The organism is Pseudomonas sp. B21-041 (assembly GCF_024748675.1).
Taxonomy (GTDB): Bacteria; Pseudomonadota; Gammaproteobacteria; order Pseudomonadales; family Pseudomonadaceae; genus Aquipseudomonas; species Aquipseudomonas neuropathica.
Window position 1 is genome coordinate 57,672 of sequence record NZ_CP087175.1, and the last position, 54,590, is coordinate 112,261.

General features: G+C 59.5%; 57 protein-coding genes and 1 pseudogene (2 of these 58 cut by a window edge). 24 read left to right on the top strand and 34 right to left on the bottom strand.

Features of this window, described 5'->3' with window-relative positions:
* The 5 genes from LOY43_RS00260 to LOY43_RS00280 all read right to left on the bottom strand — a co-directional run.
* Positions 1–989, bottom strand: partial view of a diguanylate cyclase gene (locus tag LOY43_RS00260; RefSeq protein ID WP_258709039.1) — the start only. It extends 1,090 nt beyond the left edge of the window; 989 of the gene's 2,079 nt are visible here — the first part of the coding sequence; the start codon lies at positions 987–989; its stop codon lies off the left edge, out of view.
* A complete protein-coding gene (locus tag LOY43_RS00265) occupies positions 986–1,864 on the bottom strand; it encodes an endonuclease/exonuclease/phosphatase family protein (RefSeq protein ID WP_007911779.1) in 879 nt (292 codons plus the stop codon). The genes LOY43_RS00260 and LOY43_RS00265 overlap by 4 nt, the downstream gene beginning before the upstream one ends.
* 14 nt (positions 1,865–1,878) lie before the next feature.
* Positions 1,879–2,520: a thiol:disulfide interchange protein DsbA/DsbL gene (locus tag LOY43_RS00270; protein ID WP_134176534.1), complete on the bottom strand. Its 642-nt coding sequence runs from the start codon at positions 2,518–2,520 to the stop codon at positions 1,879–1,881.
* Positions 2,521–2,707: 187 nt separating this feature from the next.
* Positions 2,708–3,319 carry a cytochrome c gene (locus tag LOY43_RS00275; RefSeq protein WP_016986443.1) on the bottom strand — a complete coding sequence of 204 codons (612 nt, stop codon included), beginning with the start codon at positions 3,317–3,319 and terminating at the stop codon, positions 2,708–2,710.
* Between the two features lie 30 nt (positions 3,320–3,349).
* The gene (locus tag LOY43_RS00280) at positions 3,350–3,655 is read right to left on the bottom strand and encodes a cytochrome c5 family protein (protein ID WP_095049540.1); all 306 of its coding nucleotides are present in this window, start codon (positions 3,653–3,655) and stop codon (positions 3,350–3,352) included.
* A gap of 191 nt (positions 3,656–3,846) precedes the next feature.
* Here LOY43_RS00280 and yihA point away from each other — a divergent pair, with 191 nt between their 5' ends.
* On the top strand, positions 3,847–4,488 hold the full coding sequence (gene yihA, locus LOY43_RS00285; protein WP_007911767.1) for a ribosome biogenesis GTP-binding protein YihA/YsxC: 642 nt from the start codon (positions 3,847–3,849) through the stop codon (positions 4,486–4,488).
* A 411-nt stretch (positions 4,489–4,899) separates the two neighbouring features.
* On the opposite strand, the gene polA is transcribed toward yihA, so the two are convergent.
* Positions 4,900–7,704, bottom strand: a complete 2,805-nt coding sequence (gene polA / locus LOY43_RS00290; RefSeq protein ID WP_258709040.1) for a DNA polymerase I — start codon at positions 7,702–7,704, stop codon at positions 4,900–4,902.
* Positions 7,705–7,778: 74 nt separating this feature from the next.
* Here polA and LOY43_RS00295 point away from each other — a divergent pair, with 74 nt between their 5' ends.
* Positions 7,779–8,069: a DUF2782 domain-containing protein gene (locus LOY43_RS00295; protein ID WP_258709041.1), complete on the top strand. Its 291-nt coding sequence runs from the start codon at positions 7,779–7,781 to the stop codon at positions 8,067–8,069.
* 54 nt (positions 8,070–8,123) lie between these two features.
* On the top strand, positions 8,124–9,077 hold the full coding sequence (locus LOY43_RS00300; protein WP_095049538.1) for a homoserine kinase: 954 nt from the start codon (positions 8,124–8,126) through the stop codon (positions 9,075–9,077).
* A gap of 83 nt (positions 9,078–9,160) precedes the next feature.
* Here the strand turns inward: LOY43_RS00300 and LOY43_RS00305 are convergent, their stop codons facing one another.
* Positions 9,161–10,081: a zinc ABC transporter substrate-binding protein gene (locus LOY43_RS00305; protein WP_258709042.1), complete on the bottom strand. Its 921-nt coding sequence runs from the start codon at positions 10,079–10,081 to the stop codon at positions 9,161–9,163.
* Between the two features lie 66 nt (positions 10,082–10,147).
* Between LOY43_RS00305 and LOY43_RS00310 the strand changes: the two genes are divergently transcribed.
* From LOY43_RS00310 to LOY43_RS00325, 4 genes are read left to right on the top strand one after another with little or no spacing between them, the layout of a single operon-like run.
* Entirely contained in the window at positions 10,148–10,630 is a 483-nt protein-coding gene (locus LOY43_RS00310) for a Fur family transcriptional regulator (protein ID WP_007911760.1), read from the top strand.
* Positions 10,630–11,415 carry a zinc ABC transporter ATP-binding protein ZnuC gene (gene znuC / locus LOY43_RS00315; protein WP_007911759.1) on the top strand — a complete coding sequence of 262 codons (786 nt, stop codon included), beginning with the start codon at positions 10,630–10,632 and terminating at the stop codon, positions 11,413–11,415. Before LOY43_RS00310 ends, znuC begins: the two co-directional genes overlap by 1 nt.
* Entirely contained in the window at positions 11,408–12,196 is a 789-nt protein-coding gene (gene znuB / locus LOY43_RS00320; protein ID WP_007911758.1) for a zinc ABC transporter permease subunit ZnuB, read from the top strand. Before znuC ends, znuB begins: the two co-directional genes overlap by 8 nt.
* 37 nt (positions 12,197–12,233) lie before the next feature.
* The gene (locus LOY43_RS00325) at positions 12,234–12,947 is read left to right on the top strand and encodes a PA5502 family lipoprotein (RefSeq protein WP_095049537.1); all 714 of its coding nucleotides are present in this window, start codon (positions 12,234–12,236) and stop codon (positions 12,945–12,947) included.
* Positions 12,948–13,069: 122 nt separating this feature from the next.
* On the opposite strand, the gene katE is transcribed toward LOY43_RS00325, so the two are convergent.
* Complete coding sequence (gene katE / locus LOY43_RS00330; protein ID WP_258709953.1) at positions 13,070–15,211, bottom strand: catalase HPII; 2,142 nt, start codon at positions 15,209–15,211, stop codon at positions 13,070–13,072.
* Positions 15,212–15,471: 260 nt separating this feature from the next.
* On the opposite strand from katE, the gene LOY43_RS00335 reads away from it, so the two are divergent.
* The 3 genes from LOY43_RS00335 to LOY43_RS00345 all read left to right on the top strand — a co-directional run bounded on the left by LOY43_RS00335 (position 15,472) and on the right by LOY43_RS00345 (position 18,001).
* Complete coding sequence (locus tag LOY43_RS00335; protein WP_095049536.1) at positions 15,472–16,479, top strand: methionine ABC transporter ATP-binding protein; 1,008 nt, start codon at positions 15,472–15,474, stop codon at positions 16,477–16,479.
* A complete protein-coding gene (locus LOY43_RS00340) occupies positions 16,479–17,153 on the top strand; it encodes a methionine ABC transporter permease (protein ID WP_160054515.1) in 675 nt (224 codons plus the stop codon). Before LOY43_RS00335 ends, LOY43_RS00340 begins: the two co-directional genes overlap by 1 nt.
* Positions 17,154–17,239: 86 nt before the next feature.
* Positions 17,240–18,001 (top strand): MetQ/NlpA family ABC transporter substrate-binding protein, encoded by a 762-nt coding sequence (locus tag LOY43_RS00345; protein ID WP_258709954.1) that lies wholly within the window; start codon positions 17,240–17,242, stop codon positions 17,999–18,001.
* A gap of 252 nt (positions 18,002–18,253) precedes the next feature.
* Here the strand turns inward: LOY43_RS00345 and LOY43_RS00350 are convergent, their stop codons facing one another.
* From LOY43_RS00350 to LOY43_RS00370, 5 genes are read right to left on the bottom strand one after another with little or no spacing between them, the layout of a single operon-like run.
* Positions 18,254–18,889, bottom strand: a complete 636-nt coding sequence (locus tag LOY43_RS00350) for an SCO family protein (protein WP_008081211.1) — start codon at positions 18,887–18,889, stop codon at positions 18,254–18,256.
* On the bottom strand, positions 18,886–19,785 hold the full coding sequence (gene cyoE, locus LOY43_RS00355; protein ID WP_077575206.1) for a heme o synthase: 900 nt from the start codon (positions 19,783–19,785) through the stop codon (positions 18,886–18,888). The genes LOY43_RS00350 and cyoE overlap by 4 nt, the downstream gene beginning before the upstream one ends.
* Positions 19,773–20,852 (bottom strand): heme A synthase, encoded by a 1,080-nt coding sequence (locus LOY43_RS00360; protein ID WP_095113101.1) that lies wholly within the window; start codon positions 20,850–20,852, stop codon positions 19,773–19,775. Before LOY43_RS00360 ends, cyoE begins: the two co-directional genes overlap by 13 nt.
* A 10-nt stretch (positions 20,853–20,862) precedes the next feature.
* Positions 20,863–21,456 carry a hypothetical protein gene (locus LOY43_RS00365; protein ID WP_095125097.1) on the bottom strand — a complete coding sequence of 198 codons (594 nt, stop codon included), beginning with the start codon at positions 21,454–21,456 and terminating at the stop codon, positions 20,863–20,865.
* Positions 21,422–22,162 (bottom strand): SURF1 family protein, encoded by a 741-nt coding sequence (locus LOY43_RS00370; RefSeq protein ID WP_220557239.1) that lies wholly within the window; start codon positions 22,160–22,162, stop codon positions 21,422–21,424. Before LOY43_RS00370 ends, LOY43_RS00365 begins: the two co-directional genes overlap by 35 nt.
* Before the next feature lie 71 nt (positions 22,163–22,233).
* Here LOY43_RS00370 and LOY43_RS00375 point away from each other — a divergent pair, with 71 nt between their 5' ends.
* Positions 22,234–22,437 (top strand): twin transmembrane helix small protein, encoded by a 204-nt coding sequence (locus tag LOY43_RS00375; RefSeq protein ID WP_007911731.1) that lies wholly within the window; start codon positions 22,234–22,236, stop codon positions 22,435–22,437.
* A 9-nt stretch (positions 22,438–22,446) separates the two neighbouring features.
* On the opposite strand, the gene LOY43_RS00380 is transcribed toward LOY43_RS00375, so the two are convergent.
* From LOY43_RS00380 to coxB, 4 genes are all read right to left on the bottom strand, one after another.
* A complete protein-coding gene (locus tag LOY43_RS00380) occupies positions 22,447–23,334 on the bottom strand; it encodes a cytochrome c oxidase subunit 3 (protein ID WP_258709043.1) in 888 nt (295 codons plus the stop codon).
* A 25-nt stretch (positions 23,335–23,359) separates the two neighbouring features.
* A complete protein-coding gene (locus LOY43_RS00385) occupies positions 23,360–23,911 on the bottom strand; it encodes a cytochrome c oxidase assembly protein (protein WP_077575210.1) in 552 nt (183 codons plus the stop codon).
* Between the two features lie 126 nt (positions 23,912–24,037).
* Positions 24,038–25,624 (bottom strand): cytochrome c oxidase subunit I, encoded by a 1,587-nt coding sequence (gene ctaD, locus LOY43_RS00390; RefSeq protein WP_007911725.1) that lies wholly within the window; start codon positions 25,622–25,624, stop codon positions 24,038–24,040.
* 82 nt (positions 25,625–25,706) lie between these two features.
* Entirely contained in the window at positions 25,707–26,834 is a 1,128-nt protein-coding gene (gene coxB / locus LOY43_RS00395; RefSeq protein ID WP_095049531.1) for a cytochrome c oxidase subunit II, read from the bottom strand.
* Between the two features lie 369 nt (positions 26,835–27,203).
* On the opposite strand from coxB, the gene LOY43_RS00400 reads away from it, so the two are divergent.
* Positions 27,204–27,854, top strand: coding sequence for a hypothetical protein (locus LOY43_RS00400; protein ID WP_095049530.1), 651 nt, complete (start codon positions 27,204–27,206; stop codon positions 27,852–27,854).
* Between the two features lie 123 nt (positions 27,855–27,977).
* Here LOY43_RS00400 and LOY43_RS00405 read toward each other — a convergent pair whose 3' ends face one another.
* The 3 genes from LOY43_RS00405 to LOY43_RS00415 all read right to left on the bottom strand — a co-directional run bounded on the left by LOY43_RS00405 (position 27,978) and on the right by LOY43_RS00415 (position 31,620).
* Positions 27,978–29,504 carry a SulP family inorganic anion transporter gene (locus tag LOY43_RS00405; protein ID WP_095049529.1) on the bottom strand — a complete coding sequence of 509 codons (1,527 nt, stop codon included), beginning with the start codon at positions 29,502–29,504 and terminating at the stop codon, positions 27,978–27,980.
* Positions 29,505–29,594: 90 nt separating this feature from the next.
* Positions 29,595–30,323: a carbonic anhydrase gene (locus LOY43_RS00410; protein WP_064116616.1), complete on the bottom strand. Its 729-nt coding sequence runs from the start codon at positions 30,321–30,323 to the stop codon at positions 29,595–29,597.
* A 238-nt stretch (positions 30,324–30,561) separates the two neighbouring features.
* Entirely contained in the window at positions 30,562–31,620 is a 1,059-nt protein-coding gene (locus tag LOY43_RS00415; RefSeq protein ID WP_093429491.1) for a PA0069 family radical SAM protein, read from the bottom strand.
* A 227-nt stretch (positions 31,621–31,847) separates the two neighbouring features.
* On the opposite strand from LOY43_RS00415, the gene LOY43_RS00420 reads away from it, so the two are divergent.
* Both LOY43_RS00420 and LOY43_RS00425 read left to right on the top strand, forming a co-directional pair.
* Positions 31,848–32,150: a hypothetical protein gene (locus LOY43_RS00420; protein ID WP_095049528.1), complete on the top strand. Its 303-nt coding sequence runs from the start codon at positions 31,848–31,850 to the stop codon at positions 32,148–32,150.
* A gap of 207 nt (positions 32,151–32,357) precedes the next feature.
* Entirely contained in the window at positions 32,358–32,633 is a 276-nt protein-coding gene (locus tag LOY43_RS00425; protein ID WP_095049527.1) for a hypothetical protein, read from the top strand.
* A gap of 59 nt (positions 32,634–32,692) precedes the next feature.
* Here LOY43_RS00425 and LOY43_RS00430 read toward each other — a convergent pair whose 3' ends face one another.
* From LOY43_RS00430 to LOY43_RS00440, 3 genes and pseudogenes are all read right to left on the bottom strand, one after another.
* Positions 32,693–33,994, bottom strand: a complete 1,302-nt coding sequence (locus LOY43_RS00430) for a cytochrome c (RefSeq protein WP_095125100.1) — start codon at positions 33,992–33,994, stop codon at positions 32,693–32,695.
* Between the two features lie 12 nt (positions 33,995–34,006).
* Positions 34,007–35,791 carry a GMC family oxidoreductase gene (locus LOY43_RS00435; RefSeq protein WP_116254160.1) on the bottom strand — a complete coding sequence of 595 codons (1,785 nt, stop codon included), beginning with the start codon at positions 35,789–35,791 and terminating at the stop codon, positions 34,007–34,009.
* Between the two features lie 2 nt (positions 35,792–35,793).
* Positions 35,794–36,539, bottom strand: a pseudogene (locus tag LOY43_RS00440) (gluconate 2-dehydrogenase subunit 3 family protein).
* Between the two features lie 305 nt (positions 36,540–36,844).
* On the opposite strand from LOY43_RS00440, the gene LOY43_RS00445 reads away from it, so the two are divergent.
* Positions 36,845–37,486, top strand: coding sequence for a tyrosine-protein phosphatase (locus LOY43_RS00445; protein ID WP_095049523.1), 642 nt, complete (start codon positions 36,845–36,847; stop codon positions 37,484–37,486).
* Positions 37,487–37,494: 8 nt separating this feature from the next.
* Here the strand turns inward: LOY43_RS00445 and LOY43_RS00450 are convergent, their stop codons facing one another.
* The 3 genes from LOY43_RS00450 to prlC all read right to left on the bottom strand — a co-directional run bounded on the left by LOY43_RS00450 (position 37,495) and on the right by prlC (position 41,973).
* Positions 37,495–39,519, bottom strand: coding sequence for a M3 family metallopeptidase (locus LOY43_RS00450; protein ID WP_095125102.1), 2,025 nt, complete (start codon positions 39,517–39,519; stop codon positions 37,495–37,497).
* A 112-nt stretch (positions 39,520–39,631) separates the two neighbouring features.
* Complete coding sequence (locus LOY43_RS00455) at positions 39,632–39,925, bottom strand: YheV family putative zinc ribbon protein (protein WP_258709044.1); 294 nt, start codon at positions 39,923–39,925, stop codon at positions 39,632–39,634.
* Complete coding sequence (gene prlC, locus LOY43_RS00460) at positions 39,922–41,973, bottom strand: oligopeptidase A (protein WP_258709045.1); 2,052 nt, start codon at positions 41,971–41,973, stop codon at positions 39,922–39,924. The genes LOY43_RS00455 and prlC overlap by 4 nt, the downstream gene beginning before the upstream one ends.
* A gap of 88 nt (positions 41,974–42,061) precedes the next feature.
* Between prlC and LOY43_RS00465 the strand changes: the two genes are divergently transcribed.
* Together LOY43_RS00465 and LOY43_RS00470 are read left to right on the top strand one after the other, a co-directional pair.
* Positions 42,062–42,607 (top strand): gamma carbonic anhydrase family protein, encoded by a 546-nt coding sequence (locus LOY43_RS00465; RefSeq protein ID WP_095049519.1) that lies wholly within the window; start codon positions 42,062–42,064, stop codon positions 42,605–42,607.
* A gap of 28 nt (positions 42,608–42,635) precedes the next feature.
* Positions 42,636–43,286 (top strand): HAD family hydrolase, encoded by a 651-nt coding sequence (locus LOY43_RS00470; protein WP_095049518.1) that lies wholly within the window; start codon positions 42,636–42,638, stop codon positions 43,284–43,286.
* A 54-nt stretch (positions 43,287–43,340) separates the two neighbouring features.
* Here the strand turns inward: LOY43_RS00470 and LOY43_RS00475 are convergent, their stop codons facing one another.
* Positions 43,341–44,477, bottom strand: a complete 1,137-nt coding sequence (locus LOY43_RS00475; protein ID WP_258709046.1) for an aminopeptidase — start codon at positions 44,475–44,477, stop codon at positions 43,341–43,343.
* 59 nt (positions 44,478–44,536) lie between these two features.
* Here LOY43_RS00475 and LOY43_RS00480 point away from each other — a divergent pair, with 59 nt between their 5' ends.
* Both LOY43_RS00480 and LOY43_RS00485 read left to right on the top strand, forming a co-directional pair.
* Complete coding sequence (locus LOY43_RS00480; RefSeq protein ID WP_034152270.1) at positions 44,537–44,959, top strand: hypothetical protein; 423 nt, start codon at positions 44,537–44,539, stop codon at positions 44,957–44,959.
* Positions 44,960–44,999: 40 nt separating this feature from the next.
* A complete protein-coding gene (locus LOY43_RS00485; protein WP_095049516.1) occupies positions 45,000–45,419 on the top strand; it encodes a hypothetical protein in 420 nt (139 codons plus the stop codon).
* 6 nt (positions 45,420–45,425) lie between these two features.
* Here LOY43_RS00485 and LOY43_RS00490 read toward each other — a convergent pair whose 3' ends face one another.
* Positions 45,426–45,665 carry a DUF1161 domain-containing protein gene (locus LOY43_RS00490; RefSeq protein WP_093429479.1) on the bottom strand — a complete coding sequence of 80 codons (240 nt, stop codon included), beginning with the start codon at positions 45,663–45,665 and terminating at the stop codon, positions 45,426–45,428.
* A gap of 259 nt (positions 45,666–45,924) precedes the next feature.
* Positions 45,925–46,356 carry an OsmC family protein gene (locus LOY43_RS00495; protein ID WP_034152273.1) on the bottom strand — a complete coding sequence of 144 codons (432 nt, stop codon included), beginning with the start codon at positions 46,354–46,356 and terminating at the stop codon, positions 45,925–45,927.
* A 242-nt stretch (positions 46,357–46,598) separates the two neighbouring features.
* Here LOY43_RS00495 and LOY43_RS00500 point away from each other — a divergent pair, with 242 nt between their 5' ends.
* Positions 46,599–47,600, top strand: a complete 1,002-nt coding sequence (locus tag LOY43_RS00500) for an LLM class flavin-dependent oxidoreductase (RefSeq protein ID WP_034152274.1) — start codon at positions 46,599–46,601, stop codon at positions 47,598–47,600.
* Between the two features lie 252 nt (positions 47,601–47,852).
* On the opposite strand, the gene LOY43_RS00505 is transcribed toward LOY43_RS00500, so the two are convergent.
* A complete protein-coding gene (locus tag LOY43_RS00505) occupies positions 47,853–48,077 on the bottom strand; it encodes a DUF1161 domain-containing protein (RefSeq protein ID WP_007911690.1) in 225 nt (74 codons plus the stop codon).
* Positions 48,078–48,204: 127 nt separating this feature from the next.
* Positions 48,205–48,420, bottom strand: a complete 216-nt coding sequence (locus LOY43_RS00510) for a dodecin (protein WP_007911688.1) — start codon at positions 48,418–48,420, stop codon at positions 48,205–48,207.
* A 157-nt stretch (positions 48,421–48,577) separates the two neighbouring features.
* Here LOY43_RS00510 and LOY43_RS00515 point away from each other — a divergent pair, with 157 nt between their 5' ends.
* On the top strand, positions 48,578–48,904 hold the full coding sequence (locus tag LOY43_RS00515; protein ID WP_007911686.1) for a YqjD family protein: 327 nt from the start codon (positions 48,578–48,580) through the stop codon (positions 48,902–48,904).
* Here the strand turns inward: LOY43_RS00515 and LOY43_RS00520 are convergent.
* A complete protein-coding gene (locus tag LOY43_RS00520; protein WP_095049515.1) occupies positions 48,877–49,794 on the bottom strand; it encodes a LysR family transcriptional regulator in 918 nt (305 codons plus the stop codon). The two genes, LOY43_RS00515 and LOY43_RS00520, sit on opposite strands and share 28 nt — an antisense overlap.
* 114 nt (positions 49,795–49,908) lie before the next feature.
* On the opposite strand from LOY43_RS00520, the gene trpB reads away from it, so the two are divergent.
* The 3 genes from trpB (at position 49,909) to LOY43_RS00535 (ending at position 52,531) form a co-directional block, all read left to right on the top strand.
* Positions 49,909–51,141: a tryptophan synthase subunit beta gene (gene trpB / locus LOY43_RS00525; protein WP_095049514.1), complete on the top strand. Its 1,233-nt coding sequence runs from the start codon at positions 49,909–49,911 to the stop codon at positions 51,139–51,141.
* Positions 51,141–51,953, top strand: a complete 813-nt coding sequence (gene trpA, locus LOY43_RS00530; protein ID WP_220557254.1) for a tryptophan synthase subunit alpha — start codon at positions 51,141–51,143, stop codon at positions 51,951–51,953. Before trpB ends, trpA begins: the two co-directional genes overlap by 1 nt.
* A gap of 122 nt (positions 51,954–52,075) precedes the next feature.
* Complete coding sequence (locus tag LOY43_RS00535; protein ID WP_095125107.1) at positions 52,076–52,531, top strand: anti-virulence regulator CigR family protein; 456 nt, start codon at positions 52,076–52,078, stop codon at positions 52,529–52,531.
* Positions 52,532–52,578: 47 nt separating this feature from the next.
* Here the strand turns inward: LOY43_RS00535 and LOY43_RS00540 are convergent, their stop codons facing one another.
* Both LOY43_RS00540 and LOY43_RS00545 read right to left on the bottom strand, forming a co-directional pair.
* Complete coding sequence (locus LOY43_RS00540) at positions 52,579–54,540, bottom strand: DUF4105 domain-containing protein (RefSeq protein ID WP_258709047.1); 1,962 nt, start codon at positions 54,538–54,540, stop codon at positions 52,579–52,581.
* Positions 54,537–54,590, bottom strand: partial view of a DUF2388 domain-containing protein gene (locus LOY43_RS00545; RefSeq protein ID WP_007911662.1) — the 3' end only. The gene runs 267 nt beyond the window's last position; 54 of the gene's 321 nt are visible here — the last part of the coding sequence; its start codon lies beyond the right edge, outside the window; its stop codon occupies positions 54,537–54,539. The genes LOY43_RS00540 and LOY43_RS00545 overlap by 4 nt, the downstream gene beginning before the upstream one ends.

Consider the following 54,590-nt stretch of genomic DNA (forward strand, 5'->3'; position numbering starts at 1 on the left):
GGCTGTTCCGGGTCGATGGCGGCCAGCGCCTGAGCAATCGGTTCGGGCAGGGGCAGGCTGTCGATGATCGGTGGTGATGGATCACCGGGGTGGATCAGTTCATCGGGATTGACCGCCTCAGCGGTGATCGGCGCTTGAGCCGGCGCTGAAGCCGGGGCGAAAACAGGCTCGGGCTCGAAGCGCTCTGCCTCCGGTTCGAGCGGTTCACTGATAACTTCGCTGATGACCGTTGGCGGTACGAAGGCCACTACATTTGCCGGTTCCAACTGGGCTGGAGCGGCTGGCGTGGGTGGTTCGACAACAGGCGCAAGTGCTTCGCTGGCAGGCGCTGCCGGTACCGGCTCAGCCGCCGCGACAGGCGCGAGCTGTGCGGTTTCCGCTGTGGTTGACGGTGCAGCCAGTGGTTGCTCTGGCGGCGAGGCTGGAACCTGCGCGGGGGATTGTGTCGCTAGCGCTTCTTCGCTGTCACGGCTACCAAACAAACGCTGCAACAATCCTGGGCGTCCCGGCTCGGCTGGCGTTTCCAGCTGACTCAAAGCCTTGCCCTGCAAGCCGCTGAGTTCACTCAGCAACAGTGGCATTTCCCGCGCCGAACCGACGCGGCTATCCAGTTGTTTGGCGAATTTCTTCAGTGGCTGAGCGACTTCACGCGGCAACGGCAAAGCCTGCAACTGAGTGACCAGCGATGTCAGCGCGGTACTGACTTGATCGATGCGGGTTTCGCGGCGCTGCTCGGAATCGAGCACGGCTTTTTCCAGGCGCGGCAGCAGGGCGGCGAGGCCGGCGTCCATGTCATCAGTGCGCACCACGTCGCGCATCTCTTTCATGCACTGATCAACGACTTTATCGGTGCCTTCAGCCGCCAGCGTGCTGCGCACCAGGCCGCGACGCAGCAAGTCGAGCCTGGCGGCCCAGCGACGTTCGAGTTTGTCCTGTTGTTCGATGCTTTTGAGGTACTTCTCTTTCCAGCGCTGGGCGTCGTCGCTCATTCAGGGGTTCCGCGAGGGGCAGGACTCAACGCGGGCAATGCATCGGCCGTGAGCGAACCCGGCAGACGAATCTCTACCGCGACCGGCAGGTGATCGGAAATCGGTTGTGCCAGCACTTCGACCTTTTCCAGGGTCAGGGTCGGGCTGAGCAAAATATGATCAAGGCAACGCTGCGGGCGCCAGCTGGGGAATGTCGCTTCCACCTGCGGGGCCAGCAGGCCGAGATCGCGTAACGGAGAATGTTGTAGCAGATCGCTGGCATGGGTGTTCATGTCGCCCATCAACACTTGGTGTTTATAGCCACCGATCAGCTCACGAATATAGGCCAGTTGCAGGCTGCGGGTTCGCGCGCCAAGGGCCAGATGCATCATCACCACCACCAGCGCTTCCGGGCCTTCGCCGAAACGCAGCAGAATCGCCCCGCGACCTTTCGGGCCGGGCAGCGGGTGATCTTCAATCGCCGACGGTTTCAGACGACTGAGCACGCCGTTGCTGTGCTGAGCGAGTCGGCCGAGATTGCGATTGAGTTGTTGATACCAGTAGGGGAAGGCGCCGAGTTGGGCCAGATGTTCCACCTGATTGACGTAGCCCGAACGCAGGCTGCCGCCATCGGCTTCCTGCAGGGCGACCAGATCGAAGTCGCCCAGCAGGTCGCCGATCTTTTGCAGGTTGCCTGAACGCCCGTTGTGCGGCAGCAGGTGCTGCCAGCTACGGGTCAGGTAATGCCGATAGCGCTCGGTGCTGATGCCGACCTGGATATTGAAACTGAGCAAACGCAGACGCTGGTCTGCGGGCAGGCCCGTTGACTCCAGGTGATGCTCATTGACCTGCGGATCATGCAGGCCAACGATGCGTTCGGACTTCCAGCGGCGCATGGCGGTTGCCGCGCTTAGTTGGCAGCAGCCTTGGTTGCCGCTCGCTCTTTGGCGACCAGTTGGTCAGCCAGTTTCAGCGCTTGCTCGGCACCACCGGCGGAGCCGATGTCAAAACGGTATTTGCCGTTGACGATCATGGTTGGAACGCCAGTGATTTCATACTTCTTGGCCAGTTCGCGAGCTTTTACGATCTGACCCTTGATGGCGAACGAGTCGAAAGTGGCGAGGAATTTATCCTTGTCCACGCCTTGAGTGGCGAGGAAGTCAGCCATGTCGTTCTTGTCGGTCAGCTTCTTGTGTTGTTTCTGGATTGCTTCGAAAACTGCGTTGTGAACCTTGTGCTCGACACCCATGGCTTCGAGGGTCAGGAACATCTGGCCGTGAGCGTCCCACGGGCCGCCGAACATGGCCGGGATGCGTACGAAGTTGACGTCGGACGGCAGTTTATCAACCCAAGGGTTGATCACCGGCTCAAAGGCGTAGCAGTGCGGGCAGCCGTACCAGAACAGCTCGACCACTTCGATCTTGCCAGGCTCTGCCACTGGCACCGGGTTAGCCAATTCGACATAAGGTGCGGCAGGGGCTTCGGCGGCTTGAGCGGTCACGCCGAACAGGCTGGCAGCGACGAGGGCGGCGCTGATGATCAGATTACGCATGCTTTACTCCTGGACAATTTCGGTCGCCTCGCGCGACCTGTTTTCAGACAGATCCTGGCGGGCATGAGTTCTGTAGTGTAACGGTAGCGGCCACAAAAAAGGGCGGCCAAAGCCACCCTTTTTATACTTGCTGCGACGGATTAATCGAGCGTTAACGTTGCCCGAGATCTATCGCCGCCAAGTGCGCTTAGTGCAGACCTTGAATGTAGCTGGAGACCGCAGCGATGTCTTCGTCGCTCAGGCGCTTGGCGATGGTCTGCATGGTCATCGTGTCGCCGTCGTTGTTGCGGCCGCCTTCTTCCTTGCGGAAATCGGTCAGTTGCTTGGCGATGTATTGAGCGTGTTGGCCACCCAGGTGCGGGAAGCCGGCAGCGGCGTTGCCGGCGCCGTTCGGCGAGTGACAACCGGTGCAAGCGGGCAGGCCCTTGGCCAGGTTGCCGCCACGGAACAGCGCTTCACCGCGAGCGACGATCTTCGGATCGGCGGCGCCGACGCTGCCTTTCTGGCTGGCGAAGTAGGCGGCGATGTCGGCCAGGTCCTGATCGCTCAGGTTGGTCAGCAATCCGGTCATTTCCAGAACGGTGCGCTTGCCCGACTTGATGTCGTGCAATTGCTTGGTCAGGTAGCGTTCACCTTGACCGGCCAGTTTCGGAAAGTTTGGCGCCATGCTGTTCCCGTCCGGGCCATGGCAGGCTCCGCATACGGCGGCTTTTGCCTGGCCTGCTGCGGCATCACCGGCAGCATGGGCGAAGCCTGAGATTCCCACGGTCAACAGCAGACTCACGATCAATTTGTTCATCAGCTAATCCAACTACGGCTAAGGGTTAAGTTATGGACCGGGCTTACTCGCGCTCATCCACAGGATGATGGCTTGGTAATCCTCGGCACTGCAGTCCATGCACAAACCACGCGGCGGCATCGCCTTGAAACCCTGGGTCACGTGTTGCACCAGCGTCTCCATACCTTTCGCCAACCTCGGCGTCCAAGCTTCCTGATCGCCTCTTTCGGGCGCCATTGGTAGTTGGCCGGAATGACAGGCACCACAAACACGGTTGTACACAGCTTCCGGATCCTGTGTAGCCTGTGCGCTGTAAAGCGGCATCAAGACTCCGGCAGCCAGCAGCCATTTCGTCATAAAACGACCTTTTCAGGGTTGAGAGCGTTCTGCGTTCTAATGCGCAATCAAGGTCTGTCGCTCTCGTGAACTTCATCCTACGCTGGGACAAAGCACACACAAAATCTGCGGCATTATATACTGGCGTCACTGAAACGGAAGCGACACCGCGTTCCGCGCCCAATCCCGGCGCCGCCCACATCGGAAATCCCATGCAACTCAAGAATCCCATCCTCGGCCTGTGCCAACAGTCCACGTTTATGCTCAGTGCCGCCAAAGTCGATCAATGCCCTGACGACGAAGGCTTCGAAGTAGCGTTCGCCGGTCGTTCCAACGCCGGCAAATCCAGCGCACTGAACACTTTGACTCACGCCAGTCTGGCGCGCACCTCGAAAACCCCAGGTCGCACACAGCTGTTGAACTTCTTCAAGCTAGACGAAGATCGCCGTCTGGTCGACCTGCCGGGCTACGGTTACGCAAAAGTACCGATCCCGCTGAAGATGCACTGGCAGCGTCACCTCGAGGCTTACCTCGGTGGCCGCGAGAGTTTGAAGGGGCTGATTCTGATGATGGACATCCGTCATCCAATGACCGACTTCGACCTGCTGATGCTCGACTGGGCCGTTGCGGCCGGCATGCCAATGCACATCCTGCTGACCAAGGCCGACAAGCTGACCTACGGCGCAGCCAAGAACACCCTGCTCAAAGTGCAGTCGGAAATCCGCAAGGGTTGGGGCGACCTGGTCACCATCCAGCTGTTCTCGGCGCCAAAACGCATGGGCCTGGAAGAGGCCTACACTGTACTGGCCGGCTGGATGGAACTGGCAGACAAAGGCGCCGAGGCGGCTGAGTAAAACAGGGATTAGAAAATTGGCTGTGGTGCGCTCAGGCAAGGCGAAAGCACAGCTAAAAAGCGGAGTTTAGGGTACCTAAATGAGCATTTTTAGCTGTGCTTTCAACGCAGTCTGAGCGTGCCACAGCCAATTTTCGGGCAAAAAAAGCCCCGGACTTCATTGGGGAGGGAGAAGTTCCGGGGTTTAAGTTCCGAACCGCTAGGGCGGGGTTCAGATATCTGCCAACACTTAACACAACATAGGAGCATCGAAGGGCTTCACCAGCCATTCAGTATCTCTGAGTGGTGTCCTTCCAGATTAGTTCAGATTTTTTTCAAAAAGCTTTGGAATAATCCCAAGCGCTTTTCGAAATAAGCAGGTTTTACTGGCGCTGCCGCGACAACAGGTCGCGGCAAACCGTGTTCAAAAGCCTCAGTGAGCCTCATCCCAATTGTTGCCCACACCCACTTCGACCAGCAGCGGCACATCCAGTTTCGCCGCCTCGCTCATGTGCACGCGAATCTCGGCACTGACTTGTTCGACCAGATCCTCACGAACCTCCAGCACCAGTTCATCGTGCACCTGCAGGATGACTTTGGCGTCCAGCCCGGATGTCGCCAACCAGTTATCCACCGCCACCATGGCTTTCTTGATGATGTCGGCAGCCGTGCCCTGCATCGGCGCGTTGATCGCTGTGCGCTCGGCAGCGGCACGTTCCTGCGGCTTGTTCGAGTTGATTTCTGGCAGGTACAGACGACGACCGAAGAAGGTCTCGACATAACCCTGATCCGCCGCCTGTGCGCGGGTGCGATCCATGTATTCGCGAACCCCCGGATAACGGGCGAAGTAGGTGTCGATATAAGCCTTGGCGGTCTTGGTGTCGACGCCGATGTCCTTGCCGAGCTTCTGTGCGCCCATGCCGTAGATCAGGCCGAAGTTGATCGCCTTGGCGCCACGGCGCTGGTCGGAGGTCACTTCGTTGAGTTCGACCTTGAACACTTCGGCAGCGGTGGCGGTGTGCACGTCCAGATTGTTGCGGAAGGCATTCATCAGGCCTTCGTCCTTGGACAGGTGCGCCATGATCCGCAGTTCGATCTGCGAATAGTCCGCCGCCAGCAGTTTGTAGCCCTTTGGCGCGACGAACGCCTGACGGATGCGCCGGCCTTCCGCGGTGCGCACCGGGATATTCTGCAGGTTTGGATCGCTCGAGGACAAACGCCCGGTCGATGCCACAGCCTGGTGATACGAGGTGTGGACACGCCCGGTGCGCGGATTGATCTGCTCCGGCAGGCGATCGGTGTAGGTGCTTTTCAGCTTGCTCATCGACCGGTGCTCCATCAGCACCTTCGGCAAGCGGTGATCGTCTTCAGCGAGCTTCGCTAGCACTTCTTCAGCGGTGGACGGTTGGCCCTTGGCGGTCTTCTTCAATATTGGCAGGCCGAGTTTCTCGTAGAGAATCACGCCCAACTGCTTCGGCGAGCCAAGGTTGAATTCTTCCCCGGCGATCTCGAACGCTTCGCGCTCAAGTGCGACCATTTTGTTGCCCAGTTCGATGCTCTGAATGCCGAGCAGTTCGGCATCAACGAACGCGCCTTGGCGTTCGATGCGCGCCAGTACCGGCACCAGCGGAATCTCGATGTCGGTCAAAACGCTGGCCAGACTCGGGATGGCGCTGAGTTTTTCGAACAGCGTCTGGTGCAGGCGCAGGGTGATATCAGCGTCTTCGGCGGCGTACGGCCCGGCCTGTTCCAAAGCGATCTGGTCGAAAGTCAGCTGCTTGGCGCCTTTGCCGGCGATGTCCTGGAAGCTCACGGTGGTGTGATCCAGGTACTTCTGCGCGAGGCTGTCCATGTCGTGGCGGGTGGCGGTGGAGTTGAGCACGTAGGACTCAAGCATCGTGTCGAAGGCGATGCCGCGCACGTTGATGCCTTGGCTCTGATCGCCGCCGATGGCACAGTTGGCCAGAATATTCATATCGAACTTGGCGTGCTGGCCGACCTTCAGCTTGCTCGGGTCTTCGAGAATCGGCTTGAGTGCGCGCAGTACGGTGTCGCGATCCAGCTGTTCCGGCACGCCGATGTAGGAGTGGGTCAGCGGAATGTACGCGGCTTCGTTGGCCTGCACGGCGAACGACAGGCCGACCAGCTGCGCTTGCTGCGCGTCGATGCCGGTGGTTTCGGTGTCGAAGGCGAACAGTTTGGCGTTGTTCAGTTTTTCCAGCCAGACGTCGAAGCGCGCCTGATCAAGGATGGTTTCGTAGGCAGCTTCGGCGGGAGCGACAGGCGCTTCTTCCGCTGGTGCGCTGAACAGATCGCCGGCCAGCGCAGGTTCGCTGGCTGCGCTCAGTTCCAGACGTTTGGCGTCGCGATCGAGATCATTGATCCAGCTTTTGAATTCCAGCAGCGAGTACAGCTCGTAGAGCTTGGCCGGGTCTTCGGCGCCCATCTGCAGGTCGTCGAGTTCGACGTCCAGCGGCACGTCGACCTTGATGGTCGCCAGTTGATAGGAGAGGAACGCCATCTCCTTGTGCTCTTCAAGCTTGGCCGGCAGGGTCTTGGCGCCGCGAATCGGCAGGGTCGGCACGATGTCGAGATTGGCGTACAGCTCGGTGAGGCCGCCGTTGACGCCGACCAACAGGCCGGACGCAGTCTTCGGGCCGATGCCGGGAACGCCCGGAATGTTGTCGGACGAATCGCCCATCAGCGCCAGATAATCGATGATCTGCTCCGGAGCGACGCCGAATTTCTCCTTAACGCCCTCCACGTCCATCGAGCTACCGGACATGGTGTTGACCAAAGTAATGTGGCCATCGACCAGTTGCGCCATGTCCTTGTCGCCGGTGGAGATGATCACCGGGCGATCCGCCGCCGCGCTGCTGCGCGCCAGGGTGCCGATCACGTCGTCAGCCTCGACGCCTTCCACGCACAGCAGCGGGAAACCGAGGGCGATCACGCTCTGGTGCAGCGGCTCGATCTGCACGCGCATGTCGTCGGGCATGCTCGGGCGATTGGCTTTGTATTCGGCGTACATTTCATCGCGAAATGTCCCGCCCTTGGCGTCGAACACCACGGCGAACGGGCTGTCCGGGTACTGCTTGCGCAGACTCTTGAGCATGTTCAGCACGCCTTTGACCGCACCGGTCGGCAGGCCTTTGGAGGTGGTCAGTGGTGGCAGCGCGTGAAACGCGCGGTACAGGTAAGACGAACCGTCCACCAGGACGAGGGGGGCTTGGCTCATGAGCAGGATCAACCTTTTCGGCGGGTCCGGCGCTAGAATAGCGGGACCGTTGACGACAAAGGGACAAGGTTATCATGCGTACGTTAAATCGCTTGCTGCTGGTCGGTCTGATTGCTGCCTCACCGTTGACCGCGATGGCGGCGGATGATGCGCCGTCAGGGGATCCTGAAGTAACCATTCGCACGGAAGGCGACAAGACGATTCAGGAGTACCGGCAAAACGGCTTCCTGTACGCGATCAAAGTCACGCCGAAGGGCGCGCCGCCTTACTTTCTGGTGCGTGCAGACGGGACGGATGCAAACTTCATCCGCTCGGATCAGCCGGATATGCTGATTCCGTCGTGGAAGATTTTCGAATGGAAGTAGATTTTTAATTCACCCGGCGCCGCGATTGGCGGCGCCCGTACTGGCAGTTAAAACATGTCTGTGTTCACTCCCCTGGCTCGGCCCGAGCTGGAAACCTTTCTCGCCCCTTACGGGCTTGGCCGTCTGCTTGATTTCCAGGGGATCGCCGCCGGCAGCGAAAACACCAATTTCTTTATCAGCCTGGAGCAGGGCGAATTCGTCCTGACCCTGGTCGAGCGCGGCCCGGTGCAGGAGATGCCGTTTTTCATCGACCTGCTCGATGTGCTCCATGAAGCCGATCTGCCGGTGCCGTACGCACTTCGCACCACCGACGGCGTGGCGCTGCGTGAGCTGAAAGGCAAACCGGCACTGCTGCAACCGCGCCTTTCCGGTAAGCACATCAAGGTCGCTAATGCTCAGCATTGCGCGCAGGTCGGCGAGTTGCAGGCGCACCTGCACCTGGCGACCCAGGACGAGCGCATGATCAAGCGCAAGACCGACCGTGGCCTGGACTGGATGCTGGAAGAGGGCACGGAGTTTCTTTCGCACCTGAGCGATGAGCCGCGTGCGCTGCTGCAAAAGGCGTTGAACGAGATCACCGAGCGCAAAGACAAGATTCTTGCGCTGCCTCGCGCCAACATCCACGCCGACCTGTTTCGCGATAACGCGATGTTCGAAGGCACGCACCTGACCGGTTTGATCGACTTCTACAACGCCTGCTCAGGGCCGATGCTCTATGACGTGGCGATCGCCTTGAATGACTGGTGCTCGGACGAGGACGGTTTAATCGACGGGCCGCGTGCCCGCGCGTTTCTCGGCGCCTATGCGGCGTTGCGACCGTTCACGGCGGCGGAGGCTGAGTTGTGGCCGACGATGCTGCGTGTAGCCTGTGTGCGGTTCTGGCTGTCGCGGTTGATCGCGGCGGAGCAGTTCGCCGGGCAGGACGTGTTGATTCACGATCCGAAAGAGTTTGAACAGCGGTTGGCGCAGCGGCAGCAGGTCAATACACCTTTGCCTTTCGCGCTTTAATATCAAAAGATCGCAGCCTTCGGCAGCTCCTACATGGGATTACCTGTAGGAGCTGCCGAAGGCTGCGATCTTTTTCTATGCGGCTACAGAGATTCCAGGCATCCCGCCAGATCATTGCCCAACTTCTCTAGCACTTGCTCATAGCCCTGAGCTGTCGCCGGGGTGTACCCGCCCAACGCGTCCAGCTCCGCCAGTTTCACCGGCAAACCTGCAACCAAGGTTTCGGCCAAACGCGGCCGCAACGGCGGCTCACTGAACACACACGTCTTGCCGACTTCCTGCAAGCGCTTGCGCATCGCCGCGACATGTTGCGCGCCCGGCTGCACTTCGGCGGCCACGCTGAACACGCCGGCATGCTTCAGGCCGTAAGCCTCTTCAAAGTAATCAAACGCCTCGTGAAAAACGTAGTACGGCTTGCCTTCAACGCTGGCCAGACGCTTCTTCAAACGCTGATCCAGTGCGTCCAGACGTTCGTCAAATGCCTTGGCGTTTTTCTGATAGCGCTCGGCATTGGCCGGATCAACGGCGCTCAAGTCCGCGGCCATTTTGTCGGCAATTACCCGCGCATTGACCGGTGATAACCACAAGTGCGCATCGAGCGTGCCAGGACGGTGATCGTGATCATGCTCGTCAGCCTCTTCGGCGTGGGAGTGGCTGTCCTCAGCGAAACGCCGCAGTTTCATCCCTGGCAGATCCTGCACCGCGACGCTCGGCAGCGTTCGACCGTTCAACACGCGCGGCAGAAAGCCTTCCATGTCCGGGCCGATCCAGTAGAGCAGATCCACCGATTGCACCTTCCGTACGTCGGATGGCCGCAGCGCGTAATTGTGTGGCGAAGCACCCGGCGGCAGCAGCACTTCGGGAATCGCTACGCCGTCCTGCACGGCCGCTGCAATCAGCTGCAACGGTTTGATGCTGGTGAGGACTTTGACCTCGGCCTGAGCCGAACCGATCAGCAGAAAACTGGCGACAAAAGCCACAAAAACAGAAAAAAGTCGGGACACGATGACCACTCAAGGAGGCGAGAACGGGTAACATAATAACGTCTCTATCAAAACTCGTCGCCGCCCATGCCTATTACACCGATTGCCAGCCGTCCCCACGACCACTCTCATTGCGTGCACAGCGCTTTGTCCGAGGCCGATACCTTGTGCGCCCAGAAAGGCTTGCGCCTGACCGCGTTGCGCCGCCGGGTGCTGGAACTGGTGTGGCAGAGCCACAAGCCGCTGGGCGCCTACGACATTCTTGCGGTGCTGAGCGAGCAGGATGGCCGCCGCGCCGCACCGCCGACGGTGTACCGCGCGCTGGATTTCCTCCTGGAAAACGGCCTGGTGCACCGCATTTCTTCGCTGAACGCCTTCGTCGGCTGCGTGCACCCGGAACACGCGCATCAGGGCCAGTTCCTGATCTGCCGCGATTGCCACGCTGCCATCGAGCTTGAGCAAAAAGTGATCAGCGACGCGATCATCAACAGCGCCAAAGACGTTGGTTTCATCGTCGAAGCGCAGACCGTCGAAGTCGTCGGCCTGTGCTCTGGTTGCCAGGGGGCTTGATGAGCAATGCGCTGATCCGTCTGGAACAGGTCGCCGTCACATTTGCCGGGCAGGCTGTGCTGGACAACATCGAGCTGAGCGTCGAGCCCGGGCAGATCGTTACCCTGATCGGCCCCAACGGCGCCGGCAAGACTACGCTGGTGCGCGCCGTGCTTGGTTTGTTGAAGCCGGACAGCGGCAGTGTCTGGCGCAAGCCGAAACTGCGCGTCGGCTACATGCCGCAAAAACTGCACGTCGATCCGACCCTGCCGCTGTCGGTGCTGCGCTTTCTGCGCCTAGTGCCGGGCGTTGATCGTCCGCGTGCGCTGGCCGCGCTGAAAGAAGTCGGCGCCGAACACGTCATCGACAGCCCGGTGCAAAGCGTTTCCGGCGGTGAAATGCAGCGCGTGTTGCTCGCTCGTGCACTGCTGCGCGAGCCGGAATTGCTGGTGCTCGACGAGCCGGTACAAGGCGTCGACGTCGCTGGCCAAGCCGAGTTGTACAGCCTGATCACCCGTCTGCGCGACCGCCATGGCTGCGGCGTGTTGATGGTGTCCCACGATTTGCATTTGGTGATGAGCACCACCGATCAGGTGGTCTGCCTCAACCGTCACGTCTGCTGCTCCGGGCATCCCGAGCAGGTCAGTGGCGATCCGGCGTTCGTCGAGCTGTTCGGCAAGAACGCGCAGAGCCTGGCGGTTTATCACCACCATCACGACCACGCTCACGACCTGCACGGTTCGGTGGTCAAAGGGCCGGTTATTGGCCAACCTCACGTTCACGGAGACAACTGCAAGCATGGCTGATTTTCTGTTGTATGCCCTGCTTGCAGGTCTGGCGTTGGCGATCGTTGCAGGTCCGCTGGGTTCGTTCGTGGTCTGGCGGCGCATGGCGTATTTCGGCGACACCTTGTCCCACGCTGCCTTGCTCGGTGTGGCGTTGGGCTTTCTGCTGGATGTCAGCCCAACCGTTGCGGTGACCGTAGGCTGTCTGTTGCTGGCGGTGCTGCTGGTCACGCTGCAACAGCGTCAACCGCTGGCGTCTGACACGCTTTTGGGAATTCTCGCACCGAGCACGCTCTCTCTCGGCCTGGTGGTACTAAGCTTCATGCATGAAGTGCGGATCGACCTGATGGCCTATCTGTTCGGCGACCTGCTGGCGATCAGTCCAACCGATCTGGCGTGGATCCTCGGCGGCAGTGCGGCGGTGCTGGTGTTGCTGGTGACGCTGTGGCGGCCGTTGCTGGCGATTACCGTGCACGAAGAGTTGGCCAAGGTCGAAGGCCTGCCGGTTGCAGGTCTGCGCATGGCGCTGATGTTGTTGATTGCGGTGGTGATCGCGGTGGCGATGAAAATTGTCGGCGTGTTGCTGATTACCTCACTGCTGATCATCCCGGCGGCTGCGGCACAGCGTCACGCCCGCTCGCCGGAGCAGATGGCGCTGGGCGCGAGCCTGCTGGGCATGCTCGCCGTGTGTGGCGGGCTGGCGTTGTCGTGGTTCAAGGACACCCCGGCCGGCCCGTCAATCGTTGTGACGGCGGCCGCACTGTTTCTGTTGAGTTTTGTTCTGCCCCGTCGTGGGGTGTAGACTTGGCCGCTTTTTGCGCAAATAGAGAGTCGCAGGAATGAAGCCGTTCGCCTCCCGTTATCTGCTCCTTGTCGCATTTTCAGTGCTACTGGGCGCCTGCCAAAGCACGCCGCCGGTGGCCGAAGTCCCCGATGCGCGAGCTACGGCCATCGCACAGCTGGAGCAAAGCCTGGCCAGCAGCGAACTGGCCACTGCCGAAGATCAGTTGGCCGCTTTGCAGAAAGAAACCCCAAACGATCAATCCCTTGAGCAATACCAGCGGCAATTGGCCGAAGCGTATCTGCGTCGCAGCCAGATCGTGCTGCAGAAGGGCGATGTGAATGCTGCCGCTACGGCGTTAAGCCGTGCTCGCGCGTTGATGCCGAAAGCGCCGGCGCTGACCGGTGGCGTCAACGGTGCCATTACCGAAGCGCGCAAGGCTGAGCTGGAAAAGGCTGAGGCTGCATTGCTGGCCGCCGAGGCCAAGCCGAAAGCTAAAGTGATTGATCCGACCGCTGAGAGCACTACGGTTGCGCTGAACATCACCGATAGCCGCAAACTTCGTCGTCAACTCGACGCGATCGCCGCTGATGTGGTGAATTACGAGTGTGGGGTGACCATTCAGGCACCGCGCACCGATGACTATCCGTGGCTGGCGACTCTGCTGACCAAGCGGGTGAAGAAGTTGAACCCGGATTTTGATCTGAAGATCGTGAAACAGACCGTGCGCACAGTGCCGGCGCAGATGGTTCTGAGCCCGCGTAAACCCTAAGAAGCTTCGCGAGCAGGCTCGCTCCCACAGGGATCTCCAGTGAACACAAAATTCGTGTTTATAGGAGAACCCTTGTGGGAGCGAGCCTGCTCGCGAAAGCGGTCTTTCTATTACCGAAGCTTTTAAGCCGGAATGGCCTTCGCCTTAGGCTCCCGCGCCCAAACCCGATGCTGCCCGATCGCCGCAAAGAACGGCTTGGTCAACGCTGGCACATCCTTGCCCTGCAGCAATCCGTCATCCGCCTCCAGTTTCAGCAGATCCTGCAATTGCTTGGCCTCGCCGTGCAACGCAATCGCCTTCAGATGCTTGTACGCCTCCAGCAGGTAGTGCAGCGCCACGCCATCGCCGCTCAACGCCTTCACCGACGCCGTGCCACCCGGCACGAACACCGCGTCAAAAATCACCGACGGCATGCCTTCCATCGAAGCATCTACTGGCAACATTTTGCCGTCAGCGGTCTTCACCGGCGCTGAAGTTGCGCCGAGTAACTTGGCATGCGCACCTTCAGCCGCCAGAGCCTTCTTCATCGCATCAATCGCTGCACCATCGACGCCATTCGCGGCAAGAATCGCCACTTTTCGCGTCTTGATGTTTTCCGGCAACAGGTTGGCCTGACTCAATGACGGCGAATGATCGAAAGAGGTTTTACGAGCCTCGACCGTGCCTTTGCCTGGTGCCGGCAGACCTAGATTGGCCGCAACGCGCTTGGCCAGTTCGAGGTCAATGTTGGCCAGAATCTCGTTCACTTCCCGCGCACGGATGAACTCGCGCTCAACCTTGCCCAGCTCGAAGCTGTAAGCGGCAATGATATGCTCCTTCTCGTGATCGCTCATGCTGTTAAAGAACAACGTCGCCTGGGAGAAGTGATCGCTGAACGACTCGCTGCGCTGGCGGATCTTGTTCGCATCGATTCGTTCTGGATAACTCTCGAAGCCACCGTCCTGCGCGGCCGGCGGGGTTTCTTTGGGCCAGCCGCCATCAATCGAGTTCGGCTCATACGAGGCGCGGCCCTTGTCGATCACCGTGCGGTGCTGCGCATCACGCTGGCCATTGTGGAACGGCGCAACCGGCCGGTTGATCGGCAACTCGTGAAAATTCGGCCCACCGAGTCGGCTGATTTGCGTGTCGGTGTAGGAAAACAGCCGACCTTGCAGCAGCGGGTCATTGGAGAAGTCGATGCCCGGCACGATGTGGCCAGGGCAGAACGCGACCTGCTCGGTCTCGGCAAAGAAGTTGTCCGGGTTGCGGTTCAGCGTCATCTTGCCCAGCGGCGTGATCGGCACGATTTCTTCGGGGATCAGCTTGGTCGGGTCGAGGATATCGAAGTCGAAGTCGTGCTCGTTTTCCTCCTCGATGATCTGTACGCCGAGTTCCCATTCCGGGTAATCGCCCATTTCGATCGCTTCCCAGAGGTCGCGACGGTGGTAGTCGGTGTCTTTACCGGCAAGCTTCTGCGCCTCGTCCCACACCAGCGAACAAGTGCCGGCGGTAGGGCGCCAGTGGAATTTGACGAAGCGCGATTTGCCCTCCGCGTTGATCAGACGGAAGGTGTGCACGCCGAAGCCCTGCATGCTGCGCAGGCTTTTCGGGATCGCCCGGTCAGACATCGCCCAGATGACCATGTGCGCCGATTCCGGCACCAGCGAAACGAAATCCCAGAAGGTATCGTGAGCTGAGCCACCGGTTGGGATTTCATTGTGCGGTTCGGGTTTCACCGCGTGGACGAAGTCGGGAAACTTGATCGCGTCCTGAATAAAGAACACCGGCATGTTGTTGCCGACCAGGTCGAAGTTGCCTTCATCGGTGAAGAACTTCACCGCGAAACCGCGTACGTCACGCACGGTGTCGCCGGAACCGCGTGGGCCCTGAACCGTGGAAAAGCGCACGAACACTGGAGTCTTCTTGCCCGGATCTTGTAGGAAACCGGCCTTGGTCAGCGTCGAATGGTTCTCGTAGGCCTGAAAGAAACCATGCGCGCCGGTGCCGCGCGCATGGACGATGCGTTCCGGGATCCGCTCATGGTCAAAATGCGTGATCTTTTCCCGCATGATGAAGTCTTCAAGCAGCGACGGCCCACGAGGGCCGGCCTTGAGGGTGTTCTGGTTGTCAGCGATCTTCACACCTTGGTTGGTGCGCAGGGCCTGGCCGGTGGCGTCGGAGCGAAACTTTTCCAGGCTGTCGAGTTTGGCGTTGGTGTTGGCGCGATCCGGGGCATCGGTTCCGGCCATCTGGCTTTTATCGGTCGTAGGCTTCTTGCTCATCAGTCGTAAACTCCTCGGTTGACCCCGATGCTGGCCGGGGACTCTTGAGTGGTTCCCGGGCACGGCACCCAGGGTTTTCAAGTCGCTTACTTAGTGACTGATGGGCTGCTTTGGACGTTCCTTTTTTATGACCTTTGATCTTGTTATTGCCAAATCGAAGGTTAATTGCGAAATAAATGCTAAGAACCTCTATACGGACAGGCTAAAATGCGCGCCCGGCTAACCGCTGATCCTTTTCTAACGCGCCCCACAAGGTTCGCTACGTGATCGAGTTTCAAAACGTCCACAAGACTTACCGCGTCGCCGGTAAGGACATTCCCGCGCTGCACCCGACCAGTCTCTCTATCGAGAACGGGCAGGTGTTCGGCCTCATCGGCCATTCCGGCGCGGGCAAAAGTACCCTGCTGCGTCTGATCAATCGCCTGGAGAACTCCAGTGGCGGCAAGATCATCGTCGACGGCGAAGAAGTCACCGCGCTCGACGCCAAAGGCCTGCGCCGTTTCCGCCAGCAAGTCGGGATGATCTTCCAGCACTTCAACCTGCTTGCCTCCAAGACCGTGGCCGACAACGTTGCGTTGCCGCTGACCCTGGCCGGCGAACTGTCGGGCAGCGAAATCGACAAGCGTGTTGCCGAATTGCTGGCGCGCGTCGGTCTGTCCGACCACGCCAAGAAGTACCCGGCGCAATTGTCCGGCGGTCAGAAGCAGCGCGTCGGCATCGCCCGCGCCCTGGCGACCAAGCCGAAGATTCTGCTGTGCGACGAGGCCACCAGTGCCCTCGACCCGCAGACCACCGCGTCGGTCCTGCAACTGCTGGCCGAGATCAACCGCGAACTGAAACTGACCATCGTCCTGATCACCCACGAGATGGACGTGATACGTCGCGTCTGCGATCAAGTGGCGGTGATGGACGCTGGCGTGATCGTCGAGCAAGGTTCGGTGGCCGATGTGTTCCTGCATCCAAAACACCCGACCACCAAGCGTTTTGTGCAGGAAAGCGAGCAGATCGACGAAAGCGAGCAGCGTGATGACTTCGCTCACGTGCCGGGCCGCATCGTGCGTCTGACCTTCCAGGGCGAAGCGACCTACGCGCCGTTGCTTGGCACCGTCGCCCGGGAAACCGGCGTCGACTACAGCATCCTCGCCGGTCGTATCGACCGCATCAAAGACATTCCGTACGGGCAATTGACCCTCGCCGTCACCGGTGGCGACATGGAAGCGGCGTTCGCCCGCTTCACCGCCGCTGACGTTCACATGGAGGTATTGCGCTAATGGAAGACCTGATCAGTTTCTTCACCAATATCGACTGGTACGAAATCTGGCTGGCAACCGGCGATACGATGCTGATGCTCGGTGGTTCGCTGCTGTTCACCGTATTGCTCGGCCTGCCGCTGGGCGTGTTGCTGTTTCTGTGCAGCCCGCGTCAGTTGCTGGAAAACCGTGGCCTCTACGCGTTCATGTCGCTGGCGGTGAACATCCTGCGTTCGCTGCCGTTCATCATTCTGTTGATCGTTATGATCCCGTTCACCGTGCTGATCACCGGCACGTCGCTGGGCGTGGCCGGTGCGATTCCGCCATTGGTCGTGGGTGCCACGCCGTTCTTCGCGCGTCTGGTGGAAACCGCGCTGCGTGAAGTCGATCGCGGCATCATCGAAGCGACTCAGTCGATGGGTGCGACCACGCGGCAGATCATCATCAACGCCTTGTTGCCGGAAGCGCGCCCAGGCATCTTCGCGGCGATTACGGTGACGGCGATTACACTGGTGTCCTACACGGCAATGGCCGGTGTGGTCGGTGCCGGTGGTCTCGGCGACCTGGCGATCCGTTTCGGTTACCAGCGTTTCCAGACAGACGTGATGATCGTCACTGTGGTGTTGCTGTTGATTCTGGTGCAAGTGCTGCAGATGGTCGGTGATCGACTGGTCGTGCATTTCTCGCGCAAATAAGCAGTTTTGTATTGAACAGATGAGCCGGCCATTCGCTGGCAGGCGCCAGACGGGCGCCTCATAAGGAGTTAGCTGAATGAAAAAAACTGATCGCTGCTTTTGCTGCCGTTGCAGCATTCTCGGCCCACGCCGAAACCCTGACCGTTGCCGCCACTCCGGTGCCGCACGCAGAAATCCTCGAGTTCGTGAAGCCGGCGCTAGCCAAAGAAGGCGTGGAGCTGAAGGTCAAGGTCTTTACCGACTACATTCAGCCGAACGTACAGGTCGCGGAAAAGCGTCTGGACGCCAACTTCTTCCAGCACCAGCCGTATCTCGATGAGTTCAACAAGGCCAAGGGCACTAGTCTGGTTGCCGTGACCGGTGTGCACCTGGAGCCGCTGGGCGCTTACTCGAGCAAGCTCAAGGACCTGAAGGATCTGCCAAGCGGCGCCAACGTGGTGATCCCGAACGACGCCACCAACGGCGGCCGCGCGCTGTTGCTGCTGGCCAAGGCTGGCGTGATCACTTTGAAGGATCCGACCAACATCCTGTCGACCGTCAAAGACATTGCGACAAACCCGAAAGACCTGAAAATCCGTGAACTGGAAGCCGCGACCATCCCGCGCGTGCTGACCCAGGTCGATCTGGCGCTGATCAACACCAACTACGCGCTGGAAGCCAAGCTCGATCCGTCCAAGGATGCGCTGGTGATCGAAGGTAACGACTCGCCGTACGTGAACATCCTCGTGTCCCGCGCGGACAATAAGGACAGCGACGCGATGAAGAAACTCGCTGCTGCGCTGCACAGCCCGGAAGTGAAGAAATTCATTACCGAGAAGTACAAAGGCGCGGTGTTGCCGGCGTTCTGATTCAGGAATGCTGCAACGAAAAGGGGACGCCATGCGCGTCCCCTTTTTTGTGTCTTGTGCTTGGCTTTGGACCTGCTGTGAAGCTTCCCCTCACCCCAGCCCTCTCCCGAGGGAGAGGGGGCCGATCTTCAAGCTTTTCGAGCCTGAGTTCGACTCACAATTGCAGGTCGGCGCAACTCGAACAAACACCTCGGTCAGTTCCCTCTCCCTCTGGGAGAGGGCTAGGGTGAGGGGCTTTTCGCTCTTCAGCTTTTATTTGCGGTTAAGCATCACCGGCAGCTGCGCAACCAGTTTGGCATTATTCAACGGCGCCCGAATAAACCCCCGCTGCGTCCCGTCCGGGCCGATCACCGCGAGATTACCGCTGTGATCCACCGTGTAATTCGGCTTACTGGTATCCGCCGGAATAAACGGAATACTCACCGCGTTCGCCACCTTCTGCAGCTCTTCGATCGAAGTCGGCGTCAGGCCAATGAACTGCGGATCAAAATAGCCTAGGTACTGCTTCAACTGCTTGGGGTTATCGCGGTTCGGATCAACGCTGACCAGCACGATCTGCAACTTATCCACAGCGTCTTTCGGCAGCTCACTCTTGATCTGCCGCAGCTGCGCCAACGTTGTCGGGCAGATGTCCGGGCAGAACGTGTAGCCGAAGAACAGCAGGCTCCACTTGCCTTTCAACTCGTTGATCGCCACCGGTTTGCCGTCCTGATCGGTCATCGTCACATCCGGCAGATTGCGGCTCTGCGGCAGCAGGATAATGCCGGCGTCGATCAGCGCAGTCGGGTCGCCCTGGCCCTTGCCGCTCAGTACTTTGTTGACGGTAAGTCCCAGGATCAGCGCGATCACGGCGACGAGGATGAAGACGGTTTTCTGGGTTCGAGTCATAGGTTCAACAGTAAGTAGTGGTCTACGAGCAGGGCAATGAACAGCAGAAACAAGTACCAAATAGAGTACTTGAAGGTGTTGATCGCCGCGTGCGGCCGAGTGCCACGGTACAGCACCACGGCCCATTGCAGAAACCTTGCGCCGAGGGCGAGGGCGCAAATCAGGTAGAGCATGCCGCTCATGTGAATCACGTAAGGCAGCAGACTTACCGCCAGCAGTGCAAAGGTGTACAGCAGAATGTGCACTTTGGTGTAGTGCTCGCCGTGGGTGACCGGCAGCATCGGGATGTCGGCCTTGGCGTATTCCTCTTTGCGATGGATCGCCAGCGCCCAGAAGTGCGGCGGCGTCCAGGCGAAGATGATCAGCACCAGCAACAACGGTTCGGCACTGACGTGGCCGGTGGCAGCCGTCCAGCCGAGCAGCGGTGGCGCGGCGCCGGCGAGGCCACCGATAACGATGTTCTGTGGCGTCGCGCGTTTGAGGAAACCGGTGTAGATCACTGCGTAACCGAGCAGCGAAGCCAGGGTCAGCCAAGCCGTCAGCGGGTTGGTGAAGGTCAGCAACAAGGCCTGCCCGAGCAGCGCCAGCACCAGTGCAAAGGTCAGCGCCGCCGCGGGCGACACCCGGCCTTCCGCCAATGGCCGTTTGTGTGTGCGCGCCATCACCGCATCGATGCGCCGATCGACCACATGGTTGACCGCCGCCGCGCCACCGGCACACAACGCAATGCCCAGATTACCGAACACCAGTACCGTCCACGGCACCCCGGCGCGGGTCGCGAGGAACATGCCGACCAGCGAGGTGATCAGCATCAGCACCACGACTTTCGGTTTGGTCAGCTCCAGATAATCACGCCAGATCGCCTGATGCGGGCGCTCGCCAATCAGAATCGCCACGGTGTTTCTCCTTTTATGGTGATGGGCGCGGCCGCGTGTTTGCGCGGGCTCAGGCGCCAGCGCGCGAGCACCGGTTGTTTGACCCGGACCAGGCTGGTGCGCGCGTGGTAATTGACCAGCACCATGGTCAGCAACAGCGCCGCACCGCCAGCGTTATGCGCGACCGCCACCGGCAGCGGCAGATGGAACAACACGTTGCTGATGCCGAGGGTGATCTGTGCGGCGAGGGCGATCAGCACGAGGCCGGCCAGCCGCGTCATGCCAACCACTTTCAATTGCCAAGCGAGACCGAGCAGCACCAGCGTCACCAGCAGCGCGCCGATACGATGAGTCAGGTGAATCGCCGTGCGTGCATCGCTGTCGAGTTGCCCACCCAGATAATTCGGGCCGATGTGCTGGGTCAGGTGAAAACCGTTGGCGAAATCCGCCGGTGGCAACCATTGCCCGTGGCAGGTCGGGAAATCAATGCAGGCCACCGCCGCGTAGTTGGAACTGACCCAGCCACCCAGCGCAATCTGGCCGATCACCAACAACAATCCCGCCGTCGCCCAATACTGCAAACGCTTGGGCACGGTCAGCGCCGGCAGCACACCGGACAATCGCAACGTCAGTAAAAACAACAGACTCAGCGTCGCAAAGCCGCCGAGCAAATGCCCGGTGACCACCTGCGGCCAGAGCTTGAGCGTCACCGTCCACATGCCGAACGCCGCTTGCGCGAACACTACGGCCAGCAGGAACAGCGGCAACTTCAACGGCTGCCCCGGATGACGACGGTTAACCCACGCGCGTCCGGCCAGAATCGAAATAAGCAGGCCGAGGGTACCGGCGAAATAGCGGTGGATCATCTCGTTCCAGCCCTTGTGCGCCTCCACTGGCGAGTCGGGGTAATGCAGTTCGGCATGGGCCAGTTGGGCTTCGCTTTTCGGCACGCTGATAAACCCGTAGCAGCCCGGCCAGTCCGGACAGCCTAAGCCTGCGTGGGTCAGGCGCGTGTAGGCGCCGAGCAGCACCACAATAAGTGCCAGCAGGGTGGCAAACAGCGCGAGGCGAAATCCAGGTTTGGCCATGACGATGCCCTTATCCGATGTTCGACAGTTTCAGCAGGTGCCGCAGGTCGTTGAGCAGATCCTTGCCTTTTACATTCGGCTCGTAACGCAGTACGAGATTGCCGTGAGGGTCGATGATCCACAGTTGCGGCGTGGCTTTGTCGCCGGTTGTCTTGCTGAACACACCGGCGTCCAGCGGGTAGCGTTGCAGTTGCGGATATTCGCGGGTCAGCTTGGCGTCGTAATCAGCGCTCACCGGTTGCGCAGCAGCAAGGGCGTGGCTTGCGCGGCCGGCATCGCGACCGAGGCCGATCTGGATCTGCCGCGCCAGATACACCAGTTGCTGGCAGTCCACCGCGCAGTCTTTCGGTGCGGTGACCAGTATCTGCCAGCGCTCTTCCTCCGCTTGCACGCCGAGGTCGGCGCGGGTCTGGCCGTTGCCGATCAGTTCGCCGTGATAGCTGCGACCTTCTGGCACCCAGAACTGCAATTTGTACATGCCGGTGGCGAGCACCATCGGCCCGATCACGCCAAGCACAATCAGCAATAACTGAATGCGCCCGCGACGACGGGTGGCGGCAGGCTTCGCCTCAGACATGCTGGGTGGATTCATGGCCGTTCCCATGGTGGTTCTCCTTTGCGTTGTGCAAGCCCAAATAGACGTAGAGGCCGAGCAGGGCGGTGGCCATGGCGAACCACTGCAAGGCGTAACCGAGGTGTTTTTCCGGGCCCATGGCGACCACCGGCCAATCGGCCTCGTAGCTGGCCGGGCCGGGTTCGGCGCGTAATTCGTAGGTGAAGCCGTCGCGCTCAAGGGTTTTCCACAGCTTGACGGGTTCGACGGCAGTGATGGTTTGCGGCCAGGTGCTGCTGACCGGGTCGGCGTGCAACTGAAAAGTGGCGCCAGGGGCGACGTAGACCCAGGCATCGACATTCAACGCTTCACTGGGCGTAGTGAATTGTGGCGGCACGCGGCGATCCGGCCACGGCAGCCAGCCGCGATTGACCAGCAGCCACAATCCGGTGCGTTGATCCTGAAAGGGTTGCAGCAACTCGACGCCGACCTTGCCGTTACGCTGGCGGTTATCCAGCAGCAAACTGTGCGCAGCATCGAACTGACCGTGCAGATGCACGCGGCGATAAGCCGGATCAGCGCTATTGAGCAGTTCGCTGCTGGCCATCGGTTCGGCAGCGCGGCGTTCCGCGTAACTGGCGAGCAGGGCGGTTTTCTCGGCACCCCGACTCAATTGCCAGAAGCCCAGCGACACCAGCAGCGGCAGCAACAACGCCACCACCACGGTCGGTATCACGCCTGGGCGAAAGCGCTTCATGGCTGCGCCACAAAGTCAGTCGTTGCGATCGCTATACTCAACTGCATCGCCTGTCCCCCGGAGTTCTTCCCATGCTCAAAACAGCCATCGTCCTGATGCTGATTGCCACGGTGATCAGCCTGTTCAGCGGCCTGTTTTTCCTGGTCAAGGACGACAGCAGTTCCAATCGCCTGGTCATCGCCTTGAGTGTTCGGGTGGCATTGGCCGCCGCCACCGTCGGCTTGATCGCCTGGGGCTTTTACAGCGGCCAACTGGTGTCGCATGCGCCTTGGTAGCTCTGGTCCTCAGAGCACGTAAACGAAGATAAAGAGCCCGATCCACACCACGTCGACGAAGTGCCAATACCAGCTCGCCGCTTCGAAACCGAACTGGTGCTCGTTGTCGAAGTGGCCCTTCATGATGCGCATCAGCATCACAAACAGAATGATCGTGCCGATGGTCACGTGGGCGCCGTGGAAACCGGTGAGCATGAAGAACGTCGCGCCATAAATGCCCGAACCGAGGGTCAGGCCCAGTTCGTGATAGGCGTGAATGTATTCCTCAGCCTGGAAGCCGAGAAACGCGCAGCCGAGCAGCACGGTGATCGCCAGCCAGATTTTCAGTGCGCCGCGATGGCCCTTCTTCAAGGCATGGTGAGCGATGGTGATGGTCACACTGGAGCTGACCAGCAGGATCGTGTTGATCAGCGGCAGGCCCCACGGGCTGATGACGTCCTTGGGCGGCGGGAACAGTTTCGGATCCGGCGTGTGCAGCAGCGGCCAGGTGAACTGGAAGTTCGGCCAGAGCATGTGCGCGATGCCTTTGGTGCCTTCACCGCCGAGTGCTGGTCCGGAAACGTGCCGCACATAAAACAGCGCGCCGAAGAAGGCAGCGAAGAACATCACCTCGGAGAAGATGAACCAACTCATGCCCCAGCGAAACGAGCGATCCAGCTGCGCGCTGTAAAGCCCCGCGCGGCTTTCCTTGATCACCGCCCCAAACCAGCCGAACAGCATGTACGCCAGCAACAGGCTGCCGACGAAAAAGATGTACGGGCCGTGGGATTCCGGGCGCGTCGCCTTCAGATCGTTGAACCAGACGGCCAGGCCGTAGACGGTAATGGCCATGCCGAAAGTGGCGATGATCGGCCATTTGCTCTGGGCCGGTACGTAATAGTGCTCATGAGTTGCCATTTATTGTTCTCCTTATCGGGCACGCTCAACCGCCAGTGTTTACAGCCACCGGTGGATGTCGGGCGGTGATATCGAACAGCGTGTAGGACAGCGTCAGGTGCTTCACATCCTTGGGCATGTCGCGGTCAACAATGAAGCGCACCGGCATTTCGATCTGCTGACCGGGCTGCAGCACCTGCTGGGTAAAGCAAAAGCATTCGGTCTTGTGGAAATACGCCGCCGCATTGCTCGGCGCGATGCTCGGCACGGCTTGCGCACTCATCGGTTTGTCGGTGGGGTTGCGCGCGATGAAGATCATCTCGTTGACCGCGCCGGGGTTGGCGGTGAGTTCGTCATGCTTGGGGTAGAAATCCCAGGGCATGTCGGCGGTGTTGGTCGAGAGAAACTGCACACGGATCTGGCGAGAAGTGTCGACCACTTGCTCACCCTCGTACTGCCCACCGGTCTTGCCGTTGATGCCGAAGGCCTTGCACATCACGTCGTAGATCGGCACCAGGGCAAAGCCGAAGACAAACATCGCCACCACCACCCCGAGCAGGCGGGTGACGAGTTTTTTCAGCGAGATCGAATCAGCCATGGTTCATGCCTCTGCGCAGATCCCTTGTGGGAGCGAGCCTGCTCGCGAAGCAGACAACTCGGTGCACCAGATGAACCGCGTCATCGTTCTTCGCGAGCAGGCTCGCCCCCACAGGGAGATCTGTGTTCATTTCACTTCCGGCGGTGTGGTGAAGGTGTGGTACGGCGCCGGTGACGGCACGCTCCACTCCAGACCTTCCGCACCATCCCAAGGTTTGGCCGGTGCTGGCGGGCCGCCGCGAATGGTCTTGATCACGATGAACAGGAAGAAAATCTGCGTCGCGCCGAACATGAACGCGCCAATCGAGGAGACCATGTTGAAGTCGGCGAACTGCAGGTTGTAGTCCGGAATCCGCCGAGGCATCCCCGCCAGTCCCACAAAGTGCATCGGGAAAAAGGTCAGATTCATGCCGACAAACGACAGCCAGAAGTGCAGCTTGCCGAGGGTTTCGTCGTACATGTGCCCGGTCCATTTCGGCAGCCAGTAGTAGGTCGAGGCGAAGATCCCGAAGATCGCCCCCGGCACCAGCACGTAGTGGAAGTGCGCGACCACAAAGTAGGTGTCCTGGTACTGGAAGTCCGCCGGGGCGATGGCCAGCATCAGCCCGGAGAAACCGCCGATGGAGAACAGGATCACGAACGCCACGGCAAACAGCATCGGTGTCTCGAAGGTCAGCGAGCCTTGCCACATGGTGCTGGCCCAGTTGAACACCTTCACCCCGGTTGGCACCGCGATCAGCAGCGTGGCGTACATGAAGAACAGCTCGCCCACCAACGGAATGCCGACCACGAACATGTGGTGCGCCCAGACGATGAACGACAGGAACGCGATGCTCGCCGTCGCGTAGACCATCGAGGTGTAGCCGAACAGCGGCTTGCGCGAGAAGGTCGGGATGATCGAGCTGACGGCGCCGAAGGCCGGCAGGATCATGATGTACACCTCGGGATGCCCGAAGAACCAGAACACATGCTGGAACAACACCGGGTCACCGCCACCGGCAGCACTGAAGAAACTGGTGCCGAAGTGGATGTCCATCAGCATCATCGTCACGCACCCGGCCAGCACCGGCATCACCGCGATCAGCAGGAACGCGGTGATCAGCCAGGTCCAGACGAACAGCGGCATTTTCATCAGCGTCATGCCGGGAGCGCGCAGGTTGAGGATGGTCGCGACCACGTTGATCGCGCCCATGATCGAACTGATGCCCATCAAGTGGATGGCGAAGATAAAGAAGGTCACGCTTTCCGGCGCATACGTCGTCGACAGCGGCGCATAGAACGTCCAGCCGAAATTCGGCCCGCCACCGGGAGTGAACAGGGTCGACACGAGGATCAGGAACGCCGCCGGCAACAGCCAGAAACTGAAGTTGTTCATCCGCGGCAGGGCCATGTCCGGCGCGCCGATCATCAACGGGATCATCCAGTTGGCGAGGCCGACGAAGGCTGGCATCACCGCACCGAAGACCATCACCAGACCGTGCATGGTGGTCATCTGGTTGAAGAACGCCGGTTCGACGATCTGCAATCCGGGCTGGAACAGTTCGGCGCGAATCACCATCGCGAACGTACCGCCGAGCAGGAACATGGAAAACGCAAACCACAGGTACAGGGTGCCAATGTCCTTGTGGTTGGTGGTCAGCACCCAGCGCATCAGGCCTTTGGCGGGGCCGTGGGCGTGGTCGGCATGACCGTGGTCATCGATGACAGCGCTCATGGCCGGTCTCCTTTACGTGAGTGGGTGGGGCGGGCCGGGGCGCGCTGCCCCGGCCGGTTCACGAGGTACGCGATAGACCGGCTCATTTGCTTTCCGCCTGTTTCAGCTCCAGCACTTCTTTTGGCGTGACCATGTCGCCCTTGTTGTTGCCCCAGGCGTTACGTTCGTAGGTCACGACCGCTGCGATATCGACTTCCGACAGCTGCTTGCCGAACGCCGCCATGGCGGTGCCGGGTTTGCCGTGGAAGACAATGCTCAAGTGATCCTTGATCGGGCCGGTGGCAATTTTCGAGCCCTTGAGCGCCGGGAACATCGGCGGCAGGCCTTGGCCTTCGGCCTGGTGACAGGCAACGCAGGTGGTGTGGTAGACCTTGTCGCCGCGCTCCTTGAGTTCGTCGAGGGTCCATTCCTTGCTGGTCAGCTCTTTAAGCTGCGCGGCCTCGGCTTTGCGCTCGGCGAGCCACTTGTCGTAGTCGGCCTTGTCCTTGACCTCGACCACGATCGGCATGAAGCCGTGATCCTTGCCGCACAGTTCGGCGCACTGGCCACGGTAAATGCCGGGCTTGTCGATGCGCGTCCACGCCTCGTTGACGAATCCCGGGATCGCATCGCGTTTCACCGCGAAGGCCGGCACCCACCAGGAGTGAATGACGTCGGCGGAAGTCACGAGGAAGCGTACTTTGGCGCCGGTCGGCAGCACCAACGGCTTGTCGACCTCGAGCAAGTAATGCTCGCTCTTGGTTTCCTTGTTGTGGATCTGCTCGGCGGGGGTGGCCAGGTTGCTGAAGAACTCGACGTCCTGGCCCAGGTATTTGTAGTGCCACTTCCACTGATAACCGGTGATCTGGATATCGATATCCGGCTCACTGGTGTCGTACATCTTGATCAAGGTGGCGGTCGCCGGTACGGCCATCGCCACCAGAATCAGGAACGGTACGACGGTCCAGAGAATTTCGACGGTAGTGCTTTCGTGGAATTTTGCGGCGACCTGCCCGGTAGAACGGCGGTGCACCATCATCGACCAGAACATGGCGCCGAAGACGATGATCCCGATCACCACACAGATCCAGAAAATGGTCATGTGCAGGTCGAATACTGCGTGACTGATTTCAGTCGCTCCAGGCGCCATATTCACAGTCCAGGCAGCGTGTGCCGGACTGAAAATCGACCACAACAGGAGGCCCATCCAGACGTGTGGATGTCGCATCATTGCGGGTTCCCCTTATCGTTCTTGTTATCCCGCCGGCTTTCGCCTGCGGCAAGGGAGCGGCTGCATCAGACTACGAACTTGAATCGCCGGGCCTTGCTGCGGGTGCAGTCGGGCGTCATCAGCTAACTCCATTCAATGGCGAGTATAGACAGCGACGGGAAATTGCAATGTGCGCACGTAAATCAGCTGAAACAGCTGGCACTTGCGTTCAAGGGCACGAATGGAGAAGGATGCAGACGAGTGGTGGCAAACCGATATAACGCAGGTGCATCAAGGATGAAATAATTATGACAAATGCGTCTTAGCATTTTTCGTAAGCCAGCTAAGTTATGTCTTCCCTATTTCATTGCCTTGTTTCCTGGAGTTTTCATGAACACCGCCGCATTGCGCGAGCAGATCCAAAAAGCCCAACAACACGAAAAAGAAACCGGCCTGCTGACCCGTCAGCTGGAAAGCAAGCTGCCTCATTTACACCCGGCGATCCAATTGCCGGAAGCCGACGCCAACGGTGTGCTGACGCGTTTTGTCGCCGCCTACATTGATGAAGTGCCAGACCTGCTGGATGCAGCCAATGAAGTTGCCAGGGAAGCGGGAATCGAATCGCAGATCAAACCGGTGCTGAAAATCGCCGAGCAGTATTTCCTCCAGCCGCCAGCCATCATGGCCGGGCACGTTGGCCTGGACAGCCTGCTCGACGAAGCCTATCTGGCGCACCGTTTTGTTGAAGAGGTCAACGACCTGTACATCAAGCATTTCGGCCAGCCACTGATCCCCTTGGACATGACGGTCGCTAACTTGATTGCTCACCAATTGATCGGTGAGGAATTTGCCAACCAACTGGACGAAGCGGTGCATCACGCCATCGACGAGATGCTCAACGACGAGAGTTTTGCCTTGGAGTCGGTAGAAGCCTACCGCGGCAAACTCAGCAGCCCGGACACCGGCGCCGCGTGGAAACGCTGGCCATGCATGAGCCGACGCCTGGGTGTGGGCCTGGAACTGGACCAGCCTGCTGCCTGAGTTCACACGATCCAATGTAGGAGCTGCCGCAGGCTGCGATCTTTTGATCTTGATTGTTAAAAACAACATCAAAAGATCGCAGCCTGCGGCAGCTCCTACAGGGGTTGAGTTCAACCAGCAAATTTAGCCGGCAGCGCCGATCCCGGTAGTTGTGCGAATCCGTCCCTCAAGCCTGCGCTTCAACCCGCGCGACTCAATCAACAGCTTCGAGCCCTTCGCCGCATTCGCCCGGCCCCACTCCTCCAGCAACTCCAGACACGAATGGTCGATGTAGCTCAGGTTATTGAGCGGCACATGCACCGTGGTGCCTTGCGGAATACTGCCCAGCACTTGCGTCAACGCCGGCACTTTGAGGAATGTCGCCGCGCCGACCAGACGCAACTCCATCTCGCCGTCCTGCGGCAGATCGATCAGGCTGATCTTCAATCGCGAAGCCTTGAATGCCAGTTTCAACATCGTCAGACCGAAACCGATCAACACCCCGGTCAGCAGGTCAGTGAAGATGATCGACAGCGCCGTCGCCGCATAGGTGAACATCGGCATCCGCCCATAACGACCCAGACCTCGAAACGCTTTGAGATCGACCAGTTTGAACCCGGTGTACACCAGCACACCCGCCAGACTCGCCACCGGAATGCTTTGCAGCACACTCGACAGCAACAGCACGAACGCCAGCAGCCACAGACCATGGAAGATCGTCGAGTAACGCGTGGTCGCACCAGCCTGTACGTTGGCCGAACTGCGCACGATCACCCCGGTCATCGGCAGCGCGCCGAGCAGACCGCAGAGCATGTTGCCGACACCTTGCGCCGACAGCTCACGGTCGAAGTCCGAACGCACGCCGCTGTGCATGCGATCCACCGCAGCGGCGGACAACAAGGTTTCGGCGCTGGCGATAAACGCCACGGCGAACGCGGCGATCAGCAGCGTCGGGTCGGCCAGGCTGAGCAGGTCCGCCGGTTTCAGCCAATCAATGGCTTCGGCCAGATTCGCCGGTACTTCAACACGTTTGACCTGCAACGCCAGCAGCAGACTGGCAGCTGTCGCCAGACCCACGCCGAGCAATGCACCGGGCACGAAACGTAGCGAATGCGGGCGAAATTTTTCCCATAGCCACATCACCGCAATCGTCGACAGCCCGAGGAGTCCGGCCTGCCAGCCGAACGACGGCAAGGCTTGCGCCACGGCTGCCGGGAATGCCGTGAGGTTGTCCAGTCCAGACGGTTTTGGTGAGGCATCGAGCATCACATGCACCTGCGATAGCACGATCAATACGCCAATCCCCGCCAGCATCCCGTAAACCACCGCTGGCGCCGTAACCCGAAACCAGCAACCGAGTTTCAAGCGCCCGGCCACCAGTTGCAGGAAACCGGCGAGCAGCAGAATCGGCCCTAGCATTTCAATGCCGTGCTGGCGCACCAGTTCAAACACCAACACCGCCAGACCCGCCGCCGGCCCGCTGACCTGCAAAGGCGAACCCGCCAGCCAGCCAACCACCAGACCGCCGATGATCCCGGTGATCAGACCTTTGGCAGGTGGCAATCCTGACGCAATCGCGATACCCATGCACAGCGGCAACGCGACCAGAAACACAACCACTGAAGCGAGCAACTCCCGTGGCAACACCGCTTTCAATTGAGCCGCACGCATGGCGATTCTCCCGAAGTTTTCTTCAGGCATGGCTTCGCCGAACCGCTGAAACAGCGGCCGGCGTCAAACCACACAGATGTTTAGGAAGATTTAGAAGCGCGCTTTGGGCGTCGCCACCGGAATCGGATGGCTACCATCGAGCGGCAGGAAACGTCCCTGATCCGCGTCGTAAGCTTTAATTTCGCTGGTTTCGATGTTGTAGACCCAGCCATGGATGAACAGATGACCGTTCGCCATGCGCGAGGCTACCGAAGGATGGGTACGCAAGTGCTGCAATTGGGCGATGACGTTTTCCTCGGTGAGGATCGGCATGCTTTCTTTTTCGTCGGCGCAGTGACAGTTGTCGTGCACCATGGTTTTCGCGACTTCAGCGTGGCGCAGCCAGGCTTTGACTGTCGGCATCTTTTCCAGGCTGTCCGGATTGAGCACCGCACGCATGGCGCCGCAATCGGAGTGGCCGCAGATAATGATGTGCTGCACGCCAAGCGCCAGTACCGCGTATTCGATAGCGGTGGATACGCCGCCGTTCATCTGGCCGTAAGGCGGGACAACGTTGCCGACGTTACGGGTCACGAACAGATCGCCCGGCGAGCTCTGGGTGATCAGCTCAGGGACGATGCGCGAGTCGGCGCAGGTGATGAACATCGCCTTTGGCGCTTGGGCCGTGGCGAGTTTCTTGAAGAGTTCTTCCTGCTGGGGAAAGACCTCATGATGAAAATGCAAAAAGCCGTCTACGATCTGTCGCAGCGCTGCATCGGCGGATTCCGCTTCAGGGGTTTGCGCCGACGCAGCCAACGGCTGTTTATCCTTGTCACTCATGATTCATCCTCTTTGGCGGATTAGGGGAGTCGTTCCCATGTATTCCGGTATGAAGCCAGTGGCTGTTTAAAACATCCGGGTCATCCCGACCCGTCAGTCACTCGATGAACAAGGTAGCCGCCGAAACTTAACTCAAACTGAATCAAACGCTCTAGCACGTGTGTTCCAGGTCACAAAAAACGTGACTGAGTGATTTCGGCGGAAGGATTCCAACCCCTCAACCATAGGCCAATTGTCGCTAAATCAACGACATCTGGCGACCCGGCGGACAGAAGGCAGTGCAATCGAGGTTGTAGCTTTCGCGGTGATTGATGCCCAGACGCTTGATGGCTTTGGCAAATCGTTGCGCGAGCAGGTCGGCGAACACCCCTTCGCCGCGCATGCGTGCGCCGAAACGGCTGTCGTAGAGCTCGCCGCCACGGCTCTGGCGGATCAGGCTCAGCACATGCGCGGCGCGTTGCGGATAGTGCGCCTGAAGCCATTCTTCGAACAGCGGCGCCACTTCCAGCGGCAGACGCAGCATCATATAGGCAGCGCTTTGTGCTCCGGCCGCGTGGGCTTCGTTAAGCAGGTTTTCGATCTCGCTGTCGTTGATCATCGGAATCATCGGTGAACACAGCACGCCGACCGGTATGCCTGCTTCGCGCATGACCCGAATGGCGCGCAATCGCGCTTTGGGTGCAGCAGCGCGCGGTTCGAGGATGCGTTTGAGCTCGTCATCGAGCGTGGTCAGGCTGATCATCACCGCGACCAGGCGTTGCTCGGCCAACTCGGTCAGCAGGTCGAGATCGCGCAGAATCAGCGAGCCTTTGGTGACGATGGTCACGGGATGTCGATAGCGCAGAAGCACTTCGAGGGTCTGCCGGGTGATTTTGTGTTCGCGCTCGATCGGCTGATACGGATCGGTGTTGGAGCCCAGGTTGATCGGCGCACATTGATAGCCTTTTTTCCCGAGCTGTTCCTCCAGCACTTGGGCGGCGTTGGTCTTGGCGATCAGCCTGGTTTCGAAGTCCAGCCCTGGCGACATGTCCCAATAAGCGTGGCTGGGCCGTGCGTAGCAATAGATGCAGCCATGCTCGCAGCCACGGTAGGGATTGATCGAGCGGTCGAAGGGCAGATCCGGAGAGGTATTGCGGGTAATGATGGTTTTCGCGGTTTCGATCATCACCTCGGTGCCTTGGGTCAGCGGCACCTCCTGATACCAGCCGTCATCCTCGGCCACCGAACGGTTCGGCGCGAAGCGGTTGTGCGGGTTGCTGGCGGTGCCGCGACCGCGCTGGGGGAGAGGGTTGATCATTGGGCAGGCTCCAGATCTGTATATGCATACAGTACATGAGCAAGCCCGCTGTGATCCAGTACCGTTCAGCGATGGGATACTTGTTGAGTTCCAAAATTTATATATAGGTGCAGAGCCGAAGTACAACCCGAGATACATATGTTTGATTGTCGCGACAAGTTATCAAAGATAGCCTTGGCTACTCCGAGTGGCACTTGTCCGATAACTAAATTAAAAGGATTTAATTCATGTCTTACCTCAATCAACGCGGTGTCTTTGTGCAAATGATGCAACCCAATGCATCGGAACCCAACACCATTGTTTCGATGCAACTGGCACGAAAGGAACTGGGCTGGAACGCCGAACAGGAACTGCCTACCGAGGCGCTGGTCGACTCGATCTACGTAGTGGCGGTGTCCAGCGACCGTGGCAAAACGTTCACTGTTCGCACCAACAAGAAAGATGTGGACGGTGATGGCGATATTGATAACGACGACAAAGCGAAGTTGATTGCACTGGCCAAGGCTTATGTAAGTATCGTTAATCCGTAATTGAAAATGTAAGAATCTCACAGCAAATAAAAATAAAGCCCTGCATGACGACTCATGCAGGGCTTTATTGTTTTAGAAGAAGAGACGGTAAATGGCAGGTGGCCGGTAAAGGACTGGCTGGGCATACACCCTGTCAGCTTTGACAGTAGACCGGAATTCTCGCCAAACCTAATCTCAAGCACGCAATCAATCTGCAGGGTTTCATCCATGGCTATCAGAATACTGCTGGAAATCGCGGATATGGATCGGGATGCAAGTCCGGAAATCGCTTTTTATCACTACAGCGAGGACGCGACCGAAATGATGGATTACGACTATTCGCTTTTTGCTTCGTCGTCGCAGGCCAATGGTCGTTATGACGTGATCTGCGAAGACGCCGTCGATACTGACGGCGATGGCGACATCGACAAATACGACGAGAAGCTTTATCTGCAGCTGGCCGATGCATTTGCGCAGTTTAAAGGCTTTCAGCCCAAGCGTTGATCGGCCGCTGACACCGCACGAAAAGTCGAACCGTGCCAACGGCGTATCAATCACATCCGTCAGTTATGCGTAGTGACTTGCCCCAAATCATCCCCGGAAGTCGTTTGCATATCGTTCTTGCGTAGATTGGCTACATCTTCAGCGTCAACTGGCGCGCCTTTGTTGCCCCAACTGCCACGAATGAAACTCACCACATCCGCCACTTCCTGGTCCGACAGGCGCCAGGCAAAGCCCGGCATGGTGAACGTCGACGGTGCCGTGTGCGTCGCCGGCAACGTACCGCCCTTGAGCACAATGTGAATCAACGAAGTCGGGTCTTCCGATTGCAGCACCGGATTGCCCGCCAGCGCCGGGAACACCCGGGTGTAGCCGTGACCATCGGTGCGGTGGCACGCCGCGCAGTTGTCGATGTACACCGCAGCACCACGCTGACTGTCGTCACCGTTCCACAGTGCTTTGGCGGCTTTCTCATCGTACTGATGCGGTTGATCGTTCGGATCAGTGGCCGGCAGTGATTTGAGGTAGCGGGCAATCGCGGTCAGGTCGGCATCGGTCATGTATTGCATGCTGTGGGTGACCACGTCGCTCATGCCGCCGAACACCGCGCTGCGATCGCTGCGCCCGGTCTTGAGAAACTGCACCAGTTGCTCTTCGCTCCAGCCGCCGAGGCCATCCTTGTGATCGCCGCGCAGGCTTTTGGCGATCCAGCCTTCCAGCGGCGCACTGCCGGCGAGGAAGGTTGTACCGTCAGCCGCACTCAGGGATTTTTCCTGCATGGTCAGCGCGCGTGGTGTATGGCAGGCACCGCAGTGGCCGAGGCCTTCGACCAGATACGCGCCACGACTGATGACGGCGTCGTCACCGACTGGCTTGTAGTCCTCGACCTTCGGCGCAAACATCCAGCGCCAGCCCATCAGCGGCCAGCGCATGCTCAACGGCCATGGAATATCACTGCCCTTGTTTTCCTGTGCCACCGGTTCTACGCCGTGCATGAAATACGCGTACAGCGCTTGCATGTCGGTTTCGCTGACACGCGCGTAGGACGGATACGGCATCGCCGGGTACAACGTACTGCCGTTTTTGGCGACGCCATGGCGTACGGCCTGATCGAAGTCTTCGAAGCTGTATTCACCGACGCCGGTTTTATCCGGGGTGATGTTGGTCGAGTAGATCGTGCCGATCGGCGTTTCCATTGGCAGGCCACCGGCGAACGGTTTGCCGCCCTTGGCGGTGTGGCAGGCTACGCAGTCACCGGCGCGGGCGAGGTATTCGCCCTGTTTGATCAAACTTTGATCAACTTCAGCCGCATGGATTGCGGCGCTGCCGAGCAGCGCCAGAGTCGCGATAACGAGATTTTTCATGGTCATCGCTCCTTAAGCCTGAACCAGCGGGCCGGGGTTTTTCAGGTACTGCTCGCGGATCGCCTTCGCCGACCAGTAGGTCAGTGCGGCAACCAGCCCGGTCGGGTTGTAACCCAGGCCCTGCGGGAACGCCGAGGCGCCCGGAACGAAGACGTTGTGCACGTCCCAGCTCTGCAGGTAGCGGTTCAACGCGCTCTTCTTCGGATCGGTACCCATGATCGCGCCACCGTTGAGGTGCGTGGTCTGGTAAGACGCGGTGTTGAAGTGGTCGCCGACTTTCTTGCCGATCACCGCAATGGCTTTCGGGCCCATCGCTTCGGCGACCTTGCCCATTTTCTCGACCATGAAGCGGTTCATCTTGATGTCGTTTTCCTGCCAGTCGAAGGTCATCCGCAGCAGCGGCAGACCGTAGGCATCGCGGTACACCGGATCGAGATCGAGGTAGTTGCCACGGTAGGACTGATGCGCGCCGTGGGCGTCCATCGACACCTGGTGGGTGTAGTAATCGGCAGTCGCGCGTTTCCAGGCACTGCCCCACGCAGGTGTGCCCGGCGGGTTCGAAGTGCCGGCAATCGGCCGGCTGCCGGCCTGGTTGACCCACATCGGCGAGCCGCCGACGAAGCCGTGCGGGCCGTGGTCGAAGTTATCGGCGTTGAAGTCATCCAGCGCCACGCCGTTACCGCCGGCGCCAATGAAGTTGTTGGTGTGGGTGTCCTTGTCAAAGAACGCCTTGATGGTCGCCATGTTCTGGTAGGCAAAGTTACGCCCGACCACGCCTTCGCCGCTGATCGGGTCGTATGGCTTGCCGATGCCGGACAGCAGCATCAGACGCACGTTGTGCAACTGGAACGCGCCGAGAATCACCAGATCCGCCGGTTGCTCGATCTCGCGACCCTGACCGTCGATGTAGGTCACGCCGGTGGCTTTGGATTTGCTGCTGTCGAGATTGACCCGCAACACATGCGAGTTAGGCCGCAGCTCGAAATTCGGCAGCGGCTTGAGCGCCGGCAGAATGTTCACGTTCGGCGACGCCTTGGAGTACATGTAGCACACGTAACCGCTACAGAAACCGCAGAAGTTGCACGGGCCCATCTGTGCGCCGTAAGGGTTGGTGTAAGGCCCCGAGGTGTTAGCCGAAGGCAAGTTGTAGGGCTTGTAACCGACTTCAGTCGCTGCTTTGCCGAACAGCTGTGCGGAGACTGTGTTTTTCTGCGCTTCCAGCGGGAACGGGTTGGAGCGATCCGGCGCGTACGGGTTGCCGCCCTTGCCCTGACCGACCAATTGGCCTTTCACCGTCCAGGCCTGGCCCGAGGTGCCGAAGACTTTTTCGGCGAAATCGAAGAACGGCTCCAGCTCTTCATAGCTGACGCCGAAGTCCTGGATGGTCATGTCCTTGGGGATAAAGCTTTTGCCGTAGCGCTCTTCGTAGTGGCTGCGCATGCGCAACTCGATCGGATCGACCCGGAAGTGCACGCCCGACCAGTGCAGTCCGGCGCCGCCAACACCATTGCCTGGCAGGAACGCGCCCAACTGGCGGTTCGGCAGGGCGATGTCGTTGACGCTATGACGAATGGTGACGGTCTCTTTGGAGATGTCCTGAAAGAGTTTTTTGCGCACGCTGTAGGTGAGTTCGTCGATCACCTGCGGATAGTTGCCGTCCGGGTAGGTGTCCTGCATCGGCCCGCGCTCCAGCGCCAGCACGTTGAGACCCGCTTCGGTCAGTTCCTTGGCCATGATCGCGCCGGTCCAGCCGAAACCCACGATCACTGCGTCAACCTTCTTCATTACCGTTGCCATGCTTACGCCCTCTCGCCGCGAATCGAAACTGCCGGGAAGGGTATTGCTCGTTACGTTCCACCCAATCCATGAAATCGGCGCGGGCGCCGGGGAAGCCGATCATGGTCCAGCCGACCATGCCTTTGTTGCCACCGTGGATCGGGTCGCAGAAGAACCCTTCCTTGGTGTTTTGCAGCAGCAGATTGAAGAAAATCTTTGCCGGAACCGCATCGAATTGCGGCTTGCCAGCTTCGAGTTGCTTGAGCAAATCGTCTCGGGTAGCGCTGTCTTGCTCAGCAAATACTTTACCGTTGAGGGATTTTGCCCACTGATCCGTGGCGGCGATGCCGAGTCGATAGATCTCTTTGGGCACCAGTTTGCTCTGCCAACCCATTTCCGGAGCGGCGTCGGCATTGAACGGGCCTTGCATGTACCAAAGCGCACCGGCGGCGTACGGCGTGTTCATCTGGCGGTCGATGTATTCCGGCACACCGGCTTCGAGCGCGCCCGGTCCTTGAGTATCGTTGGGGATCAGTTGAGCAACGGCGGCATTGATGAACGCCCACTCTTCGGCGGTGAAATAACTCGGTTGGTAGACGCTGGCATCAGCGTGAACCGGTTGCGGCGCGGGCGCAGCCGGCGCTGCTTCAGGCGCTGCTTGCAGGACGCTGCTGCCCAGACCGGTGCCGGCCAGGGTGACAACCGGGATCAGGGTCAGGGATTTGCGCAAAAACTCACGCCGCGGGTTGTCTCGATCTTCATCAGACATTGGGGTGCACCTCATCAGGCATTAGAGGACAGCCGCTTCTGCGAGCGGCTTGAGGATTTTTCGTCGCGACGGATCCGGTCTGACCCGGAAAAAGGGGACGCGTCTGCAACATGATGTGACAAATGGTAGCAGGCTAAGCTTCCGGATAAACCGATTCAGCGGAAAAAACACCGGTTTTCTTTACGGCAGTGCTGGAAAGCGTGCGGATTCACGTTTCTTTGACAGGCGCCTCACAGGGCTTTGACCGCGCAACGCCGAAGCTGCGTTTCCCCCTCATCGATGAATCCCGACACGGTAAAACCAGCATGTCCCGAGTGCGTTTTTTTCCTGCTTTGTGTATAGCTTTTTTAGCACTGTTGCCCTGGATACCGGCCCAGGCGGCGACGGCATCGACGGTTCGTCCGACTGAGTGGGCGCAACCGGTCGAAGTGCAATACAACCTGTTCCAGCTGTCGCCATTGCTCTATCGCAGCGCCTTGCCGGATGACGGCGCGGTGCCGCTGCTGAAAAGTCTCAAGGTCGCCACGGTGATCAACTTTCTGCCAGAAGCGGACGACTGGTTGTCTGACCCCGACATTCATCAGGTGCAACTTCCCTATCGCACCAATCACGTTGACGACGCCGATGTACTCAAGACCCTGCGGGCTATTCAGGCTGCCGAAGCCAATGGCCCGGTGCTGATGCATTGCAAGCACGGTTCCGACCGCACCGGACTGATGGCGGCGATGTATCGAGTGGTGATTCAGGGGTGGAGCAAAGAGGATGCCTTGAGCGAGATGACCCAAGGCGGTTTTGGCGACAGTATTCATTTCAAGGATGGTGTGCGTTACATGACGCAGGTGGATGTCGAAAAATTGCGCACGGCGTTGGTCAATGGCGATTGCAGTACCAGTGCTTTCGCCACCTGTTCAATGAAAAGCTGGTTCAAGTCCGCCCACATTGAGTGATCGGCGCGTCAGTCCGGTTGCGCTGCCAGATCAGCAGCCACCGGCTGACCCATAAAGGTCTCCAGCGCGCTGAGCAGCGAAGTCGAATCACCGGAGAAGAACGCTTCACGCAGTTCCCGGCCGGTTTGCGTATTGAATATCCCATCACGCCCAAAGCGCTTGAACGCTTTGCTGGCCAATACGCCTGACCACTTGTAGGCGTAGACCGAGGCTTCGTAACCGGTCACCAGATAATCGAAACTGTTGGCAAAGCGGCAATAGGCGGGTAATTGCAGCTGCGGAATTTTTTGCAGCACCGCTTCGAAGCACGATTGCGCGTTTCGGCCATTTTCCTCGCTACGGTGCAATTCAAGATCGAGTAAAGACTCAAGCAGCAGCGTGGCGGTATCGCGACTGGTGTGCGTCGCGATCGCGGCCAGTGCTGACGTTAGCCGTGTGCGGCTTAGCGGCGCGCGGGTTTTGTAATGTGCTGACAGCCACTGAAGCAGTTCCTCTGAAAGGCTCAATTGCTCGAACAGTTGCCCGGCGAACTCACCTGTATCGCGCGCCAGTTGCGAGATCCCCGACAGGTTGTGGTGGGGCGAGCGGGTCAGCACCTGTTGCAGGCAATGCCCGAACTCGTGGAATAGCACGCGCAGGTTCTTGTGTGAAAGCAGGCAGGGATACTCGCTGGTCGCGGGCGGGAAGTTGCAGTGAAGGATGGCAATCGGCAGGGCCGGCCGGCCCTCGGCATTGATTCGTCGGTTGCGCACGGTATTGGTCAAGGCAAAGTCGGGGCCGTCCTCACGATGAAACGGATCAAAGTAGATGTACCCCATCACCTGATCGTATTCGCTGACTTCAAACAGCCGCACCTCCTCGTGCCAATTGCTTAGGTCTTGTTGCTCGGCCAATTTGATACCGAACAGGTATTCATTGAACTGGCAGAACCGGCGTAGCGTTTCATCTAGCGGGAAATACTCGCGAAGTCCTTTCAGTGTGCTCGCCGAGCGTAGCTGGCGTAATTGCTCAGCAAAAAACTCGAAATCCCAGGCCTGCAGTTCTGCGACGCCCTGCGTTGCGGCGAATGCTTGCAGCGCCTGCATGTCCTGATCCAGTGCGGCACGATTTTGCTCGATCTGTTGCTTTAAAAAATGTTCGACCTGAGTGGGTGAGGTGGCCATGTGATTTGCAAGCCGCAGTTGGGCGAAGCTCTCGAAACCCAGCAACCTGGCTTTTTCATGGCGTAACCCGAGTAACTTTTGCAAAACCGGACCGTTGTCGAACTGAAGAGCATGCGGTCCTTGATCCGAGGCCCGGGTGCAATAAGCGCGGAAATACTCTTCGCGCAAACTCCGGTCTCGCGCATTTTTCATGATGTATTCGTAAGTGTTGCGATCCAGCGTCAGCAACCAGCCGCTTTTTCCCGTTCGACGCGCATTGAGCGCCAGCCGATCCTTGAACGCGGCTGACAGGCCGTCGAGCGTCGCCGATTGGTCAATCTGCTTGCTCCAGGCGGCATTGCTGCGCTCCAGATTGATTTGGAACAATTGCTCCTGAAGCTCGATGTCGAGGTTTATCGAGGTTAACCGCTGGCGCTGTTCGGCGGGCAATTCGATGCCCGACAGACGAAAAGAGCGCAGGGTCTTGGCTAACGACGCTTTGCGAAAGTCATCGAAGCTGTCGGCGATCGAACTCTGCTGCAGACGTTGATAGGTGTGATAGAGCTCCAGGTTGGCAGACTTCTGCACCCGATAGCGTGCCGCAGTAATACTGCACAGGGCGCTCTGCTCTACCCAGTCGACATCAGCACTTTTGACCGTCGAGAGCACGTCGATGAGAACCATGGTTTCAGCGAGCCGTGCGTCGGCTTCGGCGACGGCTATCACCAGATCATCCCAGTTGGGGTGGTCGGTCTGGGTGGCGATCACTTCGGCGATGATCCGCTGGTTATCGGCCACGATGGCATTGATGGCGGGTGCCAGGTGCTCGGCCTTTACGTCGGACCAGGCCGGCAGTTGCCAGCGTTGTAGCAGGGGATTGGTAGGGGGCATCGCGTCTTCCTTGACCGTAGGCTGAAAAAATCAGCCTACGGAGAAAGCGCAAGGGCAAGGCATTACATAGATACCACCTCGCACCGTTGATTCGGTGCGAAGTAGCCACAGCTCAATTGGGCTGGTCAGGTTTCTTTTTCAGTTTCGGGTTGGGAAAAAACTGCACCGCCTGCAGGGTCTTGTCCGGCGCAGGTTTGTTCAGCGCGCTGGTGTTGACCCGCGTGCCCAGCTCTTTCGGTACCGACAGCCCTTGCTCGTTGAGCGTGTCCGAGTAACCGCAGGCCACACACTCACGGTGCGGCACGCTGTCTTCGTTCCACATCATCAACTTGTCCGGCTCGCTGCACGCCGGGCAGACCGCCCCGGCGATAAAGCGTTTCTTGGTAATCACAGGTGCCTCACTCATGCTGCCGCGTCCTCACTCAGGCCGCTGTGGCGCAAGAGTGCGTCAATCGATGGCTCACGGCCACGGAAGTCGACGAACAGCACCATCGGTGCCTGCGAACCGCCGCGCGCCAGAATCGCTTCGCGGAAAGCCCGGCCGGTTTCAGCGTTGAGCACGCCGTCCTCTTCAAACTTGGAGAATGCATCCGCCGACAGTACTTCAGCCCACTTGTAGCTGTAATAACCCGCCGCGTAGCCACCGGCGAAGATGTGCGCGAAGCTGTTCGGGAAGCGGTTGTAGGCCGGCGGACGCATCACCGATACCTCGCCACGCACGCCTTCGAGCACTTGCAGCACGCTACGGCCGTCGCCGTGGGTGGCATGCAGTTCGAAGTCGAACAGCGAGAACTCGAGTTGGCGGACCATCATCAGGCCCGACTGGAAATTCTTCGCCGCGAGCATTTTTTCCAGCAGGTCCTGGGGCAGCGGCTCGCCGCTTTCGTAGTGACCGGAAATCAGTGCGAGGCCTTCCGGTTCCCAGCACCAGTTTTCCATGAATTGGCTCGGCAGCTCGACCGCATCCCACGCCACGCCGTTGATCCCGGAAACACCAGCGTGATCCACGCGGGTCAGCAGGTGATGCAGGCCATGGCCGAATTCGTGGAACAGCGTGGTCACTTCATCGTGGGTCAGCAGCGCAGGCTTACCGCTGTCGGCCGGGGTGAAGTTGCACACCAAGTTGGCCACCGGGCTTTGCAGTACGCCATCAACCGTGCGGCGACGGTCGCGGGCGCCGTCCATCCACGCACCGCCACGCTTGTTGGCGCGGGCATAGAGGTCGAAGAAGAAGCGGCCGACGTGCTGGCCGTTTTCCTTGATTTCGAACAGGCGCACGTCCGGATGCCAGGTGTCGAAACCTTTCTGTTCAGCGATTTCGATGCCGTATAGACGCTGAACGATGGCGAACAGGCCGCTTAGCACTTTGTCGATCGGGAAGTAGGCGCGCAGGGTTTCCTGAGCAACGCTGTAACGTTGTTCACGCAGCTTTTCACCGTAGAAGCCGCTGTCCCAGCTTTGCAGGTCGGCGCAGCCCTGTTCGGCGGCGTAGGCGCGCAGCTGTTGCAGATCCTGCGCAGCGAACGGCTTGCTGCGCTTGGCCAGATCGCGCAGGAAGCTCAACACCTGATCGCTGGACTCGGCCATTTTGGTGGCCAGGCTCAGCTCGGAGAAACTGGCGAAGCCCAAGAGTTTGGCGAGTTCCTGGCGCAGGTCGAGGATCTCTTCCATCACCGGGCCGTTGTCGTGCTGACCGGCGTTCGGGCCTTGATCCGAGGCGCGGGTGCAGTAGGCGGCGTAGACTTCTTCACGCAGGGCGCGGTCTTGCGCGTAGGTCATCACAGCGTAGTAGCTCGGGAATTCCAGGGTGATCAGCCAGCCGTCGAGGCCTTTGGCTTGTGCGGCAGCAGCCATTTGCGCCTTGGCCGAATCGGTCAGGCCGGCGAGGGCGGCTTCGTCGCTGACGTGCTTGGTCCACGCCTGAGTGGCGTCGAGCAGTTGATTGGAGAAACGGCTGCCCAGCTCGGACAGTTTGCTCTGCACTTCGGCGTAGCGTTTCTGCTCGGCTTCCGGAAGGTCGATACCCGACAGACGGAAATCACGTAGGGCGTGTTCCAGAATAGTCTTTTGCGCCACGTCGAAACCGGCGGCTTCCGGACTGTTGGCCAGCGCTTCATAAGCCTGGAACAGCTCGCGGTTCTGGCCCATCTCGGTGGAGTAGGCGCTCAGGGCTGGCAGGCACGACTCGTAGGCTTCGCGCAGTTCGGCGCTGTTGCACACGGCGTTGAGGTGGCTGACCGGGCTCCAGGCAGCACCGAGGCGATCATTAAGTTCGTCCATCGCCAGTACCAGGCCGGACCAAGTCGGGTTCTGAACCTGAGTCTTGAGGATTTCGGCAATGGCGGCGCGGTTGTCGGCCAGGATCGTTTCGATGGCGGGCAGGACGTGTTCGGCACGGATCGTGGAGAACGGTGGCAGGTCGTAGGACTGCAGCAGAGGGTTGTTCACGCTCACGGTTGGCACCTTGGCTGGGGAAACATTGCCCCATCTTAATTACAATCGACATTCACCGCAGCTATCGGCGACAGAGAGAGAAATTATCGTGTCCGTTCGCAAGTACCAGAATCACACCCCAAGCCTTTGCAAAGGCGCGTTTGTCGACGGCTCGGCGGTGGTCATCGGCGACGTCGAAATCGGTGAAGACAGCTCTGTCTGGCCGCTGACCGTGATCCGTGGCGACATGCACCGCATTCGTATAGGTGCGCGCACCAGCGTCCAGGACGGTTGCGTGCTGCACATCACCCACGCCGGCCCGTTCAACCCCGACGGCTTCCCGCTGCTGATCGGCGATGACGTCACCATCGCCCACAAAGTCATGCTGCATGGCTGCAGTGTTGGCAGCCGCGTGTTGATCGGCATGGGCAGCATTGTCATGGACGGCGCGGTGGTCGAGGACGATGTGATCATTGGCGCCGGCAGCCTTGTGCCACCGGGCAAGCATCTGCAAAGCGGCTTCCTCTATGTGGGTAGCCCGGTGAAACAGGTGCGAGAACTCACCGACAAGGAAAAAGCCTTCTTCACTTACAGCGCGGCGAACTACGTGAAGCTCAAGGACCTGCATCTTGCCGAAGGTTACGACCAGCTCTGAATTGCCTTACACCTGCTCAGGATTTCTCATGCATTACCAGACCGTACTGTTCGACCTCGATGGCACCCTGACCGACCCGCGTGAGGGCATCACCCGTTCCATCCAGTTCGCCCTCGCCAAGCTCGGCATCGATGAGCCGGACTTGACCAAGCTGGAACACTTCATCGGCCCGCCGTTATTGCAGGCGTTCATGCAGTTTTACGGATTCGATGAGGCCAAGGCATGGCAGGCGGTGAATTTCTATCGCGAGCGCTTCAAAGTGACGGGCCTGTACGAGAACCGTGTGTTCGATGGCGTCACGCCGTTGCTGGAAACCCTCAGTGGCCAAGGCCGGCAGCTGTATATCGCCACCTCGAAGCCGTGGGAATTTGCCCGCGAGATTGCCCGGCATTTTGATTTTGCCCGGCACTTCAAGGTGATTTACGGCAGTGAGCTGGATGGCACACGGACCAACAAGGTTGAGTTGATTGCGCATCTGATCAAGGAAGAAGGGCTGGACCCGGCGAATACGTTGATGATCGGTGACCGTAAACATGATCTGATCGGGGCGCGCAGCAATGGGCTGGATGCGGCGGCGGTCGGTTATGGGTTTGGCAGTTTCGAAGAGTTGAGTGCCGAGGCGCCGGCTTATCACTTTGAAACGCTGGACGAGTTGCATCAGGCGTTTCTGCGGCGCTGATCAGTACGCCTTCGCTGGCAAGCCAGCTCCCACAGGTGAGCGATGTGCTCAGGCTCACCGCTGTCCCTGTGGGAGCTGGCTTGCCAGCGATGAGGCCAGATCAGCCACTGATATCTCATCATCTGCCAATGCTTTCAGTGCCGCTTTACGCTCAGTCACCGGTAACCCACCCAACCGCTCTACCTCAGCATAAAATCTCAGCCAATCCCCCCCGACCTTTTTGAACAACGCCGCAAACGCCGGCACCCACTGGTCATACAGCCCAAACGGCAGCAATCGCGCATTGTTCAGCGGCGCATTCACCCAGGCGTCATAACGCTTGTCCCCGGCCCACTGGCTGTCTTTCATCAGCCGATAATCCCGGCGAAACCGTTCGAACTCTGCCGCTTTGCGTTCGCGCATCTGCTCCGCCGGTAATGGCTGCGCATACAACTTCTCCAGCCGTGAGCGGGTTTCGAGCACCAACTCAATAAACTGATCGCGTTGTTTGAGCCGCGAATCGGTATCCACCGGCAACCCGCGAAATGCTCGCCACTGCCGCGTGCCTTCCTGCTCGACAAACGTGGCGAAGGATTCGTTGAATTCGGTGTCGTCTTTCACATAAAAGCGCTGATGCGCCAGCTCATGAAAGATCAGCGTGGCCAGGCGCTCGTCGCCCCAGCCCATCATCGAATTAAGAATCGGGTCATTGAACCAGCCGAGCGTCGAATAGGCCTCGACGCCGCCAATCGATACGTCCATGCCCTGCAATCGCTGGATCGCCGCTTCACCGCGCGCCGCGCTCTGGCTGTAATAACCGCGATAGGCCACGCAGCCGGCAATCGGGAAGCAATGGTTCTGCGGTGTCAGGGAGAACTCTTGAGTGGCGAACACATTCCACACCACGTACGGGCGATGGATGTCGGCGTACAGGCGATAGCTCTGGTTATCCGGCAAATGCAGATGCTCGCTGGCAAAGGTACGGGCCTTTTGCGACTGCGCCAAGTGGGTGCGCAGAGTGGCGTCGCGGCTCGGATCGTTGATCACCTTTTCCACAGGCTCGCGCGCCCGCAGCAATTGCAGTTGGCCGCTGGCCAACTGCGTGTAATAGCTGACGCTGGCGCAACCGTTGAGCAACAAAAACATCACACCCGGAAACAAAATCCGAAAAACGCGATCAAGTAACCCAAGGCTTGGAAACGGCCTGCTCAAAATAAGAAATCCCCCGGAGAGTCTGCCCGCAAGACTATCCCGCCTTAAGGAGCACCGCTATGCGCATGTTGATGCTGTCAGGAGGCCTGCTGACGCTGGCCGGTTGTGCCGGATTCGGAATGCCCGATCCTGACCCTTCGCAAGCCTGGATCGATCTTGATGCCCGGCAGCAGGACACGGCGCTGCAAGCGCTGCAGGTCGATACCCAAGCGACTGCCGACAAACGCTACTTCGAAGTACAGCCCGGCAGCCATGAGTTGAAGGTGCGTTATCAATTCCCGGTCGAGGCGACCAACATCGGTCCTGACGCTGAGCCGCTGTGGCGCGATTGCCAGTTGAGCGTGAAATTCAAGGACTTCAACGCCGGCCAGCGTTATCAGTTGCAGGCCGGCAGTATTGGTTTCCGGCCTTGGGCCAAGCTCTATGACGAGCAGCGCAAAGTGGTAGGCCAGGGCACGCCGGCAGGCTGTCAGCGCACCTGAACGGCGCTATGCTGAGTATTCAGATCAGTGGATATTCGTCATGCGCCAGTTGCTGTTGTTGCTCGTTGCTACTCTTGTGGCCGGTTGTCAGACGCCATTGCCCCCGGTCGATCCGCAGATGGCCTGGGTCGATTTTTCGACGCCGACACCCGGCGGTAAAGTGCTGATGGCCGAGCGCCTCGACAAACAGCGACTGAATGACGGGCGCTACTTTCAGGTCACCCCGGGCAGCCACGAATTGCGCGTGCGGTTTGATTTCGAAGTGTTTGGCGGTGGTGGCGCCCTGATGACTGGCCCCGTAGAGCGGCTGTGCTACCTGTACATCCGCTACGACCATTTCGAGGCCGGGCAGCGTTATGTGCTGGAAGGGCGTTCGCTGGGGTTCACACCGAGCGCCCGGCTGTATAACGCCAAGCGTGAAATCGTCGCCGAGGATTACGACTACAACTGCATTATCTGAGGTGACTCAGCTGTCGTTCTTCTGATAGATGATTTTCTTGCGGCCATAATCGCAAGTGCCGACAACCATGGCGATATCGTGTTTTGCAGCCTCTTTCTTGCTGACGATTTCCAGCGTGTAGGAGGGCACGGCTTTGGCCTGAATCTTTACTTCGATTTCTTTTTTCAGTTCTTCACAGTCTTTGGGTGCCGCAATGACAGAAGTGGCCAGTGCACTGCAGAGAATCGCCAAGCCAATACGTTTCATGAGTGAAGCTCCCTGAGGCAGCGCGCACGGGCGTGCGCTGAAGCTGCTGTCATTTATTCGACCATACTTTTACAGCGAGGGTTCTGACTTCGCTCACAACTTGTGCTGAAGGTTTCAAACCTTGGGTGATCTGCAGATGGCTATCGCGAGCAGGCTCACTCCTACAGGGGATCTTCGACGCCCACAATAATTGTGTTCGCTGGAGATCAACTGTAGGAGTGAGCCTGCTCGCGATAGCGACAGACCAGTCAGAGTCGAATCAACTGACCAGCGAAGCCTCAAGCGTAATCTTCGCATTCAGCACTTTCGAGACCGGGCACCCTTCCTTGGCCTTGTTGCTCAGCTCTTCAAACTGCGCCTGCGTCGCCCCAGGGATTTTCGCCTTGAGGATCAGCTTCACCGCGGTGATCGCGAACCCGCCATCCACCTGATCGAGAGTCACTTCAGCCTGGGTATCAATGCTGTCGGCCTTCAGGCCCGCATCGCCCAGAATCATCGAAAACGCCATGGAGAAGCAGCCGGCATGCGCCGCGCCGATCAGCTCCTCCGGGTTGGTACCTTTGCCGCCCTCAAAGCGCGCCTTGAAACCGTAGGGCGCTTCTCTGAGGACACCGGTTTCAGTGGAGATCGAGCCGATGCCGGTTTTCAGATCGCCTGCCCAATGTGCGGATGCTTTCTTCACGATAGCCATGTCTGCCTCCTCAAGATCTGACGCGGAAACGCCGCGTCGTCGTGGTTTTTGCTTGCAAGGCTTCTGAGGATAGACGCCGCAGCAAAGTTCAGCCCGGCTGAATCGTTGACTTTTTTAGTAGGAAATTTCATCACTGCTATTGAAACTCGGGTATATGCCCTCATTGCACAAAACACGCTTATGGATTCGGCAGGTTTTCGTTTGCAAGAAGAACCTGCCTCCTCACTCGGAGACGCAGGTTTATGAAGCAACTGTCCGACGTAAAATTTTCCACCCTCGATCTGGTGCCGGTGCGCGAGAACGGCAGCCCGGCGCAATCGCTGCGCAACTCGCTGGATTTGGCGCAGCACGTCGAGAAATTTGGCTACACGCGGTTCTGGGTGGCCGAACACCACAACATGGACGGCATTGCCAGTTCGGCAACGTCGGTGCTGCTGGGTTATCTGGCGGGCGGAACGTCGACCATCCGCGTTGGCTCCGGCGGCGTGATGCTGCCCAACCATGCGCCGCTGGTGATCGCCGAGCAGTTCGGCACCCTCGAAAGTCTCTATCCGGGACGGATCGATCTCGGCCTGGGCCGCGCGCCCGGCTCCGATCAAATGACTGCTCGGGCGTTGCGCCGTGAACGCTCCGGCAGTGCTGATGACTTCCCGGAAGACGTCGCCGAACTGGTGCGTTACCTCGGCCCACGTACGCCAGATCAACGTGTGATTGCAATGCCGGGCACCGGCACCAATGTGCCGATCTGGCTGCTCGGTTCCAGCCTGTTCAGTGCGCAACTGGCCGGTGAGCGCGGCTTGCCTTACGCCTTCGCCTCGCACTTCGCCCCGCGTTTCATGCACGAGGCGATTCGCGTTTATCGCAATCACTTCAAACCCTCGGCGGTGCTCGACAAGCCGTACGTGATGCTCGGCGTGCCGCTGGTGGCCGCCGATACTGATGAGCAAGCCGATTACCTGGCGACTTCGGTGTACCAGCGCATTCTCGCGTTGATGCGTGGGCAGAGCCTGGTGCAGCGTCCGCCGGTGAAAACCATGGATGGCTTGTGGTTGCCCCATGAGCGTGAGGCGGTGGGTGATTTCCTCGGTCTGGCGATGGTTGGTAGCCCGCAGAAGATTCGCGCGAAGCTGGAGGTGCTGGTTGAGCAGACCCAGGCGGATGAGCTGATTTTTACCAGTGATCTCTACGAACACGCCGATCGCGTGCATTCGTACGAGTTGTTGGCGCAGGTGATGAAGGGCTGAAAAGCCCCTCACCCTAACCCTCTCCCGGAGGGAGAGGGGACTGATTGAGGTGTTCTCGCGCTCGACATCGACCTGAAAAATCGAGTCGAACTCAGGTTTTGAACAGCCCCCCGATCTGCTCCCTTTCCCCCTCGCCCCCTTTGGGGGAGAGGGCTGGGGTGAGGGGGTTCGATTTCAAATCCACTAAAAATCCCAAATCCTGAACACAAAAAAGCCGACGCCTTCACGTCGGCTTTTGCATTTCAGGCGCACTCAACCGCGCTTGTAGACGATTTCCTTGGTGCCACCTTCGCAGGTACCGACGACGTCGCCGCCAGCCGCTGCGCCCTTATCGACAATCTCCAGCGAATACCCGGAAACGCCCTTGGCATCCAGCTTCGCCGCAATCTCGCTTTTCAGCTCTTCACATGGCTTGCCGGCAGCAAACGCACCACCCGCAAGGCTCAACAAACCTACTGCCAACATGAACTTCTTCATCGGTCGCACTCCCTGGTCGGATTAAAAGAGGCGGGCATCGAGCGTTGACCCGATGCACTCACCCTGTAGCGCTTTGCCATTCCTATGGCACTCGGCCAGCGCGCAAGTTCAGAAGACTAGACCAAACTCAGCTGCTGGCAATGCGGAAGCCGACTTTCAGCGTCACCTGAAAGTGCGCCGCCTTGCCGTCCTTGATGTGGCCACGGGTGTCGACCACTTCAAACCACTCAAGATGCTTGATGCTCTTGTTGGCTTCGGCCAGCGCGTTGTTGATGGCGTCTTCGATGCTGCTGGCGGACGAACCGACCAGCTCGACTTTCTTGTACGTGTGATGGTCACTCATGGCGATCTCCTTGGCGTGTGGAATTGAGACTAGCAGTGAATCTGCGCTGTTGATTTCGGCGGCATCGCGCAGGCGAAGTTCAGATTTTCTGCACTTTCTCAAACCGCTGAAGTCCCAACCAACACACGCCACTCATCACCAATGCAGGAGAGCCACCATGGCCAACACCTCTTTACGTAAAGCCTCGTTGCAAAGCATGGAAGCCGAGATCGAGAGTCTGCTCAAATCGTTGGAAAGCTTGAAAGACGACGCTTCGGACGAGTCGCGCAAGACCCTCAAGGCGCTGAAAAGCAATGCCGAAAGTGCGCTGAAGCACTCGCGCCATCTGCTCAGCGATGCCTATGAAGAAGTCAAAGTGAAAACCCGCGAAACCGGGATCGCCACCCGTGATTACGCCCAGGAACATCCATGGACGACGGCCGGTGTGGCCGTCGGTGCGATCGGTCTGCTGGCGGCTTACTTGCTGTTCAAGCGCGGCGAGTGATCCGTCTGGCGCAGTTCGTTCTTGAGCCACTGCGCCAGTTGCCGAGCGCGCCCGTCTGCGGCGCGCTTGGGTAGCCACAACGCCAGTTGCGCCGGGGTTTCACAAAAGCCCCATGGCGCAACCAGGCGACCGGCCTTCAAATCTTCCGTCACTAGCGGCTCCGGCGCGATGGCCACGCCAAGCCCAGCAACTGCTGCCTCCAGCAAATAATACAAATGCTCGAAACCTTGCCCCAGCTTCAATGCTTTTGCGTCGAGTGCGTTCTGCTGCGCCCAACTCGGCCAGGCTTGCGGGCGCGAAGTGGTGTGCAGCAACGGTTCGTTTAGCAGTGCCGAGGCTGGCGCGGTTTGCAGACGTTGATAGCCGCTGAACAGCGGACTTATCACCGGGCCGATACGTTCTGCGGCCAGTTCATAGACTTGCATGTCCGCCGGCCACGGTGGTTCGGCGAACAGCAGCAAAGCATCCAGCCCCGGGCGTCGTGGATCGAGATCGCCTTCGCCCGCCGACAGGTGCAGCCGCAAATCCGGCAGATCGGCATTCAATCGCCCCAAACGCGGAATAAACCAGCGCGCTAACAGACTTCCAGAGCAACCCAAGACGAACGGTGCATCGGCGGTGCTCTGCGTCAGCTCGGCGCAAACACTGCGCAAGCGGTCAAACGCCTCGCCACTTGCATCGCGTAACCGCATGCCGGCATCTGTGAGTTTCAAGCCGCGCCCATCTTTGACGAACAGACTGACGCCAAGGTGTTCTTCCAATACCTTGAGCTGACGACTGACCGCGCCATGGGTGACGTGCAGCTGTTCGGCAGCCTGACTGACGCTGTTCAGCCGGGCGGTGGCTTCGAACGCACGCAAGGCGTTCAGCGGGGGAAGGTCGTGGCTCATGGTATCTGTGAGTTTTCCTGACAGGTTGTGGCGATCTTATCGGTTTTCAGCGTAGAAGGTCAGGGGTAGAGTGGTCGTCATTGTCTTTTGACCCGAATTCACCTGGAGCGACTCATGACCCAGACTTCGAACACCTCTGATCTGCGTAACGGCCCTGACGCCAACGGCCTGTTCGGCTCGTTCGGTGGCCGCTACGTGGCGGAAACCCTGATGCCGTTGATCCTCGATCTGGCCCGCGAATACGAAGCGGCCAAGGAAGATCCGGCGTTCAAAGAAGAATTGGCCTACTTCCAGCGTGATTACGTCGGCCGTCCGAGTCCGCTGTATTTCGCTGAACGCCTGACCGAGTTCTGCGGCGGCGCGAAGATTTATCTCAAGCGCGAAGAGCTGAACCACACCGGCGCGCACAAGATCAACAACTGCATCGGCCAGATCCTGCTGGCACGGCGCATGGGCAAGAAACGCATCATCGCCGAGACCGGCGCCGGCATGCACGGCGTGGCCACTGCCACCGTCGCCGCACGTTTCGGTCTGGATTGCGTGATCTACATGGGCACCACTGACATCGAACGTCAGCAGGCCAACGTGTTCCGCATGAAGTTGCTGGGCGCTGAAGTGATCCCGGTGGTGGCTGGCACCGGCACCCTGAAAGATGCGATGAATGAAGCCCTGCGTGACTGGGTGACCAACGTCGACAACACCTTTTACCTGATCGGCACCGTGGCCGGCCCACATCCATACCCAGCGATGGTTCGCGACTTCCAGGCCGTGATCGGCAAGGAAACCCGCGATCAGTTGCAGGCTCAGGAAGGTCGCCTGCCGGACAGCCTGGTGGCGTGCATCGGTGGCGGGTCTAACGCCATGGGCCTGTTCCACCCGTTCCTTGATGACAAGAGCGTCGAGATCATCGGCGTTGAAGCCGCGGGTTACGGCATCGAAACCGGCAAGCATGCAGCGAGCCTGAATGGCGGCGTTCCGGGTGTGCTGCACGGCAACCGTACCTTCCTGCTGCAGGACGACGACGGCCAGATCATCGACGCCCACTCGATATCCGCTGGCCTCGATTACCCAGGCATCGGCCCTGAACACGCCTGGTTGCATGACATCGGCCGCGTTCAATACACCTCGGTGACTGACGACGAAGCGCTGGATGCGTTCCACAAATGCTGCCGCCTGGAGGGGATCATTCCTGCCCTGGAAAGCGCCCACGCCCTGGCTGAAGTGTTCAAACGCGCACCGAAGCTACCGAAGGATCACCTGATGGTGGTCAACCTGTCGGGCCGTGGCGACAAAGACATGCAGACCGTCATGCACCATATGGAACAGTCGAAGCAGGAGAAACACTGATGAGCCGCCTGCAAACCCGCTTTGCCGACCTCAAAGAACAGAACCGCGCCGCGCTGGTGACCTTCGTCACCGCCGGTGATCCGGACTACGACACCTCGCTGGCGATCCTCAAAGGCTTGCCGGGCGCCGGCGCCGACGTGATCGAGTTGGGCATGCCGTTCACCGACCCGATGGCCGACGGCCCGGCGATTCAACTGGCGAACATCCGTGCCTTGGGCGCCAAACAGAACCTGGCGAAAACCCTGCAAATGGTTCGCGAGTTCCGTGAAGGCAACAGCGATACGCCGCTGGTGCTGATGGGCTACTTCAACCCGATCCATATGTATGGCGTTGAGCGCTTCATCGCCGATGCGAAAGAGGCCGGCGTCGATGGTCTGATCGTGGTCGACATGCCGCCTGAGCATAACGCCGAGCTGTGCGACCCGGCGCAGGCTGCGGGTCTGGACTTCATCCGCCTGACCACGCCGACCACTGACGACGCGCGTCTGCCGAAGGTGCTCAACGGCAGTTCCGGTTTCGTTTACTACGTGTCGGTCGCCGGTGTGACCGGTGCCGGCGCGGCGACGCTGGAGCACGTTGAAGAGGCGGTGACCCGTCTGCGTCGTCATACCGATCTGCCGATCAGCATCGGTTTCGGCATCCGTACGCCGGAGCAGGCGGCGTCCATCGCGCGTTTGGCCGACGGTGTGGTGGTGGGTTCGGCATTGATCGATCACATCGCCAACGCGACCACACCCGACCAGGCCATCGACGGCGTGCTGAGCCTGTGCTCGGCTCTCTCCGAAGGCGTGCGTAAGGCCCGCGTCAGCTAAAGGTAAAGTTCCTGATACAGAGGAATTAGCACCTCGCGGCACAGACTAATCCAGCAAGACCGAGGGATTCAGAACCAGGTTCTGAGTCCCTTTTTGCTGTTTGTGCCGTGAGGAAAGACCCGATGAAAATGCCGAAACGTCTGATGGCCGGACTGGGCGTGCTGATGATCAGCGCGACACCGCTGCTGGCCAGCGCCGATCCGCGCGACGATCATGATCACGGCGGCCCGCAACAGGGCCAGCACGATAACCGCGGCGATAATCACGGTGACGACCACCGTGGCCCACAGAACGACCACCGTGGTGGCCCGCCCCCGCGCGATTTTGGCCCGGTGCGCCAGACCATTCGTGACAATCATGGCTACTTTGTACGCGGTGCGCCGCCGCCTCCGGGGATCCATCTGGAGCGTGGCCGGCCGTTGCCGCACGGCTATTACGGCGAGCGTCTGGATAATCGGGCGTTAGGTCGTCTGCCGGTGTACCCGGGTTACGAATGGCGCCGGGCGGGGGGTGATATCGTGCTGATCGCGGTGGGCACCGGGATCGTCTACGAAATTCTCGATGGCGTTTTGTATTGATCTGCTGGCAATAAAAAAGATCGCAGCCAAGGGCTGCGATCTTTTTTTCAGGGCAATTCCAGTCCGCCCGAGGCCTTGTGCAATTTTCGTAAATGCGCGCCGATCTGCTTCACGTTCTCCTCACTGGCCGCAATTTCCGCAGCCCGCTTGGGCTCCAGTAACTTACGCACTTCTGCATCCAGATCTCCGGACAGTGCCAGCAGCTTCTTCTGCCGCTGACTGCTCTCCGCTTCGAGTCGACTGAACTCGGTCGGCTGGGGCAGTCCGTAACCCTTGGAATCGAGCAATTCCGCCGGACGACTGAGGAACCCGCTGTTGGCGAGAATTTCCTGCAAGGTCGCGTTGGCTTTATCCATCCCGCCGTTTTCCAGTTCCCGCGCGCCGAGGTAACGCTGCTTCACCTCATCCTGCGCCAGCAGCAATTGGCGGCGATAGCTGGCTTGCTCCAGCAACAGCAGCGCGGCGCTGGTACGCAAGTCGGCGCGTTCGAACCACTCGCGGCGTTCTTCGGCTGTCAGTGAAAGCCATTCCTCAACGGTATTCTGCTTGATCGGCAATTGCTTCTTCAGCACATCGAACATCGCCTGATAGCGATCGCGGAACGAGTCGAAGCGGTAACCCAGGCGCAGGGCTTCTTTCGGATCATCCAGCACACTGGTGTCCGCCAGACCACGGCCCTTCATCACTTCCAGCAAACCGTTGGGCATGATGCTGTCCAGACCCACGAACTGGTTGTTGTTACTGCCGCTGCGCAACAGCTTCAGACCTTCCACCGCGCAGTTGTTGGAGAGGAAGAAGTAGTTGCCGTCGTAGCTCCAATGCATTTCGGCCGCGTGCTCGACCACGCCTTCGATCTCGTCCCGTGACAGGTTCAGCGGCACGGAAGCAAGGCTGCGCAATTCGGTCTTGGTGTATTCGTCGATGACCTGCGCGAGCGGCAGCACGAACAATCGCGATGGGTATTTGCCGACCAGTCCGTCCCAGCTCGACAGCTGCACATCGCCGACAAAGGCGCGGTAGGACAGCACCAGATGCTGATCCAGATCGAGCCGGCAATCCGGCCCACGCGGGCGGCCCGGCGCGCAAATCACCAGACGCAACATGCTGTGGCCCCAGCGGCTGACCCAGTTCTGATTGGCTTCGGCCAACAGGTAATCGACGGCGTAAACCCGTTCCGGATCAACTTGCCCCAAGGGTTGCTTGGCGAAGTCGTTACCGGCATTCAAAAAGGAGAAGGTCTTGCTGCAGGTGTCCTTGGCCGGCGGTGCCCAGCCGAAGTGCTCCTGGTAATAGCGATACAGCGCCGGGCGACGGCAGGCATAGCTCGGGTCGAGGAGGAAATACTCCATGTTGACCGCGACAAACTCCTTCGGGCTGGAGATTTCGTACAGGTCCGGGCTGCGGGCGATCTGGCGGTTGTGCTGTTCACGCTCACCCCGACGACCGACGTATTGCTGCCAACCGGCGAGATCGAGCAGGCGCGGGTCATCACTGAGGGTGAAACGCCGGCCGTTCTGCCCGCGACACTCATCGGGAATGCCGATCAGCCCGGCGCTGTTGAAGCGGCGGGTGCAGCGCTGGATTAGCGTGCGCTCGGCAGTCGGCCACAGGCGCGCGCGATCATAAATGTGGGTAATTTCGTGCAACACCGTGGCGAGCAATTCCTGGCGCACAGTGCCGTGGGGGCGATTGGTTTTTTCTTTGGCTGCACTGCCGTCAGTGAGGCTGGCCAGCAGTTTGCGATTCAAATCGAGTTCGGCAACGAGCGTTGCCTGGCCGTAGGCGTTGGCGGGCATGTCGTCGGTCCAGCCGACATCGATGCGCCGATCCAGCCGCTCGATAAAGCTCGGCGGCAGCTTTTGCATCGCCTCATCGATCAGCGCCTGGCTGGCCTGTTGTTGGGCAGGGCTCAGACCGTCGGTCTTGAGCCGCAATTGCAGGCCGGCGTGGGCGCTGTTGCCAAGCAGCAACAACGCCCCGACCAGCAGCCAGGTGCCGAGTGACTTCACAGTGCGAGGATGGCTTCGGCGAGAACCTGATCGCTGGCGTCGCGCGCTTC

What these genes read in the sequence shown, in the direction of transcription:
- LOY43_RS00455 (WP_258709044.1), bottom strand. Translation starts at nt 39,925, where the DNA reads ATGAGTGAGGCACCTGTGATTACCAAGAAACGCTTTATCGCCGGGGCG.
- polA (WP_258709040.1), bottom strand. Translation starts at nt 7,704, where the DNA reads ATGAGCCAAGCCCCCCTCGTCCTGGTGGACGGTTCGTCTTACCTGTAC.
- LOY43_RS00375 (WP_007911731.1), top strand. Translation starts at nt 22,234, where the DNA reads ATGCTCAAAACAGCCATCGTCCTGATGCTGATTGCCACGGTGATCAGC.
- LOY43_RS00385 (WP_077575210.1), bottom strand. Translation starts at nt 23,911, where the DNA reads ATGGCTGATTCGATCTCGCTGAAAAAACTCGTCACCCGCCTGCTCGGG.
- LOY43_RS00490 (WP_093429479.1), bottom strand. Translation starts at nt 45,665, where the DNA reads ATGAAACGTATTGGCTTGGCGATTCTCTGCAGTGCACTGGCCACTTCT.
- LOY43_RS00280 (WP_095049540.1), bottom strand. Translation starts at nt 3,655, where the DNA reads ATGACGAAATGGCTGCTGGCTGCCGGAGTCTTGATGCCGCTTTACAGC.
- znuB (WP_007911758.1), top strand. Translation starts at nt 11,408, where the DNA reads ATGGCTGATTTTCTGTTGTATGCCCTGCTTGCAGGTCTGGCGTTGGCG.
- LOY43_RS00405 (WP_095049529.1), bottom strand. Translation starts at nt 29,504, where the DNA reads ATGCGTGCGGCTCAATTGAAAGCGGTGTTGCCACGGGAGTTGCTCGCT.
- coxB (WP_095049531.1), bottom strand. Translation starts at nt 26,834, where the DNA reads ATGATGCGACATCCACACGTCTGGATGGGCCTCCTGTTGTGGTCGATT.
- LOY43_RS00515 (WP_007911686.1), top strand. Translation starts at nt 48,578, where the DNA reads ATGGCCAACACCTCTTTACGTAAAGCCTCGTTGCAAAGCATGGAAGCC.
- LOY43_RS00510 (WP_007911688.1), bottom strand. Translation starts at nt 48,420, where the DNA reads ATGAGTGACCATCACACGTACAAGAAAGTCGAGCTGGTCGGTTCGTCC.
- LOY43_RS00360 (WP_095113101.1), bottom strand. Translation starts at nt 20,852, where the DNA reads ATGGCCAAACCTGGATTTCGCCTCGCGCTGTTTGCCACCCTGCTGGCA.
- LOY43_RS00265 (WP_007911779.1), bottom strand. Translation starts at nt 1,864, where the DNA reads ATGCGCCGCTGGAAGTCCGAACGCATCGTTGGCCTGCATGATCCGCAG.
- LOY43_RS00350 (WP_008081211.1), bottom strand. Translation starts at nt 18,889, where the DNA reads ATGACTCGAACCCAGAAAACCGTCTTCATCCTCGTCGCCGTGATCGCG.
- LOY43_RS00370 (WP_220557239.1), bottom strand. Translation starts at nt 22,162, where the DNA reads ATGAAGCGCTTTCGCCCAGGCGTGATACCGACCGTGGTGGTGGCGTTG.
- LOY43_RS00495 (WP_034152273.1), bottom strand. Translation starts at nt 46,356, where the DNA reads ATGGCTATCGTGAAGAAAGCATCCGCACATTGGGCAGGCGATCTGAAA.
- trpB (WP_095049514.1), top strand. Translation starts at nt 49,909, where the DNA reads ATGACCCAGACTTCGAACACCTCTGATCTGCGTAACGGCCCTGACGCC.
- LOY43_RS00380 (WP_258709043.1), bottom strand. Translation starts at nt 23,334, where the DNA reads ATGGCAACTCATGAGCACTATTACGTACCGGCCCAGAGCAAATGGCCG.
- LOY43_RS00425 (WP_095049527.1), top strand. Translation starts at nt 32,358, where the DNA reads ATGGCTATCAGAATACTGCTGGAAATCGCGGATATGGATCGGGATGCA.
- LOY43_RS00325 (WP_095049537.1), top strand. Translation starts at nt 12,234, where the DNA reads ATGAAGCCGTTCGCCTCCCGTTATCTGCTCCTTGTCGCATTTTCAGTG.
- LOY43_RS00410 (WP_064116616.1), bottom strand. Translation starts at nt 30,323, where the DNA reads ATGAGTGACAAGGATAAACAGCCGTTGGCTGCGTCGGCGCAAACCCCT.
- LOY43_RS00470 (WP_095049518.1), top strand. Translation starts at nt 42,636, where the DNA reads ATGCATTACCAGACCGTACTGTTCGACCTCGATGGCACCCTGACCGAC.
- LOY43_RS00505 (WP_007911690.1), bottom strand. Translation starts at nt 48,077, where the DNA reads ATGAAGAAGTTCATGTTGGCAGTAGGTTTGTTGAGCCTTGCGGGTGGT.
- LOY43_RS00300 (WP_095049538.1), top strand. Translation starts at nt 8,124, where the DNA reads ATGTCTGTGTTCACTCCCCTGGCTCGGCCCGAGCTGGAAACCTTTCTC.
- LOY43_RS00535 (WP_095125107.1), top strand. Translation starts at nt 52,076, where the DNA reads ATGAAAATGCCGAAACGTCTGATGGCCGGACTGGGCGTGCTGATGATC.
- LOY43_RS00275 (WP_016986443.1), bottom strand. Translation starts at nt 3,319, where the DNA reads ATGAACAAATTGATCGTGAGTCTGCTGTTGACCGTGGGAATCTCAGGC.
- LOY43_RS00450 (WP_095125102.1), bottom strand. Translation starts at nt 39,519, where the DNA reads ATGCCCCCTACCAATCCCCTGCTACAACGCTGGCAACTGCCGGCCTGG.
- LOY43_RS00295 (WP_258709041.1), top strand. Translation starts at nt 7,779, where the DNA reads ATGCGTACGTTAAATCGCTTGCTGCTGGTCGGTCTGATTGCTGCCTCA.
- LOY43_RS00365 (WP_095125097.1), bottom strand. Translation starts at nt 21,456, where the DNA reads ATGGGAACGGCCATGAATCCACCCAGCATGTCTGAGGCGAAGCCTGCC.
- LOY43_RS00435 (WP_116254160.1), bottom strand. Translation starts at nt 35,791, where the DNA reads ATGGCAACGGTAATGAAGAAGGTTGACGCAGTGATCGTGGGTTTCGGC.
- LOY43_RS00340 (WP_160054515.1), top strand. Translation starts at nt 16,479, where the DNA reads ATGGAAGACCTGATCAGTTTCTTCACCAATATCGACTGGTACGAAATC.
- LOY43_RS00420 (WP_095049528.1), top strand. Translation starts at nt 31,848, where the DNA reads ATGTCTTACCTCAATCAACGCGGTGTCTTTGTGCAAATGATGCAACCC.
- LOY43_RS00500 (WP_034152274.1), top strand. Translation starts at nt 46,599, where the DNA reads ATGAAGCAACTGTCCGACGTAAAATTTTCCACCCTCGATCTGGTGCCG.
- trpA (WP_220557254.1), top strand. Translation starts at nt 51,141, where the DNA reads ATGAGCCGCCTGCAAACCCGCTTTGCCGACCTCAAAGAACAGAACCGC.
- LOY43_RS00485 (WP_095049516.1), top strand. Translation starts at nt 45,000, where the DNA reads ATGCGCCAGTTGCTGTTGTTGCTCGTTGCTACTCTTGTGGCCGGTTGT.
- LOY43_RS00400 (WP_095049530.1), top strand. Translation starts at nt 27,204, where the DNA reads ATGAACACCGCCGCATTGCGCGAGCAGATCCAAAAAGCCCAACAACAC.
- LOY43_RS00430 (WP_095125100.1), bottom strand. Translation starts at nt 33,994, where the DNA reads ATGAAAAATCTCGTTATCGCGACTCTGGCGCTGCTCGGCAGCGCCGCA.
- LOY43_RS00415 (WP_093429491.1), bottom strand. Translation starts at nt 31,620, where the DNA reads ATGATCAACCCTCTCCCCCAGCGCGGTCGCGGCACCGCCAGCAACCCG.
- LOY43_RS00310 (WP_007911760.1), top strand. Translation starts at nt 10,148, where the DNA reads ATGCCTATTACACCGATTGCCAGCCGTCCCCACGACCACTCTCATTGC.
- LOY43_RS00445 (WP_095049523.1), top strand. Translation starts at nt 36,845, where the DNA reads ATGTCCCGAGTGCGTTTTTTTCCTGCTTTGTGTATAGCTTTTTTAGCA.
- yihA (WP_007911767.1), top strand. Translation starts at nt 3,847, where the DNA reads ATGCAACTCAAGAATCCCATCCTCGGCCTGTGCCAACAGTCCACGTTT.
- ctaD (WP_007911725.1), bottom strand. Translation starts at nt 25,624, where the DNA reads ATGAGCGCTGTCATCGATGACCACGGTCATGCCGACCACGCCCACGGC.
- LOY43_RS00270 (WP_134176534.1), bottom strand. Translation starts at nt 2,520, where the DNA reads ATGCGTAATCTGATCATCAGCGCCGCCCTCGTCGCTGCCAGCCTGTTC.
- znuC (WP_007911759.1), top strand. Translation starts at nt 10,630, where the DNA reads ATGAGCAATGCGCTGATCCGTCTGGAACAGGTCGCCGTCACATTTGCC.
- LOY43_RS00480 (WP_034152270.1), top strand. Translation starts at nt 44,537, where the DNA reads ATGCGCATGTTGATGCTGTCAGGAGGCCTGCTGACGCTGGCCGGTTGT.
- LOY43_RS00520 (WP_095049515.1), bottom strand. Translation starts at nt 49,794, where the DNA reads ATGAGCCACGACCTTCCCCCGCTGAACGCCTTGCGTGCGTTCGAAGCC.